Here is a 57,671-nt window from a genome sequence, read left to right as displayed (position 1 = left end):
AACCGGTAGTGCTTTACGCCAACAACTTTGACCAGCTGATTCCACTTCTGAATGAAGGTAAAGGCGACATAATCGCCAATTACATGGTGATCAACAAGGAACGCAAAGAAAAGGTCGACTTCTCGATACCCACGGCGAGTACGCAGCTAGTTCTGATTTCGCGTGACAATGTAAAACCAGTCTCGGAATCCACCGACCTTTCGGGGAAAACACTGGTAGTAACCAAGGGCACGGTTTTCGAAACCGCCGCTCGAGAATTCGTCAAAGAACACCCCGGCCTGAAACTGAAAGTCTCCGAGCGAAATTATGTGGAGCTGGTGATCGATGTTGCGGAGAGCCATATCGATCTCACCATTGCGGAAAACCATATTTTCAACCAGGTTTCCCAGTTCAAGGACAACATTATTGAGAACCACACCTTCCCGGACGAGTACGAGGTGGGTTGGGCCATTCGCAAAAGCTCCCCGGAATTGTTGCAAGCCATGGATGATTTCATCCGCCACAGCAAGCTCACACGAACCGTGAATCGATCCATCGGTGACCTGGAGGAAATTCGGGAGCGGGGTTATATCCGCATACTGACACGCAACCACCCGGGCACCTACTATATGTGGAAGGGCCGAATCATGGGCTACGAATTCGAATTGGCCCAGGCGTTCGCGAAAAAACTCAAGTTGCGGCTGGAAATTATCGTTGCACCGACGCACGCGGACCTGCTCACCATGCTGCGGGATGGCAAGGCCGACATCGCAGCCGCGCTGCTCTCGGCTACAGAGAAACGCGACAATAGCGGCATGGATTTCTCCACTCCCTACATGAATGAACGCGTAGTACTGGTGGGCGAAGACAGCGACACCATTGAATCACTGGAGGCACTCGACGGGCGCACAATTCACGTGCGCAAGTCGAGCAATCACTATGATATTGCCAAGCAGCTCAAGAAGAAGGTACCGGGAATCAAGATTGAACTGGCACCGGAAGAACTGAACATCCAGGAAATTATCGACCGGGTTGCCGATGGCGAGTACGACCTCACGATCGCAGATCGCCTGTCGGTGAAACTCGAGCACGCCTGGCGCACCAATGTCGACGTACTGTTCGACCTTGGAATCGAGGACAATGTTTATGGTTGGATGGTCCGTGAGAACAACCCGGAACTCCTCAAGGCAATTAACAAGTTTTTTGCCAAAAAAAGTACGCAGAAGAAAATGCGCATCCTGTACACAAAGTACTTCGACTCTCCAAAGCGCACCCGCCCGGAGATTGATGAACTCAATGCAAACGGGACCATTTCCCCCTATGACGAGTACGTAAAAAAATATGCCGACGAGTATAACTTTGACTGGAGACTCGTCGTAGCGCAGATGTTCCAGGAGAGCACATTCAACCCCAAGGCCAAGTCCTGGGTAGGTGCGCGAGGGCTGATGCAGGTTATGCCGGACACGGGGAAACAGGTCGGGGAAAAAAACCTGTTTGACCCGGAGAGCAGCGTACGGGCGGGACTTAAATATCTGGAGTGGCTGCACCGTAAATTTGAAGACAAGGGGATCAGCCCGGAAAACATGATGTGGTTTACTCTCGCTTCCTACAATGCCGGGCTCGGCCACGTGTACGACGCGCAGGATCTCGCTGAAGAGAAAGGCTGGAACCGGAATGTCTGGTTCAACAATGTCGAGAACGCAATGCTGCTTCTCTCAGATAAAAAATATTACGAGAAAGCGCGCTACGGTTACGCGCGCGGGCAGGAGCCGTACGATTATGTACGCAAGATTCAGGAGCGCTTCCGTACCTATGTTGCGTTAATTGAAGATTATGAGCGCAAAAACAATGAGACAGGTCGTCTTCTGGACTTTCTCTATCCGCAATACCTGACCACAGAAGAACTGGCAAAAACGAGACCTCAAAGTGGCCCCCTGGGCGCACCGCTGGTCAACGCTTCCCATTAGAGCACGGCAGGCGGAAGTCGTTGAAGTCCGCCTGCCGGCGTGATCAGGAACAGTTACCCGGCAATGAGGCAATCCATTCTTTTAACAGCTCAGCGCCTTCATCGTGGGACAGGCTGCGCCCAAGCTCGGGCATCATAGCCCCGGGATCAGTGGACTCTACGCGGAAGTTGAGGATGGATTCATCCGGACTTCCGGGCACAATCGCAAACAACCGGTCACCAGAGCCGGTGCCCGCTGCAACGGGCGGTTTGCACACACCCAGCTTGCGTCGATCCTGTTCGGCGCCATACAACATCAGTCCGGAAGTGTCCGCCGGCCCACTGGGGTTGTGGCAATGGCCACAGTTGATATCCAGGTAGGAACGGGCACGCTCTTCCAGGGACGCGGTGGCATCCTCATAGGCGACATTGCGCGGAACTTCCGCGAGGTCCGGTACACCGGTCAGGTAGCCCACCTGCTGCCAGAACAACAGCTGATTTTGCGTACCATCCTGAACACCGCTATCGCGATAATCGTAATCCTTGTTCAGGTGGCGTGCGCGGGGACCAATCGGGCGCACCGCTTTCTTAGCGTGGTTATCCGCATGACAGCCGGCACACTGATTCGAGTCCGGCACCACATAGGTGAAAGCCTCTGTACTGCCATCGGCACTGACCAGCTGCAGGCGCTTGGCATCTCCGGCGATTTCCAGCACTGCGTCCGTCTGTGCGTCATTCCACACGTAGGGCAGCGCCTGCCAACCGTCGGCACGCTTCACCAGCAACCGGGTCTCGATCAACTTCACCTTGGACAGGTCGAGACCTGAGCCGGCAAAGTCTCCACTATAATCATCGGTACGCACCACAGCGCCCTCTTTCCCCAGGGGGTAATAGAAGGTTTTGCTGATGATAGTACCCTCCGGGTATTCAAAATCAGACTCACCGTAAGCCGCACTGGCACCATCCGGCATCCAGACTGTGCGCAACTTGTGCGCATAGTCGGTGAACAGTGCGGTATTCAAGTCAAACGGTACCACCCGATCATTCAGTGACAGTTTTCCGTCAATGGCTTCGACCACGTGCCATTGACTCAGATTGTCCGGGACAGCACTACGCTCGTGTACCGTCACCTGCTCACGGGGTGCTTCGCACCCGGCGAGCAGCAGGGCCAGTACCGCGCCCCCGAACCATCTGGCTGAAGCAAGCTTACGCATCGGTTACCTCATTGATTGCGTGTTGCTCTTCCTGAGGTTTTTCCTGTTTGCTGTCGAAATCGAGAACCACTTGCGGCAGCTTTTTCAGGTTGCAGCTGTGCTCCGTGATATCGGTAGTGATGTTCTTGTAACCACCTTGAAGGTCGACATTGATGATGCCCACACCTTCGTTCTGAATACACAACTTCAGGTTTTCCGGCAGCTTGCCATCAACCATTTTTTCCTTGTCGACCGCACCATCCCACAGTACGTCTGGCAGGCTACCGGTAAGGCCGAATTTGGCAATCTTCAGTGCCTTGAGTTCCAGGTCGTCTGGGGACTCGCCACCACCAGTGAAGGTGTTGTCGTAAATGTAAATACCTTCCGGGTAGGGGTCGAAGTTCTCCTGGGTGGACTTGTCACTGTAGTAACCCGCGGCGAAATAGCTGCTCACGATGACATTGGCGGTGTCGTTATCGGAAATTTCGTTATTGAAAATTTCGACAAAATCGTTGGAGTTGATCACCACACCAGAACCTGCAGGTACTGCAGCTACCGGGGTGCCTTCGTGACCAAAGTTCTCGTAATTGTTTTTAAACACCTTGTTGTTGTACACGCGAGTGCTGTGACCCGGCTGCGGCAGGTTCGGCATATTGAAAACCAGAATACCGCCGGTGTTATTGGTGGCAACGTTGTCGTATACGTCGGCGCCGATGGTATTTTCGATTTCGATACCGGCAACATTAAACTCGGCGCGGTTGTTGCGCACGATGACGTTGCGCGACTGCCCCACATAGATACCGGCATCGGATGCGCCGATGGCAACAGTACCTTCCACCAGGGTGTTTTCGGTCTGTACCGGGTAGATACCGTAGGCGCCGTTCTCGGTCGCCGGGCCATTAGTCCACTCAACGCGGATATCGCGAATGACGATGTTTTTACCTTCGTTGACTTTGAGTGCGTCACCAATCGTGTCTTCAATGGCCAGATCTTCGATGGTGAAGTCGCTGGCATTTACCAACAAACCTTCAGCCCCCTGAATCTGGTCCTTGAAGGAGAGAATGGTCTTATCCATTCCCGCACCGCGGATGGTTACGCCATCGACGTTGAGGGACAGACTGCGGTTGAGCTGGAAACGGCCTTCCGGAATTTCAATGACATCGCCCGGTTGCGCCTGGATCAGCTGCTTGAGTAATTGCTTCTGGAACTCCGCGGTTTCAGCACTGCCGGCGCTGTTTGCGGTAGTGGCTTCTTCTTTCTGAGAACAGGCTGTGGCCAGTGCTGCCAGCAGGAGCGCGCCCAATTTAGCCGATGTCTTCATTTTGTCTCCAAATTTCTTATTGGTATTTGAGGTGATATCCACACTTTCGCGGCAGCGCTTCCGGTCCGAAAGGCCCCAGTTCGTGACCAGAGTTGCCCGCCGATTCTTAACTGGTACGCATGTACCAATTAGGGCGGGCAAAATACGTGACTGCCAGTGGTCGGATACTATCCCCTCGTCGGAGCCTGATCAATTCATCAGATGGAACTTTTACTCAATTTAACCAGATACGCGCCGACCGAGGAGTCAAATAGACCGAAGAAGAATAGTGCAAGCGGGGCTCGAACCTCACAACGAGGCTGCAGGTGAGGCAGGAGATTAAACGGACAGCGGTATCCCGCGCCGCTGCGGGCTCGGGATACCACACAACAAGAGCGAGCGGTGAGGTCTAGTGCTGGAAAACCGGCCCGGCGACAAAGCTCCAGAACAGGACCGTGCCCACCATGACCACCACAGCCATTACCAGGCACACCGTGACCACGGCACTGGCAAACAGAAAGCCTCGCTCCTCAGAAACATTCATCACTATGGGAATTCCCACATACAGCAGGTATACCGCGTAGGCGACTGCAACAGTCGCGAGCAGGATATCCAGCCATAAGATGGGGTAAAGTCCGGCAGCTCCGGCAATAAAGATGGGGGTTGCGGTAAACCCGGCAATCACGATGCCTTTCATCGGATGGGTTTTCGCACCGTAGGTTTTTGCCATCCAGTGAATAAAGTAACCCACCGCGACCACCGCGAGAATCATGGTGACATAGAACACCGCTACCAGAGAGAGCGCACTGTTGTTGGTCAGCGTGCGGACCTGGTCTCCCCGACCGATATTCCAACCGATCTCTGTAGTGCCGAAATACCAACACAGCGCCGGCACCAGCGCCAGGATGATAACGTAGGGGATCTGACGGTTTACGCCCTTTTCCGACAAACCGGCAATTTCCTGCCACTGCCTGCGCGGTTGTACCATCAGGCCGTAGAGATGATTCAGCATTCCCGTTCTCCTCACTCGCGAGGAACCACACGGCTTGTAACCGCGGGGAAAACCTTTTAATGAGCCACAGCCGTAAATCGACTCTTCTGTCTCAATTTGATCTGGATACGACTTGTCAAAGTGAGGGATACCGCCAAAGGCTTTTCCCAAAAGTTCCAGTTTCTTATGTGTCTCATCTAGCGCCTTCCCGGTTGGGGAGGCTCTCGATGGATTGCCTGTGCCCGAAAGTGTGGGACACCCTAGATTTGTAACACCTTCGTCATGCAAGTCAACGTGGGTGGATCAATTGGCGGAAATAAAAATGCGATCGTTTCCCCAGGAAACAACCGCATTCACAGGAGTGCTACGGAAGCACTCGAAAATTGGCCAACTCTCTTTTTCGGCGCTTTCTCGGCACTTATCCAGGCGCAGCCGCAAAAAATTGCGCCAACAAAAATCCGGAAAAGAGTGTAAAACCGTCAGGTATTCGCAACTTGCACCATATGCATCCAACCAAACCGGTCTTCCGCACGGCCCTCCTGTATATCAAGTAACGCTGCGCGCAATTTCTCGGCCACCGGACCAGGAGCTTTCGCGAGGCGGTAACGCTGCGCGCCGTCACCGAGCTCGCTGATCGGGCTAACGATGGCCGCAGTACCGCAGGCAAACGCTTCGCTACAGGTGCCTGAAGCCACCAGGGCCAGTAAATCATCGATATCGATTTCCCGCTCATGCACTTCAATGCCCTGATCCCGCGCCAGGGCGAGCATGGAGTCTCGTGTAATGCCCTCGAGAATCGAGCCATTCAGAGCCGGGGTATGCAGGGCCCCATCCATAACCGCAAAGAAGTTCATGCCAGACAGTTCATCCACAGTGCGGCGGTTTCCGGGATTCAACCACAGAGACTGGTCGTACCCGCGCTCCTTGAGCTGCGCAATACTGAGCAGCGACGCAGCATAATTTCCGCCGACTTTCGCATCGCCGGTCCCCCCGACCGCGGCGCGGCTGTCCTCGCGCTCTACCCACAGGCGCATATTGCCCGCGTGATAGGCCTCGGAAGGGCTGGCAATTACATAAAACTCATAGGCCTTGCTCGCCGTTACCGCGAGGTCTGGCTGGGTACCCATAAGAAACGGGCGGATATACAGGGACTCACCACTGCTGCCAGGAATCAGGTTGGCGCAGTGCGCCACCACGGTCCGCACCGCATCCAGAAACAGGGATTCCGGTACCGGGGGCATACACAGGCGGCGGGCGGAATGCTCCATGCGCTGAGCGTTTCGCTCCGGGCGGAACAGGCCCACACCACTGCCGCAGCGGTAGGCCTTCATGCCTTCAAAACAGGATTGCGCGTAGTGCAGCACTTTGGCCGCGGGATCCATCGCCAGCGGGCCGTATGGCATCAGCTCTCCGTCGCTCCAGCGACCGTCCTGATAGCGGGCACGAAACATGACCGGAGCCATGACGGTGCCAAATCCCAGCCGTTCGGGAACCTCGAATCCGCGCAGGCTGGCGATGGCTTCCGGTTGTATTTTTATCGTCACAGAGCTCTCCCACTGATATCTGATGCGGTCAATCCAGCGAATTATGGCTGGAATGAAACGTTTTTCCAAACCCACAGAACAACAGGCGACAAATTCAAGCAAAAGACAAAGATCAAACGCCATTTTATTAGGATGAACCGTTCCCTGCACTACCCAAGGCACACGGCCGAATGCAGGAGTTCACCGCGGACTCCTACCGATAGTCCACTTCGACAAGCTAGTCCGCCGACGGCAGCAGAGGTGTACAGAGCCGTCAGAATCCCGTCTCTCGGGCCATTTTTTGGCACCGGGATAATTGAGAGTTCCCCCCCACCGCTTCACGGGCTGCCAGACTGTTGGAACCAAAGTGCAAACCACGATTACGAACAACCCAGCGGGCAGAGTCATCACAAACCACGACCCACAGGTAGCCGGGAGCAAGCCCCTACCACCTCAAGTAAAAGCGCGTCAATCTCAACCGGAATCCGCGCTTAGCTGCACTGAACAGATGTACCCCGATAGTCAGTGGCGCGCCTCCCTACGCGAGGAGGCAAAGCGCGAAATATCGTTGGCTATACTCAAAATACATGGACGGCGAACGCCTATTGCAAGGGAAGCAAGTGCCAATTTCGAGGCCAGAGACTTTCCGGCGACACCAGAGTCCAGTGTCGATATCGACAACACACCGGGCAACCGGCAGGAAATTGAACGAACCACACTTCAGGGAGAGAGGTCCCGCGCTAACTACGCAGCCGCAGCTACCCGTGTAACTGCAGCAAATACAAGTAGCCGCGCGGACATCGAGCTTGTCGAAATTCGTGAATCACGAAATTTGGCAGGTCACGCAAAACATGAAATGGAAGTGGTTCAATCGTGACACAGACAGAAACCAGCAACGCAATTGCTATCGGCTTGATGTTTACAGCCTCAGCTCTGCTGTGTGGCTCTGTTGCGGCGGAAGAGATATCCGCCCTCGACAATGCCAAGGCTCCACCGGCGGCGTATATAGAAGCTGCCTCAAAACCACTGGAGAAGCCAAAACGACGGCTTCGTCCATCCGTGGCGATCGACGAATATCGCCAGCGTATCGAGGATATGGAAGCCGAGCACGGCGCCTACGGAGCCGGCATTGATGAGCAGCTTCTGGGTCTCGGGCATGCATTGCAGCGACGTGGTGCACACGAAGAGGCAATCTCCCAGTTTCGCCGCGCCATGTTGATCAACCGTGTGAATGAGGGGCTCTACTCCCTCAACCAGGTACCGATGATCGAGCGTATGATCGAGAGCCAAATTGCGCTCAACGACTGGGAAGATGCCAACGATAACCACGAATATCTATTCTGGCTGCATGCAAAAAATTACGGTGAGAAAGACCCGCGCATGCTGCCCATCATTGATCAGCTGAGCAGCTGGCATCTGCAGGCTTACATCGATGAAAAAGGTGCGACACTGTTTGAGCACCTGATCAATGCCACCAATCTTTACGCACTGGCGGTGGATATTATTTCGCAAAATTTTGGCGCCAACGACCTGCGCCTGGTGGAGGCCCTGCGTGGCCTGAAAGCCACCAACTATTACCTGGCCACCTACTCTGGTGAACCCCAGGAAGCGGTAGTCATCAATACCAGTTTTGGCGGTGGCAATTTGCCCAACGAACGACGCGCGCAACTGGATCACTACCGGATGAACAGCTTCAGTTCGGGTAAAACCGCGATCACAAAGATCATGGATGTTTACCAGAAAAACCCGGCATCACCGCCGGCCGCTTCGGCAAAAGCGAAGGTGGAGCTGGGCGACTGGTACATGCTGTTCAACAAGTGGCATTCCGCGCGGGAAACTTATGGCGAAGCCTACCGCGCGCTCTGGGACAACGGCGCCACCAACCAGGAAATCGATGAGATCTTCGGCCACCCGGCAGCGTTGCCCAGCCTGCCACTGCTCGACGAAGACCGGGAAGCGCTGGCAAATTCTTACGTCACTGTTTCCTACGACGTTACCGCGTTCGGCAAGGCGCGTAATATCCGCATTATCAGCGCGCAACCGGAAGACAAAGTGAGCATCCGCTCGCGAGTGCGCAACGTACTCAAACGCGCAAAATTCCGCCCGCGCTTTGAGAACGGCGAACCGGTGGAAACCACCGGTATCGTTCAACGATTTGTATTTGATTAAAGCCACCTATGATTAAGGCAGTGTTCGACTGATGTATCGAGGTAAGTTGACCTGAGGGGCGCAGCGGGATGAAAACTGGCAGCGAATAACGCCTGAATCCCAAAACCCCCGGAAAGGAAAACTGTCGAACAGATAGGGAACCAGCGGGCCACAACGATTTCGTTGCGGCCCGTGAACGCATCAGGAGATAGCCAATGACGTTACGGAAGTTTGCGCGCCGTTTTAATCCGGCCACCGATGAATTGCACCGTGTCAACTGGAAAGCACTCGCCTCCGTGGTAGTGCTCGCGGCCGTAGTGAGCGGCTGTAAAAACCAGCAGACGCAACAACAGCCGCCCGCACAGCCGCAACAGTCCCAGTCGAGCTCATCCAGCTCCTCGCAATCACAATCCCAATCGCAGTCGTCCAGTTCGTCGAGCAGCCAGTCTTCACAGTCGAGCCCATCCACAGCGAGCAGTATGCCTTCGCCGAGCTCGCCCAGTAGCAGCCGCAGCAGCCCGAGCGTGTCGACATCGAGCAGCCAGGCGCAGCCAAATACCTCGCTCCCGAGTATCGAGTCCGGCGACCGCTCCAGTGAACAGGCAACCACCGCATCGGACCAGGGACAAGAGTCGCAGCGGCGTTCCCGCTCGCGTAGCAGCAGCGATTCCGACCCGACGGCGAGTCGCAATCCATCCACACCGGTGTATAGCGACTCAGACCAGCACCCGGACGAATCCCGCATGCCGCCGGATCCGTCCTCAAAAAATAGCGAGAGCGAGCCACCGGATGAAATCGACTTTTCTGAAGAGCAGGAAACCGCGAGCAGCTCTTCCAGTAGCTCCTCGTCGAGCTCTTCCGCCAGCGCTACCTCCAGTTCATCGTCGAGCGCATCTAGCAGCAGCTCTGCAAGTGCCAGCGCCAGTGCCTCTGGCGCACCGAGCAGTGCGTCCAGCAGCTCTCCCGCTTCCGCACAGAATGGCGGGCAAAGCAGTGCACAGAGTGGCGGCCAAAGCGGACAAAGTGGTGGGCAGCAATCCAGCGCCACCGCCAGTGCCGGGGGCCCCGCAGGCGGTAGCAGCGCACCGAATGAAGCGCCGATGAGTAGCGCAGAGCGCGTTGCGGAACTGGAGGGCCAGTTTGAATCCACCATGGCCAGCTACGACGGCATGATCCTGCGGGAACGGGATTACGTCCGCAACCGCCCGGCTTCCGCCGAAGAGCAGGAAGCCATGGAAGACGAAGTCCCTGCAGGGGAGTCTCTCGAAGACCTGATTCAGTCCGCAGAGGCCGAACTGCCCGCGCCACCTCCACCGGGGGGCCAGGGTGAAGGTGGCCCCGGGCCAGAGCAGAGCAATTCCAGCGGCCAGGCCACCGGTCCCGGGCTGCCCACCAAAGGACGCCAGGGCGAGTTCGATCACAGCGGCAGTGCGACAGTGGTGCCCGCCAACGTGCCCTCCGGTGACGATGACGATGTCGTAGCGCGGCAGATTCGCGAGGCCGCCACACGTGAGTCGGACCCGGAATTGCGTGAAAGACTCTGGGAAGAGTACCGGAAATATAAAAAATCACAGAAATAACGATGAATATTCATCACGGAATATACGGACACTAGGGAGAGAGTACTGACATGTTTTTCTCGCACGCACGCAGCGCCCTGGCCAGCCTGGCATCAGGTCTTTTGATCATTGCCGGCTGTACCACCACCGAGGTGCGCACCACCGCCTACACACCGCTTACGGTCGAAGACAGAACCATCGCGGAAAACCGTTTACTGGATGTGGGTATTGTTCAGTTCAATGCGGGCCTTGATCAGGAAGAGGAGCTGGAAGAGGACGAGCTGGTCTTTCCGGAACTGCGCCGCGCGGAGTCCCGCTACATCGCCGTGACCCTCGCCGATGCACTGCAATCCAGCCAGGGTTGGGGTGCGGTACGGGTTATTCCCAGTGAGCGGACCAATATCGATGTGACCGTGACCGGCACCATTGTGCAGTCCGACGGAGAAACGCTAACCGTTTCCGTAACCGTGCGCGACTCCCGTGGCCAGCTGTGGTTTACCAAAGAGTATACCGAGCAGGCCTCCCACTACGCATACGACCGTAAACACCCCACGGAAGGCGACGCGTTCCAGGGTATCTACAATCGTGTTTCCAATGACATGTTGATGTACCGCCAGCGTCTGTCAGACCGGTACATCGCGGAGCTGCGCACTATTTCCGAAATAAAGTTCGCCCAGAGTTTCTCACCCAGTGCATTCGAGCGCTACCTGGTTCAGGACGAGGAAGGACTTTATCAACTGACGTCCCTGCCTGCAGACAACGACCCCATGTTGATGCGCGTCCGTCAGATTCGGGAGCGTGACTATCTGTTTGTAGACACCCTGCAGGGTTACTACGACACATTCGTCAAGACCATGGAAACGCCCTACCAGGAATGGCGAGCCATGAGTTACGAAGAAGTGAAGCAGATGCGAGAGATGAAACGCAAAGCGCGGAATAACACCATCATGGGTGTGGCCGCCATCGTCGGTGGTATCGCAACCGCGGGGGCTGGTGGCGGTGCCGCACGTCAAGCCGCCAATGTCGCCGTAGCCGGTGGCGGTTATCTGGTGAAAAGTGGTTTCGACCGTCGCTCAGAGGCCAAAATGCACATAGAGGCACTGCAGGAACTGGGTGATTCAATCGAAGCTGAGGTGGAACCACAGATCGTGGAGCTGGAAGATCGCACAGTCACCCTGTCTGGCTCAGTAGAAAACCAGTACCAACAGTGGCGTGAACTGCTAAAAGAAATCTACCAGGCAGAAACCGGCGGGTTGCAGGATATCTGAAGCCAAGCCAGATCACTGAGGTAACCGAGGTAGAGAGGGAAGGCCGCTGCCGGAAATGTTTTCGCGTATCGGCCTCCAGACAATAACAGCGAGCAAAGCGGAAATACCATGCAACACCGCGATTCAGAATCCAGAGATCCATCATTCATTCAGCCTGCCGAATTTACTTTCGGAAACGGAAATGGTGCCGGCGATACAGAAGCGCACACCAAAAGCCAGGTATCGCCTACCGCCGATCGCAGTGGAAAAACCCCAGTTAAATGGATGCCCCTGGTTCTCGGCACCGGAATGCTCAGTGCGCTTGTCGGCGTGTTCTGGGTGCTTCCTCAAATGGTAGAACCGCCGGCACCACCGGTAATAGCCAGCAAGGCCACGACCGATTCAGGCGCACAGAATACCAAACCCCGCGTAGAGGAATCCCCGTATACCGAAGCGGAGATCATGCAGCAGCGCCGGGATGTACAAAAGGTACTGCAGGACATTTTGCAATTACAGGAAGAGTTACTGGAAAGACGGGTGGAAACCTGGGCAGCGGAAGAGTACTTTGCCGCACGCACGCTCGCTGAAGGTGCCGATGGCATCTATCGGCAGCGCAAATTTATGCAGGCGCTCGAACAATACCGCGAAGCTCTGTCTGGTATGCAGGCCCTGCGCGACAGTATTCCCGAGCGCATCGAGACGTACCTCGCTGCAGGTCATGCGGCTTTAAACCTGGGCGATCATCAGGCAGCGCAAAAAGCGTTTGATCTCGTACTGACAATTTCTGAAGACCACCCTCGCGGAGTAAAGGGAAAATCCCGCGCAGATTTATTACCAGAGGTTTGGCCTCACGTTACCGCCGGTAAAGACGCATTTTCAGAAAACGACCTGGACAAAGCAAAGGCGGAGCTGGAACAGGCGCTGTCGCTGGATACGGAAACGGAGCCAGCCAAAGCACTGCTAACTGAAGTGACTGCCGCAATTCTTGAGCGAGACTACAGCGAAGCAATGTCAGCAGGTTACGCGGCCATCGCCAACGCTGATTTCGACAAGGCCAAGTCTCACTTTGGCACTGCCAAGAAACTCAAACCCAATGCCGCCGACCCGGATACAGGCCTTCGCCAGGCCACCAACGGTGTGGCACAGGGGCGCATAGACCGGCTGTTTGCCAGCGCCTCGGAAAACGAACGTGCTGAGCAGTGGCACAAAGCCGCAAAACAATACGCAGAGCTACTCAAAACCGACAGCAGTCTGGTGGAAGCCGTTACCGGGCAGGCGCGTAGTCTGGCGCGCGCCAAGCTCGATGATCAACTCCAGGAGCTACTGGACGACCCGCTCAAACTGAGCCAGGCCAAGCGCAATCAATACGCGCGCAAGGTGCTGTCCGATGCACGCGCGCTCAAGGCCGACACGCCCCGGTTAAACGGACAGGTCGAAGCCCTGGAAACAGCGCTGACCCAATCGCTGATTCCGGTTACCGTCGTTTTGCAGTCCGACGCCAGCACCCAGGTCACCATCTACCACGTGGGCAAGCTGGGCAACTTCTCTCAGCGCCAGATCGCACTGAAGCCCGGGCGCTACACCGCGGTAGGTACCCGCCAGGGATACCGGGATGTGCGCCACGAATTTGTTGTGGAACCCCAGTCGGAATCCCCAGTGGTTACCATTCAGTGCGCCGAGAAGATCAACAGCGCCAATAATTCCTGAAACCGGAAACCCTCCCCCGGCGATCGGATCAAAATGTACAGATTTTTCATGTTGTACAACCGATTCGCCGGTACCTCCTGCCCTACGAAATTGACCCGTTGGACGTAATTTCCTACGCCTTTCGCCGGTAGGGAGCCGTGGACAAAATTGTCGCCTCAGTATCGCCAAAACAGGGAAACCTGCGCCAATCATCCGGCGACTCAGGCCGCAATGGCGAGAGCAGACTAAGCTGAAATGCGCGGCTCTGTATCTCTCCTCCAAGGATGACCCCGCCGACCTGAATGCGGATATAACGACGATCGCCGCGACGGAAAAATCAATAAGTGCGCAGTAACAGGGAATCACTAATGACAGCCAAGGAAGCGGTACCCGCACGCGACAGCGAGCCGGCCAACGAAGATGTATCCGTTATTCAGCCAATAGGCTTCACTCCCGCTCCGGTGACCTCCGGCGGTAGGAAACTGCTGCTCTCCCCCAAGGCGATTGCCGTCGTCAGCTGCCTGCTCATCGGCGCGCTGATGCTGGTTTATCTGCTGGTTGCGCGCTCGCTGATCTTCGAAACCCAACCCGGTGATGCAAAAGTTACTGTGAGCGGGCTGGCTCTGCCTCTGGGTGACGGCCACCTGGTACTGCCCGGCCACTACAGCTACACCGTGAGCGCCACAGGCTACCTGCCGCAAAGTGGCGAGGTGGAGGTCAGCAGCGACCGCAACAGCCGCCACGCGGTAAATCTTCAGCGCCTGCCCGGGCACCTGCAGGTCGTGACTGAACCAAATGTACCGGTACGCATTCTTGTGAACGGTGCCGAGGTTGAAAGCAACGGCGGACTCGCGCCCGCCATTCCCGCAGGTCGCAAGCGGATTACCGTATTGACCGAGCGCTACCTGCCATTCAGCAAGGAAGTGGAAATCGAGGGACTGGACAATACCCAGACACTCAAAGCCAGCCTGCGCCCGGCATGGGCCAACGTGCACATCACCAGTACTCCCGCCGGTGCGACTGTCAGCGTGGAAGGCAAGGTGCTCGGGACCACCCCGCTCACCGCGGAACTGGTACAGGGCGATCGCCTGGTGGATATATCCCTGCCCCAGTACAAAACCGTGCAGGTGCCGGTCCCGGTAACCGCCGGCGTCGATCAAACATTACAAACCGTTGACCTCTCCGCCGCCGACGGCACATTGCGCGTCGTGAGCAATCCCCCTGGCGCCAGTATCACGGTGGATGGTGAATACCGCGGCCAGACACCGATGGATTTGGAGCTGGCATCCAACAGTCGCCACCAGCTACGATTCTTTCTGGACGGCTACAGCACCGTGGAGCGCGCAGTGGACGTTCGCGCCGGTGACCTGCGGGATATGAACGTGGAACTCACACCGGTGTTCGGCAAAGTCTCCATTACCAGCAGCCCTGCCGATGCGCAGGTATTTATCGACGGCAAACTTGCGGGCACTGCAGGCCAGACCTTCACTCTGCCTACCCGTAGCCACAGTATCGTGGTACGCAAGGCTGGCTTTGAGGATTACCAGACCACCATTGTTCCCTCCAGCAAGCTGAAACAGTCTGTACGCGCAGTGCTGTTAACCGGTGAGCAGGCCCGCTGGAGCAACGTACCTGCGGAAATCACCCATGGTGCCGGCGGCAAGATGTTACTGATGCGCCCAGACGCAGAATTCACGATGGGCTCTTCCCGCCGCGAACAGGGTCGCCGCGCCAACGAAGTGCTGCGAAAGATTGCACTCAATCGCCCCTTCTACATCGGCAGTACAGAGGTTACCAATCGCGAGTACCGCCGCTACCAGCGTATGCACAGCTCCAGTCATACCAACGGTGTCAGCCTGGACAACGATAGCCTGCCCGTGGTGAACATCAGCTGGAACGACGCAGCTCTTTTCTGCAATTGGCTTAGCGCTCGCGATGGCCTGAAAGAGGTCTACCGTACCGAGCGCGGTCGCGTGGTCGGGTTCGATGGCAGTGCGAACGGCTATCGTATGCCGACCGAAGCGGAATGGGCCTGGGCATCGCGCTTTGAACGCGGCGCGATGCGTAAATTCCCCTGGGGCGACTCCCTGCCGGTGGGCAAAAATTCAGGTAATTACGCCGATAGCAGTGCGGGCCAGATTGTTCCCGCAGTGCTGCGCACATACAACGACCGCTACGCTGCCACAGCGCCGGTCGCCAGCTTCTCTGCCAATCATCTCGGCCTGTACGACATGGGCGGCAATGTCTCCGAGTGGATTCACGATCTGTACACCATCGGCACCGGTTTGTCCCTTAAACGGGAGGAAAACCCGGTTGGACCGCAGGAAGGAGATTATCACGTGGTGCGTGGTTCCAGCTGGAAACATGCGGGTCTCACCGAACTGCGGCTTTCCTATCGGGATTACGGTGCAGAACCACGAGACGATATCGGCTTCCGCATCGCCCGCTGGGTGAACTGAGGAACTGAAAATGCAAAAGCAACATTTACCCACACAACGCGAGATAAAGGCGCAGGCCTTACCGGCTGCTCCCCTGTTCAGTCGCCGGTTTGTCATCACCGCACTGTCCCTGGGTTTTGCCGCAGCACTCTGTGTCCAGGCGCTGAGTGCGCAGGCGCAGTCTTCCGCGGAAGACGCCCAAAGTGAACAGGCAGACGCATCGAAATCGGAAAGCGAAGCCGCAAGCGCCACCCCCATTTCAGTCGAGAAGGACACGGCCAGGCCCGCGAAAAAATCACCACCCAGCATCAAAGCGCAGAGTGCACAAAGCGCCGACAACTATGAGGCAACCGAGGAAATCTCCGAAGATCTCTCTGTCTCCTATCCAGTAGATATTTAAGCGTTAGAAAGACCAACGCGTAACACCAAACGCAGCAATAGTAATACCGGGCCGGAAGCCAACGGAATGGCCCCACAAAAAAGCGGGAAAACCCATGAAATTCAAGTCTTCAGATTTTATGTTCCAGCTGTTCGCCCTACTCGGCGCCATCATCCTGGTTCACGCGATATACGTGGCCATCATCCGGCCCAATGCAGACGCACTGATTCAGGAGCAGATGGCACGGGAAGAAGCCGGTGAAACCTACGCGCAGCAGCGATCCCTCTACATCGTAATGCGTGACTATGAGCAGGAAGCCTGTTTCGTACTGATGCTGTGGGCAATGGCGATCATGGGCCTCAAAGCGCGCCGCTCCATGCGCGAGCGCAAGTTGCTGGACCAGGCCCTGCTCAACGTCAGCGAAGGTACTCCCATTCTCCCAGAAGATGCACGTGACCTTTCTCGGCCGATTCAGGCACTTCCGGAAGACGAACGCAATTTCCTGTTACCACGTGCACTGCTTACTGCCCTGCAGCGATTTGGCTCCACCCGCAATGTGGCAGCGGTATCCAACTCGGTAAAAGAAGTGTGTGAAACCGAAGGCGATCGACTGGACAGCGAACTGGCCATGGTGCGCTACATCACCTGGGCCATTCCCTCCATCGGGTTTATAGGCACGGTGCGCGGTATTGGTGAAGCCCTTGCACAGGCGCATCGCGCGGTAGAAGGCGATATCGCCGGGGTGACCGTGAGCCTGGGTGTGGCATTCAACTCCACCTTCGTCGCACTGGTAATCAGTATCGTCATCATGTTTTTCACCCACCAGCTGCAGTTGATGCAGGAACGGCTGGTACTGGACGCGCAAAATTACTGCGACAACAAGTTGCTGCGTTTCCTGAAAGTGAGTTGAGCAAGGCCTGATCAGCTATTTAATCCGAAAACATCGGGTAATCAGGGACTGGGTTACCCTCGAAATAAACAGGAAAGACCATGAGCAAAGGTGTACTGGAAATCAACGACTGTGGCCTGCGCGTATTCGACAGCACCAATGAGATAATTGAAAGTCCCGGAGTGGCGATCATCAACAGCCGGGAAATTGTGACAGGCACCGCCGCACTGATGCGCGCACGCAGCCACCCGACACAAGTCAATCACCAGTTCTGGCGTCGCCTCAGTCTGGAGTCGGTAAAGTCCGACAACCCCGGCTGCCGTCACCACGCAGACCTGGCCTTCTGCCAGCTCAAGGAAATTGCCGGGCTGTGCGACCTGCCCGATGAAGTCGCCCTCGCCGTTCCGGGAAATTTCACCCATGAGCAACTGGCGCTGTTACTGGGAGTCGTCAAGGAGAGCCCGTTCAACACGGTAGCACTGGTGGACACAGCCAGTGCCTGTATCAGTAGCTGTGCCCCGCGCGGCGTACATCTGCATGTCGAACTGCACAGGCACCAGACGCTGGTCAGTCGTGTCGCCGTGCACGAACAAACAGAACTGGATATCGCCGAAACCGTAAATGATGCAGGCCTGCAGCACTTTCAGGAAGCCTGGGCGCGAATTTTTACCGATGCCTTCATCATGCAGTGCCGGTTCGACCCTTTCCATTCCGCAGAAGCGGAACAGCAGCTCTACGACCTGCTCCCCCAGTGGATCGCACGCGCTATGCGACAGGGCGAAGTAATGGCGGAGCTCGACGACCGTACCGCCAAGGTCAGCCTGCGCCAGCTTCAGGATGCCAGCACACCGATTCTCTCGCGGGTGCGCGCCATGATTGAAAACCTGAGCGATACCAACAGCGTGGTCTTTGTGTCCCATCGCTGGGCCGAAATTCCCGGCGGTGCTCAGCTGGCGGAACGTATTCATCTGCTGCCACACAATGCCGTGGCACAGGCAGTGGAAAAGCACTGGCAGGAAATCCACAGCGAAAATGGAAACCTGCGCCTGATCACATCACTCAGCGCGGCGCCGGCCACTGAAGTCGCGGTGCAAGTGAATGCGGCCGCAGAGGCCGGCGCCACGCACCTGCTATATGGACACCGGGCACTGGCTGCACATCAGCCGCTGTTTGTGAGCTGGCTGAATGGCAAGCTGGACGTCACACCGACGCCCCCCACCCACCCTGCAGCCACAATCACTAACCACGCCGGCCGCCTGGCACTGCGTGTGGACGCGGGTGCAGAACTGATGTTGAACGGCGAATCCATTTCTGCCCCGGTGAATCTGACTGCCGGTGACCGTATCGGCGTGGCAGATTTCGATGGCGTAATTACTGCGATCAGTGTGGAGCAATATGGCGCGTAAAAACCGGCGGTTTACCACTTTCAGCCTGTCGTTCCTGGACATCATGTCCTGTGGCTTCGGCGCCGTGGCTCTGATCTTTCTGATCATCAAGCACGGCTCCGATCACGACATTGAGGCGGAAAACCTGGACCTGAAAGCGGAAGTCAACCTGCTGCAGGAAGAGGTTCAATTCGGACGTGAGCACATGGTGCTGGCGCGCAATACCCTGGATACCACCAGCGATGATCTGGCAACGGCCCAGGGCCTGGCGCGACGTATCATGGAGCAGATCGAGGAAGTGAAAGGCAATATCGCCGAGGTCGACAGCAGTACCGACGAAATGGATATTGCCCGCCTGCAGGAAAAGCTGAAAAAGCTCGAGCAGGCCAAGAAGAAACTCGAAGAGGAAAACCAAAAACTCGGTAATAACGTGCGCAAATTTGTCGGTGACGGCGACCGCCAGTATCTCACCGGCCTGCGCCTCGGCGGAGATCGCATTCTGATCTTGCTGGATTCCTCTGCCAGCATGCTGGGGGATGAGCTGATCAAGGTAATCCGAACCCGCAACATGTCCGATTCAGTGAAGCGCGACACCGAAAAGTGGCGCCGCGCCAAGCAGACCGTGAGCTGGCTGGTGTCGCAGTTTCCCCAGGACAGTCAGTACCAGATCTACACGTTCAACACGGGTTTTCAGGCTGCCATTGTAGGCACCGAGGACCGCTGGCTGAATGTGGATGACCGTGACCAGATGGATGTTGCAATGAAGGCCCTCAACAAAGTGGTACCCGAAAACGGTACCAGCCTGGAGCGCATCTTCAATGCGGTAAACAGCATGTCGCCGTTACCGGACAACATTATTCTGATTACCGACGGCCTGCCCACTCAGGGCATGAAAGCCCCTCGCGGCAATACCGTTTCCGGCAAGGAGCGTATCAAGCTATTCCGCAAAGCAGTGGATGCTCTGCCAAAAAGTATCCCGGTCAACGTGGTCCTGGCTCCTATGGAAGGCGATCCCTTTGCCGCCAGTGAATTCTGGAAACTGGCTATGGAGACCCAGGGTTCTTTCCTCGCACCATCAAAGGATTGGCCATGAGCAAGCGAACTAAACGGCAACAGGAAGAGTTCAGCATTTCGTTTCTGGATGTGATCTGCTGTGGCTTTGGCGCGATCGTATTACTGCTGATGATCGCCAAAACCGTGGAACCGATTGTGCTGGAAGAAGCAGAGCTGGATCTCGATGGCCAGGTACAGGAGCTGCAGGAACAACTGGCGGAAATTCGCGGGGAAACGACCATTCTCAACCGCGACCTGAACGCAAAAAAAGAACAGCTTGATATCGAAACCAAACGGATCGCAAAACTGAAGGGCGAGCTGGATACCCTGCAGGCAATGTTTGCACGTAAGACCGAGGGCGAGTCAGAAGAGGGCAAGCTCAAGGGTGAGTTGACCATCGCCCTGCAGAGCATGACCGACGAGATGAAACGCCTGCTCGGCGAGAACTACCAGCGCAAGAACAACGTGATTGGCGGCATCCCCGTCGACAGCGAGTATATCCTGTTCATCATTGATACCTCCGGCAGTATGTTCAATTACGGCTGGGACCGCATGATCGGTGAAATGGTAAATACCCTCAATCTTTACCCCAACGTAAAGGGTATCCAGGTCATGAATGACATGGGGGACTACATGTTCTCCAACTATCGCAACCGCTGGATCCCGGATACACCCGGGCGTCGCAAAGCGGTTCTCGACCGCCTGCGCTCCTGGAACCCGTTCAGTAACTCCAGCCCGGTAGAGGGTATCCAGAAGGCCGTGCGTACCTTCTACGATCCCAACAAGAAGATCAGCATCTACGTGCTGGGTGATGAATTCACAGGAAAGTCCATCCGCAACGTAATGATGGCGGTGGACCGGGTGAACGCACAGCGCGGGGAAGACCAGAGAATGGTGCGCATTCATGCCATTGGCTTCCCGATTCAATTCTCGCGCCCGTTACACCTGCAAACCACCGGGCTGCGCTTTGCGGCATTGATGCGAGAACTGACTTACCGCAACGGCGGTACCTTTGTAGGACTGAATGACTTCCGCTAAGCGGTCAAGTTAAGCAATTTCGCGAACAACATTTGAATTGAGATTTTATGAGGGGCAGGGAAAGCCCGGGAGCAGAACATGAGTATCTGGCAAAATGGATTTCGGTCACTGGGGAAAATGGGCGCACTGGCGGCCGTTACCCTGCTCACCGCCTGCGCACATACGGTTTCCGTTGATGGCGAATTTCCCAAGCCTGTCGGTAATCAACATCCACTCACGGTGGGAGTCTATCTCAGCGACGACTTCCGAAAGTTTACCTACAGCGAGAATCGCGATGACCGGGACGAGTGGAATATCAATACCGGCCGAGCCCAGAAAAACCTGTTCGAAACGGTGCTGGGCTCCATGTTCCGCGAAACCATCAGCCTCGCCCAATATCCCAGCAACCTGCCACAGGGGCTTGACCTGGTCATTGTGCCCGAGGTGCGCGAACTGCAATTCACCATGCCTCGGGAAACCCGGGTGAACATTTTTGAGGTGTGGATCAAGTACGACATGCACGCCTACAACCAGCAGGGTGATTCGGTCGCGGAGTGGGTGATCACAGCCTATGGAAAAACACCCACTGCGTTTCTCAAGTCCCAGGAGGCCGCTCTCGCGCAGGCAATCAACGTCGCACTGCGCGATGCCGGTGCAACCCTGTACACAGGTTTCGATCGGGTACCGGAACTACAGGCATTTATCGCCAACAAGCAGCGTGCGCTGACGATGAAAACGACCGGGGAAAACGAGTGAGGTCTCGCCGACGGCGGGCTGGCTTGAAGTTTAAGGATTCCGGCTGCGCCGATATCTGAGCGCGCCAATCAAGGAGGAAGGTTCGGTGAAAAAACTGAGCACATACGTTTCTACGCTGGCTCTGGCAGCCATCGCCCTGGGCAGCGCTGGCTGCACTACTGTGGTAATCGACGAGTACCGTCGCAGCACTGGCGAGCTGGCCGTCGGGGATTCGGTGGTCATTCTTGGCCGCCGTCATTCCAGTGAATACGAGACCGAACCCGATTTGATCAATTGCGTCGGGGATACCCTGCATAGTCCGGAGTCCGGGGTAAACGTCATTCCAGAGCAACAGTTTGTCGATGCGCTCTATCCATGGTTCGAGCCACGCAAGGCACCCATGCATATCAAGTCCCTGAGCAAACTGATGGATATTCCCGATGTGCGCAACCGCATGGAACAGTATGGGGTCAAGTACATCGTGTGGATTGATGGCTCCACCGAGACGACTTCCAGCGCGGGTTCCATCGGATGCTCCATTGGCACTGCCGGTGCCGGCTGCTTTGGTTTTGGTACCTGGGACAAAGAGTCCGACTACGAAGCCTCGGTGTGGGATTTCCGCGATCAAGAGCTATCGGGAAAAATCAGCGCCGATGCGCAGGGTACGTCATATATGCCTGCCATCGTTGTTCCCATTCCCCTGATTGCGCGCGTCCAGAATAATGCCTGCAAAGGAATGGCTGCACAGTTGAAAGAGTTTTTGTTACCCCCGCAATCCGCCAGCCGCTGAGGGTTATCGACTGGCAATCACACCGACTGGAGAGAATAAAACAGGAGCCCCTCATGCAAACGCTCAACAAAATCATGGCGGCCATTTTATTGGTAACCGCTGCAGGCTGCGCCTTCAACCCAGCCACGAACCGGCCCGACCTGGTATTGATGTCGGAAGAAAAAGAAATCAAGATCGGTCGCGAAATGCATGAAAAACTGATCGCCAGCACGCCGGTGTACAACGACCCTATCCTGAATGCCTATGTGGAGCACGTTGGTCAAAAGGTTGCCAAAGCCAGTGACCGTCCCGACCTTACCTATTACTTCACTATTATCGACAGTCAGGATATCAACGCATTCGCCCTGCCCGGTGGCTATGTGTACATTAACCGCGGGCTTTTGACCTATTTACAGTCGGAAGCAGAAATGGCAGCGGTACTGGCGCATGAGGTTGGGCATATTACGGCCCGGCATGCCGTGCGTCAGAAGACGGCAGCCACGGGCGCGGGTGTCGCCTCGGTACTCTCAGTCCTGGTGACCGGTAGCGGCGTGGTGGGAGACGTGGCAAATCTCTGGAGTACCGCAGCGGTAAAAGGCTACGGCCGCGATATGGAGCTAGAGGCAGACCGTTTCGGTGCCCAGTACATGTACAACGCGGGATACGACCCTCAGTCAATGATCAACGTCATAGCACTGCTGAAAGACCAGGAGACCTTTGCGCGGCGGCGCGCGCGGGTAGAGGGCAAGAAGCAGCAGACCTACCACGGTGTTTTCTCATCACACCCACGTAATGATATCCGCTTGCGCGAAGTCGTTGATGCCGCCGGTAAATTGCCCGAGGACAAGAAAATTACCAAGGTGGAGTATTACCGCGAGAAAACCGAAGGGATTGTGTACGGGCAAAATGCGCAAGAAAGCGAGAAAAACCGCTTCAATCACCAGAGCCTCGGGTTTTCGCTGCTCTTCCCCGAGGGCTGGAATGTCGAAAATCAACGCAGCGCGATTGTGGGAACGGCGCCCGACAACTCCGCATCAATCACCATCAAGGTGGCGAAGCGGGACGGCAACCAGCCAGCCGATATGGCATTGCGCGGAGTATACGATGTCCGCAGCCTGGAACAGGATGAGGCCTTGAGCCAATACCGTCTCGAAGGCCATACGGGCAAGCTACCAGAACGCAACTCGGAATCACCAGATCGCGTAGCAGTGCTGTTCTATGGTAGCCGCCAATACATTCTCGAAGGCAAGATTACCACCGCTGCCGGGGACGAAAAGTCTGCTGCAGAATACGATGACTTGTTTATGACCAGCATCCGCAGTTTCCGCCCACTGCGTAAGACCGATGTAGTGAAACCGGACATCAAGCGCGTCCGCTATGTTCAGGCGAATGACAAGACGACCTTTTCTTCACTTGCACGGCATATGGAGATTGGCGAGTACGCAGAGGAGCAGCTTCGCTTGCTGAACGGGTATTACCCCAGGGGTGAACCAAAGGCCGGGGAATGGATCAAGATTGTTCAGTAATTTCTGATCATTCGGAGGTACCACTAACGATTAGTGGTACCTTTTCATTCAGATTCCGGACACTGAACTGAAACGTCACTGTCATATTTCTCTTTTTTCCGGAAGAAAATTTTTTACCCACTCCATTTCCGGTTATGTTTAGGCAAATTTCCCGTCATAGAATTTGCCATGCGATCAATCCTTTTCTTCTTATTAGCGCAACTGCTATTCGCGTCATCGGACCTGTCTGCAAGCCAGGCCTCCTCCCCCATCGTCATTGCCCACAGAGGTGCCTCAGGCTATTTGCCGGAACATACTCTGGAAGCCAAGGCCCTGGCGTACGGCATGCGAGCGGACTACATCGAGCAGGACCTGGTTCTGAGCAAGGACGACCATCTCATCGTAATGCACGATATCTACCTGGATAATGTCACGGACGTTCGCGATGTTTTCCCCCGTCGAGCGCGGGCGGACGGACACTTCTACACGATCGATTTCACACTGTCAGAGCTGAAACAATTGCAGGTCGCCGGGCCATTTTCTGCCGTTCTTGGCCAGGAATATCCTCAGTACAAAGGCCGCTTCCCGCTCTGGAAATCGCGCTTTGAACTGGCCACATTTGAGGAAGAACTGGAACTCATTCAGGGGTTGAACCAGTCACTGGGGTATGACGCTGGAATTTACCCGGAGATCAAGAAGCCCTGGTTTCATTTGCGGGAAGGTAAGGATATCTCTCACATGGTACTCGAAACCCTCAAGCGGTACGGCTATACCGACCGCGCGAGCAAAATATATTTGCAAGCGTTTGATGCGGAAGAGCTGCAGAGGATTCACGCCACATTGATGCCAGAACTGGAGATGGATCTTCCGCTGGTGCAGCTGGTTGCAGAATCAGACTGGGAAGAAAAGCTGGTGCCCCACGCGGGCAAATGGGTCCCTTACGACTATGCATGGATGCGCACGCCACAGGGGCTCAAAAAAATTGCTGAATACGCTCAAGGCATCGGCCCCTGGCACCCGATGCTGCTGGATGCCCATGGCAAGGTGAACACACTGGTGTCAGATGCGCACCGCCTGGGGTTGGCGGTACACCCATACACCTTCCGCGCAGACCCGGATCAGCTCCCGGAAGGATTTAACAGCTTCGAGGCATTCTTGACGTTTTACCTGGAGACGGTGAAGGTCGATGGCGTATTTACTGACCACCCGGATAGGGTGTCGGCAGTACGGCAGCGTATCGAACGCCGCGAGGAAAGGTAGCCCCCTCAGGCGGGCTCCAGTTCCTTGGCCGCAGTGACTGAGGTATCCGCAAGCTCGCCGGTTGCAGGTTCCAGGTAATCCACCACCTGGTCTCTGCCGCGCTGTTTCGCACTGTACAGGGCTTCATCCGCCTCACGCATCAGCTGCTCAAGTGTCTGCGTCTGATGCGCGCAGGCGACACCAATACTGGAGGTGAACTGCACCGTTCCATCTGGGCACGGGAGGCGAATTCCCGCGATATTGTCCCGCAGCCGCTCGGCAGTATGCAGCGAGTCCGGCTTGGTCTCGGTGATCAGCAAAGCGAACTCTTCGCCGCCCAGGCGTCCGAAAATATCGGTTTCACGGATTTTGGTCTGAATGGTATGACTGAACTGGCGCAGAGCTTCATCACCAATACCGTGACCATGGTTGTCGTTGATGGCTTTGAAGTGGTCGATATCAAACATCAATAGACTGACCGGCTCACCTTTGCGATAGGCGCGCTTGATACACAGCTCGGCCTCGGCGAGGAAACTGCGACGATTGCGGATACCGGTGAGCGGATCTGTACGGGCTTCCAGCTCTGCCTGTTGTTTCGCTTTTTCCAACTCTTCGGTACGGGCGCGCACCAGGCCTTCCAGTTTCACTTTGGACTGCTCCAGGTGCCGGCGGTATTGTCGTTCCGATTCCAGCCCCTGTAAACGCACCCGGCGCAGCTTGATCCCCATGGCTGCCATAATGGTAACCATCTCCACAAACGAACTGAGTGGCGGCAGGTAGTAGTTCAGCAGGTTATGTTCCACCAGTCCCAGGTCACGCAACGCCTGATAGAAAAGTCCTGCGAGCAACAGGGTCCAGCCAATGGCGAATACCGCCGCTTCACTCGATCCCTGCCGCCAGCGAACCAGCGCAACAAAAGTCATGACCGGGTAGAAAAGCAGTGCCAGAGTGATACTGATTAGCGCGACAGGCTTGATTTGTAACAGCGCGCTGGCCAGCAAAACACCGGCGTTGCACATCATGAGAATCAGAATGTAATCGAGGCGTGGCGTGTACTTTCGAGTTTGTAAAAACAGGCGGTCGAACACTACACCGCAAAAAATACTAATGGCACCCGCCGCAGACATGTAGCTCCAGTGGAAGTGATTCTGCACCACGTACTGGTGGGTAAAACCGAGAATGGTACCCCAGGCAATAATCTTGGAGATACCGTATACAAAGTACGCATAGAAGCTGGAGTCACCTGTGGTGATCCCCACAATCAGTGAAAACAGCGAGATCAGCGCAATCCCCCCAAACAGAAACGCCAGTACGGCCGTTTCACCGGTATGGGATTTACTCAGCGCATCGGGGCTCCAAATGCGCATGGAGGGAAACACAAAGCCCGCTTCCTCCGAGTCAAAGCGCACGAGAAAACCGGCAGTTTCTCCGGCGGCCAGCTCGACGGGTACTACGAAGCGGTTGTGGAATACCGGTCGAAGAGCAAAAGGCTCTCCCATCGCCTGATTTGCGATCTCCTGAAACGAGGGCCCGGAGAATACCGTACGGGTGTATGCGCGCAGTCGGATCAGCTGGTGATCCACGTATTCCAGACGCAGAGCTGTCGCTTGCTGCGCGGAATTGTGCAGCTCAAAATACGACCAGTAACTCCCCTTCTGCAATCCGGTGGATCCAGCACTCGCCAATGGCACAAATTTACCGGTCCGCAACGCCTGCACAGCGTCCGGCAAACCGGCGTCTCCAGAGGGGTCGTGCCAGACCGCGTGCTGCCCCGTACGCTGCGTGCCCAGTTCTGTGGTGCCTACGGTGACGGCCTCTGCCGCACGCACGGCACTCCCGAATACAGTCAGCAGCGCGAGCAGGGCGAGCAAAAACACTCGCCGCCACGGCCAGTTAAACCACTGGGTACGGACCAGCTCAGATACCGCATTGAACAATTGTGAGGCTGTCATGAAGCGCCTGATTACTATGCCCGGAGTGCATTATTGTAAAAACCGGGACAGGAGTTTTATTAGGGCTCAGCCGATATTCACCGAAAATCGCGGAAATGAGCCGTATCCAGGGAACCTCTGATCAAGTCCGCGATGCCTCAGGCTTTCAGAGCGATTCACAATCAAGGCGTGGTTTCGCAGGAATGTCTAGTCCTTTCAAGAAGCCACAACGCAGAGTGTGGATTGCTCCGAAAGCCCCGGAGGGCGCGACCTGACAACAGCATCTGCTGCGTTGCAGCTCTTGTAAATGGCCAGCCATTCACTGCGAACTGCGCCTAACAGCTGCTGCCGTCAGGTCACGCTGAGACATTGCGGACTTGGTCAGAGGTTCCCTGGGCCCGGAGTTTACCGGCTCCGGAGGCGAGAATCACTTGGGGATCCACGGCGCAATATACGGAACAGCGGGAATAGCCTCCCTGCCACCCCAATTACCGGGTCTCGAAAAGCCGTGCGACAAGCGCAAACAGGAAATTACACCCAGAATAAACACGAAAAATAAAAAAATGGCCGCCACAGGCAGCCATAATAGAAAAATAAATCCAACCGAAAAATCCCCGCGGGCCTGTGACCACGGGAGTTCATTTCAAGCCCAGGAAACCACAGCGGGTGGTGAAATCAGTCAAATCGGGAGAAATCCGCTGCCCGCTTTTCCATAAAAGCGGTTGCAGCCTCGCGGAACTCATCAGATTGCAGCCGTTCCTGAAAGTGCCCGGCCTCTTCGCGTATTGCCGCGAGTCCAGACTCATAAGTACCCTGGCGCAGTAATTTTTTGCTCAAGCGTACCGCCTCTGGCGCTTTTTGAGCCAGATCCGCCGCATACTTCCTGGCCCGATTCAGCGCTTCCCCTGAATACACCACCTCATTGCAGATATTCACGTCTGCCGCGGTCTGAGCATCGAACTTGTTGCCCAACAGCAAAAGCTCAGAGGCCTTGGCCTGCCCCATGATTCTTGGCAACAACAAGCTGGACGCATACTCCGGACAAAGACCCAGATTCACAAATGGCATCTGAAAAATCGCATTGTCCTCGGCAATGGACAGATCGCAGTGCAGCAACAGCGTAGTGCCAATGCCCACGGCTACACCGCTGACCGCAGCGACAACCGGCTTCGGAAACTGGTACAGCGCCAGCATAAACTGGAACACGGGAGAATCTTCGCTGCTGGCGGAACCACCGAGAAAGTCCGCCAGATCGTTGCCACTGGTAAAAGCTCCACCGGCTCCGGTAAGAATCACCACCCTGACCTCAGGGGCTGTCGCGGCCGCCGTCAACAGCTCGGCCATGGCGGCATACATGGCCCGGGTCAGCGCGTTTTTGCGCTCCGGGCGGTTGATGGTGATTTCCAGCACCCGGTCGGTTAAGCGGGCATCGATTTCAGCACAGGGGCTCTGGAACGGGCTGGGCATTGTTGGCTCCGATGATTCTGGTTTCATTATGAATTTGGACAATTAGCGCTAGTTTAGTCACTCAACGCCCGCGTACGAGGTCCAATTCGACCAGTTTGGGTTACCGATTCCGATTCTGAATTTAGGAGAGCGTGAGAGCGATTACCCCCTATAGGAATTTTCCACAATTACGCCTCACCACCTTATAATACGGCCAATATGTAACGCTATTGCGCAACAATCCACTTACAATAAGCCAAACCTCGTTAATTTTATTGCGCAAGAACCGGTAAAGAGCGGGATTCGGTGAGAGAGAATTTTCAGATATGACGGTGACGTACAGCTCCTACCTCAAAGTCGACGAATTGCTGGAATGCCAGCAGCCACTTTCGGAAGGTCCGGAACACGACGAACTTCTGTTTATCGTGATACACCAGAGCTATGAACTGTGGTTCAAACAGCTGCTACACGAGCTGGACTTTCTGGTGCGCCTGTTCAATGCGGGGGAGCGCAACCGGGCCCTGCACACCCTGAAACGGGTAGACGCCATCTACCGCACCCTGATCCAGCAGGTAGACATCCTGGAAACCCTGACACCTCTGGAGTTCAACTCTTTTCGCGATCGCCTGTCGACCGCCAGCGGTTTCCAGTCCTACCAGTTCCGCGAGCTGGAATTTCTTTACGGTGCCAAGGATGCGCGCAAGCTAGACAACTATGCACCGGGATCCAATCACTATCTGCGCCTTCAGAAACGACTGGAGGCACCGACCCTGTGGGATGCCTTTCTGCAGTTTCTCGCCCACGAGGGCCACGAGATTCCGGAAAATGAGCTGAAGCGGGACTTCAGCCTGGTAGCAGCCCCCTCCACCGCGGTGCAGAAGGTGCTGATTGATGTATACCGCAACGACCCTCTGGTCAGCGACATCTGTGAAGCCCTGGTGGATATCGATACATCCCTGCAGCAATGGCGCTACCGCCATGTGAAGATGGTGGAGCGCACCATTGGCAGCAAGATGGGGACCGGTGGCTCCAGCGGCGTCGGTTACCTGCAGAGCACCCTGTTCAAACCGGTATTCCCTGATCTGTGGGCAATCCGCGCGGAATTCTAAACCGCAGCGTCACGGCCATGGGCCGGGAGAAAATGACAGACATAAAAAAAGCCAGCATAAGCTGGCTTTTTTTCATCCTGTGAGAGCCTCGCTCTCAACGAAGATCCACCGACAGGGATTAATCTTCGTAGGGTACGAGGGAAACCTGAATATTCGGATTCACCTCTTTCGCCGCATCGGCAATGGTCACATAAGTGTCGGCACTGGACTTGTTGTGCGCACGAATGATCACGATGGCCTGCGGGTTCTCCGCGAAGAGCTGAGCGATACGGGCACGTACGGCGCGGCTGTCTACACGGGTGGGGCCCATCCAGATCTCGTCAGCAGAGTTGACGCTGATCAGGATATTCTGCTTGTCGGGATCCGGCGGAGTCTGCTCGGTCTGATCCGGATCCGGAACATTCACGTCCAGCGCCTTCTCTTTTACGAAGGATGCCGTCACGATGAAGAAGATCAACATGATGAACACGACGTCCAACATGGGCGTCAGGTCGATGTCCGCTTTTTCTTCTTCTACGGCCTTACCGCGTCGTCTACTCATAAAACACCGTACAGTTTTTGATTCGAATTCGCCGGATTCACCGGTCTAATCAGGTGGGGAAGATTGCCGGGAAATGGCCATCAATGCAAGTGCAACCTATCCTGCTGGCACATACCTTATATAAATCAATAACTTACGGACATGCCAGGCACAATAAGATTACAATTTAACCAGCTATTTCACCGGTTCTGACTGCCAGATAGCCCTGATAGTCAGGTACTTCTCGGGAAAAACTCTGCGACATCAGGGCGGAATGGATCATCATATCCGCGCTGCTCGCGTTACACGCCACCGGGATATTCCACACCGCGGCGATACGCAGCAGGGCTTTGACATCCGGGTCGTGGGGCATGGGCTCGAAAGGGTCCCAGAAGAAAATCAGGATATCCACATCCCCCTGGCAGATCTTGGCACCCAGCTGCTGGTCGCCTCCCATTGGGCCGCTGAACAGCTTTTCTACCGGCATGCCAGTAGAGGCCTCAATCTGGGTCCCGGTGGTGCCGGTACCCAGCAGCTGGTGCTGCTCCAGTATCGCCCTGTGCCTCTCACACCAGGCGATCAACCCCTGCTTGCGATTGTCATGGGCAACCAGCGCAATACGCTTTTTCGCAGCGATCGGCTTGTCGATTGTGTTCATGTGGCTCTCAGCTAGGAAGTGGTCAAAATAAACTGCCACCCCATCTCCAGGATGGGCGCAGGCAACAGATACCTGAATTATGCAGAATTCCCCGCCCTGCATCCATTCTCCTGCTGTCACCTCTTCGGGATACCCCGCAGCCCGCGGTGCCGAGTCAATGTATAATCCGCGCCTGAATTGCCCGGAGGTCGTTTGACCGGGCCTGCTTTTATATAGGAGTGAATATGAGTGTCGGCGCCTGGGAACCTGCCAATCAGGCTTCCAATGATCAGTCCCGCCAGGAAATTGACCGCGCACTGCTGGTGCAGATTCTCGAAGTAATGGGATGCGCGACGACCCCAAATGCAGTAACCACCGGGGAATTACCAGAGCCGCAAAACACAACAGGCCCGGTATCTGTCGACCTGACTGAATTACCCCCAGCGCTGAAGCCGGCGCACTGGCTCGCAGGCTTACCCGCCAGCCAGTGGCTGGAGGAAGCCCGGCAATGGCAGCCGGAACAGATATGGGGATTAATCCGCTTTTTCACCCTGGCGGAGTCCCGGTTGGATTGGCCCGGCGGAGCCGAATCCCCCGTTATTCCCCTGGCGAAATCATTGCGTCAGCGCAAGACACCACTGAACCGGGATCAACTGCTGTGGATTCGCGAGCACTCCGATAACCGCTATTTACCCTATGGTCCGCTCTGACAGAGCAAACCTGTGGGGAGACTCGAAAGAGCCAGAAGCTTCAGCGATCCATCCCACAACAGACGGTCCCTATAAACTTTCCCCATAAAAAAGGGCGTATCGAATTCATCGATACGCCCTTTTTGTTTTTTGACACGGTCAATTCAAGCAGGCCACCACTGTCAGTCGAGCAACCGAAACCATTGCGCGCGCAATAAATCCGCCCCGGCTGGCGTACGATAGTTTGCGGACAGCTCGCGCCAGAGAATTGTGCCCGAATCATCCACCAACCAGGCACTCGGGCGCGCAGCATCAGCAAACCAGGGGTAAATCAGCAGTGGCGCCGCCTGACCGGCGACAAATGGCGAGCGAGAAGACAACTGCAACACCGAAGGCGTAAATACACGGGAGTCTGACAGCGGCTGTAAAAGCCGTTCGGGCCATACCGAGGTTGGCTGCGCACTCCACAGGAACACCCCGATGTTCCTCCGCTCGAGCTCAGGTCGCAGTTGCCGCAACTGATCCAACTGAGCGCGACTATCCGCACAATAGCTGCCGCGCAGGAAGATCACATAGGCTCCGGACAAACGTTTGGCCGCGCAGCAATCAGCAACGCTCCATTTTTGCCCCTCATTATCGACCAGCTCCGGGAAATCATCATGTACCGCAGGCATAAGCGGATGCGCTACACCACTCAGGTGATATAGATAGACCAGAAATACAAACAGGTTGATGAGCACCAGGTAAATTGGCAATCCACGCTGGGTATCCGCAAGCAATGTAAGGGCAAGCCCGAACAGCACCCCCAAAAAAGCACCGGACTCACGGAGGTCGCCGCGAAATTTCTGCGGTCGAAAAAATCGCAAAAACATCCACGCGGGCAACGCCAGCGCATTCAAAATCACCCCCAGCCAGGCAATCTTTTCTGTGGTTGCGGCGCTTCCTATTAATGGAATTAAAGCGCCGAATCCGCAGACCATTAGCCATGTGAAGGCGAAAAAAGTAAAAAAAGCCTTAAATTTATTCATTACGGAGTAAAAACGCCCTGAAAACACTTGCATTCAAGTATATAAATAAGCTGCAATTAGCGCGATGAATTCCACTCATCCAAAATAACACCTAAATACTAAATTTAGACACAGGGATATTTTATGGCCGGACGTAAAAAAGCTCCTGCTGCCAAGGTAAGCGCGGTAGCAAAACTGGAAGCAGAACTCGCTTCTTTGAAAGCTCAGCTGGAAAAGGCGCGTAGCAGCCAGGAAGCTGACGCAAAGAAAGAAGCTGACAAAGCCAGCAAAGAAGCTGACAAAGCTGCCAAAAAAGCACAAGCTGCCGCCGCCAAGGTAAAAGCAGTACGTGCCAAGAAGAAGTCTGCAGCCCAGCAAAAGCAACTGAAGAGCGCTCAAGCCGCTGCCGCGACGGCCAAGAAAGCCGCAACCGCTGCCAAAGCCGTTGCTACCGACGCGAAAGCCAAGCTGGCAACCATCGCCGCCGACAACAAGCTGGCAACCAAGGTTGCCAAGGCTGTAGCCAAAGAAGAGTCAGCCATCACCAAGAAGCTGGCTGCTGTTGAGAAGAAAGCCGCTGCCGCCGCCAAGAAGAAAGCCGATGCTGCTGCGAAGAAGAAAGCCGCTGCAGACAAGAAGAAAGCCGCCGCTGCTGCCAAGAAAGCTGCTGCCGCTGCCAAGAAGAAAGCCGCTGCTGCGAAGAAGAAAGCCGCCGCTGCCGCCAAGAAGAAAGCCGCTGCTGAGAAGAAAAAGGCCGCTGCTGCCAAGAAGAAAGCTTCCGCTGCAGCCAAGAAAGCTGCTGCAAAAGCGAAAGCCAAGACCAAGGCTGCTACCAAGAAGAAGCCCGGTCGCCCAGCGAAAAGCGCAGCGAAAAAGCCTGCAGCCAAGAAGCCAGGCCGTCCGGCCAAGAGCGCAGCCAAGAAGCCTGCGGCCAAGAAAAAGCCCGGCCGTCCCGCCAAGTCTGCCGCTGCCAAGAAAGCACCCGCCCGCCGCGGTCGTCCGCCAAAAGCCAAATCCTGATTTGGCCAATCCTGGCAGACAGAATGAAAAAACCCCGGCTCGCCGGGGTTTTTTCATTTTTGGTTAAGGGAATCTCGGATTAACTCCGCCACCCCTTGAGCCAGGACAATCGAGGGGCATCCAGCAGCCCCTTGACCAGGTCCCTGAGCGCCGAGGGCAATGCCAACATTACCGGAGTGACGATCAGGGTCAGCAATGTAGAGAAACTGAGGCCGTACACAATAGCGCTGGCCAGTTTGACCCAGAAAGAAGCGATCACCCCATTCACCACGACATCGCGCCCCACCATATCCACACTTACCCCCAGTGCCAGCGGCAAGAGCCCCAGAATGGTTGTGGCGGTCGTCAGGAATACCGGCCGCAGCCGCTGAGCGGCCGCTTTGACCGCTGCAGTCGCGGCGCTCAGTTCGGGCTCGGACTTGCGCACATAGTTGTAGGTGTCGATCAGAACGATGTTGTTGTTCACCACAATCCCGGCCAAAGCCACAATGCCAACCCCGGTCATGATGACGCTAAAGGTACTCTGAGTGACCGTCAGCCCGAGCATAACGCCCGCGGTAGACATAATGACCGACGACAGAATTAGCGCAGACTGATAAAAGCTGTTGAACTGCGTCACCAGCAGAATGAACATCAGGAACAGAGAAAGCGAGAAGGCCACCTGTAAAAACACCAGGGACTCACTCTGCTCTTCATCCGCACCGCGATATAGCAGCTCCACCTGATCATTCAGCGGGTGTGCATCCAACCACTGGCGAATCTCTCGCACTTTGTCGTCAGCCAGCACACCGTCTTCCACATCTGCCTTTACTTGCATCCGGGTAATACCATCGATGCGTTCAATCTTGTCCACTTTGGGGCCAGCCTCTGTGGACACAAAGCTGCTCACCGGTACCGCGCCACCAGCGGTATTTACCTTCAGTGCATCCAGAGCGGTAATGCCGCGCGCGTAATCCGGGTAGCGAATCCGGATATCCACCTCTTCATCAGAGTCATCCGGGCGGTACTCCGCCATCAGAACACCGTTGGTGACCAGCTGCACCGCCCGGCCCACGCCGGTAAGATCCGCACCGTAGAGCGCCGCCTTGGCACGGTCCACTTTCACCTCCCACTCGATACCCGGCAGGGGCGCGGTATTGACGATATCCCGCACACCGACGAACTCACTCTCCAGCGCCCGGTGCAGTCGCCAGGTTTCTGCCAGCAGTGCGTCGTAATCCCGGCTGCGCAATTCCAGAACGATATCTTTCCCGACCGGGGGCCCCCCCTCGAATGCCTTGGCGCTGGTCTTGATGCCGGGGAAGTGGGCGGTGCGCTCGCGAATATCGGCGAAGATTTCCCGGCTTTTTCGCTCACGCATGTCCGTGGAGTGCAGTTCCACCAGGAGGTTGGCGATCTGGTCCGGCGCCTTTTCCTGGTTTCCGGAAATTCCACCGGAGCCAATTGCGGTATATACCACCCGCACCTCAGGCACATTCATCACTGTAGCTTCGACCTGGGTTACCAGCGCGCGCTTTTCTTCCAGGGAAAGGTTGCCCTGCGCGCGCACCTCCACGTTGCCGTACTGCTCCTCCGTTTCGGTAAAGAACTCGACCCCCGGATTGAACTTGCCGAAGGCAATAAAGATTGCGATCAACACCCCGATGGTGCTGGCAAACGAGATCAGAGGATGCCGCACCACCGGCGCCAGCGCGCGGGCATAAAACCCGGTAATCCCACGCAACTCGGTGGGGTTGCCATTCTCCAGTTGCTTCAGGTACTGCTGTGTCGGCAAATCCATATCGCTTTTGCCGAATACCGAACCCAGCACCGGGGCGAAAAACAATGCGTAAACCAGTGACCCCGCCAGTACCGCAAACACGGTCACCGGCAGGTAGCGCATGAAGTCACCCACGACCCCGGGCCAGAAAATAATGGGCAGGAAAGCCGCAAGTGTGGTGCCGGTAGAGGCGACCACCGGCCAGAACATCCGCCGTACCGCGATCGAGTATCCCGCTCGTGCGCTCAAGCCTTCTGCCATTTTGCGGTCGGCAAACTCGGTAATCACAATGGAACCGTCAATCAGCATCCCCAGCGCCAGCAGCATGCCGAACATCACCATGAAGTTGAACGAGTAGCCGAGAAACCAGGTGATGATGGAACCAAACAGCAGAGAGAATGGAATACCCAGCCCAACCAGCAGTCCGGAGCGAAAGCCGAGGGCAGAAACCACAATAATCATCACCAGCAGCATGGCGGTGAGAATATTGCCCTCCATCTCGCTGACCATATCCCGCGCCCAGTCGGACTGGTCAAACACAAAATCCACGTCCACTCCGCGGGGGAGATAGTCGCGCTCGGCATTGACCACCGCACGCACTTTATCGGCGAGATCTACCGCGCTGGCGCCGGTGCGCTTTTCCACATTGATGGACAACCCCTGGCGGCCATTCACGCTGGTATAACTTGTGGCGTCTTTGAAGGTGCGGCGGATATCCGTCACCTGCCCAAGGGTCACAACACCGTGATCGGACTGCTTGAGCGGGATCTGGTACACATCGTCGGCAGACTCGATCAACCCGGGTACCTTTACCGAGAAGCGACCCTTGCTGACATCCATTTCACCGGCGGGAATCAACAGATTGTTACCGAGCACGGCGTTGATCAGTTCGCCGCTGGTGATCTGGTAGTGCTCGAGACGTACCGGGTCGATTATTGCCTCGACCACCTCTTCCCGATTACCACTGATATCGGCACTCAACACCTCGCTGACATTTTCAATCTTGCGCTTGAGCGTCTGTGCACTACGCAACAGTTCCCGTTCGCTCGCCCCGTTACCCGCAAGGGTTACCACAATCGCGGGAAAGGGTTGCGCGGACGCCTCTTCCACGATGGGCTCTTCAGCATCCCTCGGCAACTCGGCCTTGGCCCGGTCTACCGCATTGCGCACCTCATCCACCGCCGCATCAATATCCAGGGCCGAATCGAACTCGATTACCAGATAAACCAGTGATTCCCGGGCAGTGGCCATCACCTCTTCAACCCCTTCGAGCGCGCGAATTTCCTGCTCGAGTGGGCGGATCAGCAGACGCACGCCATCTTCCGGGGATATCCCCTCATGCATTACCTGCACAATCACAATCGGCGGATTCACTTCCGGGCTGGATTCCACCGTCATGGCACCACGGGCGGCGATTCCCATAATGACGATGAGCAACATCAAACTGATGCTGCTTCGGAAGCGGTCGACCGCGCCTTCCAACAACCTCATTGCTGTGGCTCCCCGGCGCTAGCCCCAATTTGCGGGTCGCCCTGTACAGAAACCGGGACGGGCCCGCCCTTTTCCGCGCCACTCGCAGAGAGTGGCGCAGGCAAATCACCGGCTGAGTCTTCCAGCTCCACTTCGACCCGCTCTCCGACACTGACATATTCCTGCCCCACGGTGATCAGGAGAGTCCGCGACGGCAACCCGGCAATCCACACCCCTTCGTTTTCATCGCTAACCAACTGAACATTGCGAAATACCACACGCTGATCGCTGTCGAGGATTTTCACCCCCAACAAGCCGGCGTCATCCAGCGTCAGCAGAGAAGAATTGATCCGGTGCGCCATCAGCTCCCCGGTAGGCAGGGCCATACGCGCACTCACTCCGCTGCGCAGTTTGCCTTCACGGTTGGAAACGGCCACCTCGACCCGGTAGGCACGGGTTACCGGGTGCGCCTGCTGGCTCACGTAGCGAAGCTCCCCCTCGATCACCGCCCCCCGCTGCAATTGCGCACTGGCGGAGGCGCCCGGCAACAGGCTACCCACCTGCGCCTCGGAAACTTCTCCCACAATCAGCATGGGATCTAGGTCCAGAATGGTCGCACACTCCTCCCCGCGGCGAACAAAATCCCCCAGTTCCACCGCGCGGCTGTTGACCACCCCATCGAAAGGTGCACGAATTTTGAGATTCTCGACATCCAGCTCCGCGCGCTTCAGATCTGCCCGCGCACTGGACAGCGCCACGGCCTGCTGCGCCATGGCAGAATCCGACTGCAGGCCGCGCCCTTTCAATTTCTGCGCGCCGGCAAAGTCGAGCTCGGCTTTTTGCAGTGCTGCGCGCGCGCGCGCCAGCTTCTCCGGCCGGTCTTCGGCAGCCAGCTCGCAGATAACGTCACCCCTGCTTACCGTCTGCCCTTCCTCCACCGGTAGACCGGCCACCATTCCATCGAGCTCCGCTCGCAATTGCACACTGCGATTGGCCTCGGTACGGCTGTTGACCACCACGCGCGTGGTGTACGGCTGCGCTTCTATATACTGACCGCGGATTTTGGCCCGCTCGACCGGCATCGCGGAAACGCTCTGCGCGCGCTCGCGCTCGGCCTCCGTCTTTTCCTTTTCAACCAAAAGACCACTCAACAGCCATATCGCTGCCAGTCCACCCACTATGGTCGCCGCGCGATAGTTGCGTTGCCGCCAGAGGCCCAACAGAAAATTCATACCCGCATTCCTGCCTGCAATGTTTAAGTTTGATGAGTGTGGATTTTATGCACAATCGATGACACCTGCAGTGCCCAAAGCTACCGAATTACGAAATCCACAGGGAATAATCGTGGCACCTCGTCAATTCAGGCCAATTGACGGCATGTGCGGCCGAGAAAAACGGCGCAAGCAGATGGAAATAGCTTCGATCGAACTATCGCGGGAAGGCAGCCCGACGCTATACGCCGGGCCAGGGGATAAGGTTCACAGAGAACAGGCAAGAGTACCGAATGCACTGAAAATCAGGAGAGGATGGACTCCAGGAAATCGGACATATCCGACTCCTCCGTCGCCAACTGACCAGCACCGAATTCAGCATTCCAGTCCAGCAGGATCCGCGCAAGATCGCGAGCCTGGTCGGCGAGAGCAACCAGCTCTTCCTTACAGTTTTTTGGACCGGTATAGAGCTTCAGCCGGCGGTGACTGTTTGCCAGGTCGTGCGTAGGGTATTTGGAGCGGTACACCTCCAGCTTCCAGCGCAGGGAGTGGACCATATTCCGGTAGAACACCAGTTTCGTGGGCAGGTGCAGCAACGCGAAGTCTTCCAGGTCGCCAAACAGGGTGCAATCTACCGCGAGCACCTGTATTTCCTGTCCGGCCGCCGCCACAATAGTGGCGCTGCGTGGCTCTGCCAATAACATGGAGAGATCTCCAAAGACTTCTCCCGGACGGATTACCGCCAGTGGGCGCTCATCCCGGGAAGCCGTGGTGTCATCCACATGTACCTGCAGTTCCCCGCGCAATAAGAAGTACACCCACTGGTCTACATCCCCCGCGTGCAGCAATGCCTCGCCCGGGCTCAGGGAGACCAGGCGCGAGCGCTTCAGCAATACATCGTACTGCCACTCGCTGGTGGCACGGATATCGCGAAACAGGTGAATGACATTAAGTAGGCGATCCACGGCATCACGCGGGTAATCGCTGAGCAGCTTGTAATCCATGTAAATCTTGACTGTTGCGTCGGCGTTCAACTGGCTGCGGTGGGAGCTTTCCAGCACCGCCCCTGCGCACAATGGGCATTCTAGTGCACCATTCAATCACGCATTCTATGTGCAAAGTGACAGGTGTCTGCCCCGGGATTCCGGGAAATTGAAAAAACGAGACATTTTACCCATTTCAGGGTTGAACTCCATTGCAGTTGCAGTAGAGTTGAGCAGACCCTGGATCAAAAACACGCTATTGATGGGGAATTTTTAACCAACGCCTTTGGTGCGAATTCCAGCCCCTCACCAGTGCGTATTTTATCCGGGCCGCGCCTTTCGGGGGGAAGGTGCGACCGAAGCAACTGATCATCCCCAGGGGTATATGGAAGGGGACTCAGCGCTTTACCTGCCGGTTTCTGCCCATCCGGCGACAAAAAGATACCAACGAAAAATGAAATCGATAAAACTCGTCATTGCCCTGCTGCTGTTCGCTTCGGCCCTGACAGCCAAAGCGGCACCGCTCCTGAACGGGCTGGCCCTGGAGCAGCAATTCAATAAAGACCGCTATATCGTCGCCGTTTATTCGGAACAGCTTTCCGACAGCGCCAGCACACTGCTGGATAGTGATATGCCGCGCAGCATGCAGGTTCGCGTCATTGCTGACCGCCTCTCGGCGCGCCGTTTCCGCAACCAGTGGATGGAAGGTATCGCGATCAACAATGCCGGCGACACCCTCGCCGGGCAGGCCGACAACATGGTGACTTTCGCCAACCTGTTTAAAGGCCGCCTGATGGCTGGAGACCATCTGCGAATTGATTACGCCGCGGATACCGGCATCACCTCCGTCTCTCTGAATGACATCATGCTGGGTATGATCGAAGACCGCGAGTTCTTCAATACCCTGCTGCGCGCCTGGGTGGGCCCGGTCCCTCCGTCAACCGAATTCCGTGACAACCTGCTCGCCGCAGGACAGGTCGACTCCGGCCTGCTGGCCACCTACGAATCCCTGCAGCCGGGGGCAGACCGTGTGGCACAGGTCGCCGCCATGGCGGACGAGCAAGAAGCGGAACAGGAGCCCGCAGCTGCGGCCAAACCCGAACCGGCCAAGCCGGTACAGGTAGCAACTGCCAAGCCGAAGCTGACCGCAGACATTCCGCCGCCCACCCTGGCCGCCATTGGCACAGCCGCGATTCAGAAGCCGTCGGCAAAAGCTGAACAGCCCGCAGCAGACAAACCAGAGCCTCCGCGCGCCGACCCCAAACCGGCCGTAGCCGCCACCGCCCCGTCTACCCAGCCAAAACCTCTGAACCCAACCACCACGCGCCCGACAAGCCCGCCGATGGAAGAAGAGGAAGAGCTGGAAGAAGAGGAAGAGGCACCACTGACCGCGGACATGATCCTGGCACGCCAGATCTACCACTCAATGCTTCTGCGGCACACCTTCAAGCACATTCGCTACCCGAAACGCGCCCAGGAGCGCGGCCAGGAAGGCAGTGTTCGCCTGAACGTGACCATCGACAACAGGGGCAATGTTACCAACGTCAGCACATTGCAGGAGTCCCGCTACTCTAGCCTGAACCGCGAAGCCCTTGAAGCCGTGGATCGCGCGGGCCCCTACCCCGCCACCCCGGCACAGCTGAAGATGGAAGAGTACCGCTTCTCGGTACCGATCACCTTCCGCCTCCCGGACTGACCTGCAGCCGATTCACCCAGAAGCCCCGCTCCGCGGGGCTTTTTTATGCCTGCATTTCCGTCGCCCGGCAGCAACCACTCGCCGCAGCAGTGCTTGCCGACATCTCCCGCCCACGCATACTATGAGAGCCACCCAAACTTCGTCCGGCCGATCAACCGGACCACATCCAATAAAAGCCCAAAAGGCCAACTATGAAAAAGCTGCTTTTACCTCTGGCAATTGCCACGGCCATCACCGCCGCTGGCGGCTGCACAAAATCTGACAACACTTCCAGCGCGGGCGTCGACGCCAAGCCCGTAGCCGAACAAGGCACCGCCGGCGCTCTCAGCTCCGGTATCGACCTCAGCGCAATGGACACCACCGTGCGCCCACAGGACGACTTCTATGCCTACGTAAACGGCAACTGGATGAAGAACACCGAGATTCCCGCGGACAAATCCCGCTGGGGCGGTTTCAGTATCCTACGCGACAAGGCCACCGAAGAAGTAAAAGCCCTGATCATGGAAGCCGGTGAGCATGCCAGCAGTGCCGGCGCCAAGCAGATTGGCGATCTCTACAACAGCTATATGAATGAAGAGCTGATTGAGGAAAAAGGTCTGAGTGCAATAGAGGGCGAGCTGGCCAAGGTTGACGCTATTCAGTCTCGCAAAGACCTGAGCGATTTTTTCGCCTACGCGGACACCGTTGGCTACAACACCCCGTTCGGCGCCGGTATTTGGCAAGATCTGAAGCAGGTTGAAAACTACATCACTGTCATCTGGCAGGCAGGCCTCGGCCTCCCCGACCGCGACTATTACTTCGATGAGTCTGAAAAAGGTCAGAAGCTGCAGCAGGCCTACCGCGAATACCTGATCAAGATGCAGAAAATCGCCGGTCTGGACAACCCGGAGCAGAGTGCTGACGCCATTTTCCAACTGGAAAAAAGCCTGGCAGAACACCACCGCTCCCGAGTGGAAAACCGTGATCCGGACAAGTACTACAACAAGTTGAGTGTTGCGGAACTACAGGCATTAATGCCGGCCGTCGATCTGGAAAGCTACCTGAGCAAGGCACACCTGGAAAAAGCCGAGAGCTTTATGGTTGGCCAGCCCGAGTATCTGGAAGCCGCCAACCAGATCATCGCCGACACCGACCTGGAAACCTGGAAGCGCTACCTGAAACTGAAAGTGCTTTCCGCAGCCGCGCCCTACCTGAACAGCGAAATCGCCCAGGCCAACTTCGATTTCTACAGCACCACCATTCGCGGCGTTGAACAGATGGAACCCCGCTGGAAGCGCGCGGTGCAGTTTGTAAACGGCTCCGTGGGTGAACTGGTTGGCCAGCGCTATGTGGAAAAATACTTCCCGCCGGAAGCCAAGGCGCGCATGGTCAAACTGGTGGATAACCTGAAGGCGGCTTACAAGGAGTCTATCGAATCCCTGACCTGGATGAGCGAAGACACCAAGAAGGAAGCCCTGACCAAGCTGGCTAACTTCACCACCAAAATCGGCTACCCCGATTCCTGGCGCGATTACAGCGCGCTGCAGGTGAAGGCGGACGACCTGGTGGGCAACGCCATCGCCGCGACCCTGTTTGAAACCCTGCACGAGCGCGACAAGCTGGGCAAACCACTGGACCGCGGTGAGTGGGGCATGAGCCCACAAACCGTGAACGCCTACTACAACCCGGCGATGAACGAGATCGTTTTCCCCGCAGCCATCCTGCAGCCGCCGTTCTTCAATATGAATGCAGACGACGCGGTGAATTACGGCGGTATCGGCGGTGTGATCGGCCACGAAATCGGCCACGGCTTCGACGACAAGGGCTCCAAGTTTGACGGTAAGGGCTACCTCAACAACTGGTGGACCGATTCCGACCTGAAAAACTTCGAGCAATTGACCGGCAAGCTGGTTGCCCAGTACAACGGTTTTGAGCCGCTGGAAGGCGAGCACGTTAACGGTGAGCTGACCCTGGGTGAGAACATCGGCGACCTGTCCGGTCTGGGTATCGCCTACAAAGCTTACAAGATGTCTCTGAACGGCGAGGAAGCGCCGAAGATTGACGGTTTCACCGGTGATCAGCGTGTATTCCTGGGCTGGGCGCAGGTGTGGCGCAGCAAGATGCGCGACGAGGCTCTGAGCGAGCGCCTGAAGACCGACCCGCACTCCCCGGCCGAGTACCGTGTGCAGGGCGTACTGCCGAATATCGAAGCTTTCTACTCCGCGTTTGACGTGAAGGAAGGCGACGGTATGTATCTGCCGGAAGAAGAGCGTGTGGTGATCTGGTAATCAGTACCACCTTCGCCTCTTTCGAAGCCCCGCTTTGCGGGGCTTTTTTCTGTAGGTACGACCTGCCCCTCTCCGGTTGAATGGCTTACCATAGTTCTCAAAGGACTTTGGGGAGACCAAAATGGCCCACAAGAACCAGTTCCAGCTGCTCGGCAGCCGTCGCTTTCTACCCTTCTTTTGCACCCAATCTCTGGGCGCCTTCAATGACAATGTATTCAAGAATGCATTGATCGTGATGATCGCGTTTCGCCTGGCCACGGATGAGGCGAACTTTCTGATCAATCTGGCCGCGGGCCTGTTTATCCTGCCGTTTTTTCTGTTTTCCGCTACTGCCGGTCAGGTGGCAGACAAGATCGACAAGAGCACTCTGATACGCCGGATCAAACTGGCGGAAATCGGCATTGTGCTGTTTGGTATCGGCGCTCTGTACAGCGGCAATAATTATCTGTGCCTGCTGGTGCTGTTTTTACTGGGCGCCCAATCCACCTTCTTCGGGCCGGTGAAGTACGCGATCCTGCCGCAGCATTTGCAGAAAGCAGAGCTGGTGGGCGGCAATGCGCTGGTGGAAATGGGCACATTTGTTTCCATCCTGACCGGCACCATTGTTGGCGGCCTGCTGGCGGGTTTTACCGGTGAGGGACAATCGGGGCTGCTGTGGATTTCCGCGGTGATCCTGGTGACAGCGATTACCGGTTATCTGGTGAGCCGGGCAATTCCCCAGGCGGTGCCACCGGCGCCGGACCTGAAGATCAATTACAACCCGGTGACCCAGACCGGCCGTATTTTGAAAGAAGCGGCGAAAACACCTGCGGTGTTTTACGCGATTATCGGGATTTCCTGGTTCTGGCTTTTGGGCGCGGCCTATCTCACCCAGATTCCCAGCCTGACCCGCAACGTGCTCGGCGGCAGTGAATCCCTGGTTACCCTACTGCTGTGCTGTTTCACCATCGGTGTCGCCATCGGCTCGCTATTGTGCGGGCGCCTGTCCGGAGGACGGGTGGAACTCGGCCTGGTTCCCATCGGTGCGGCAGGATTGACCGTAGTCGGTGTATTACTGGCCTCGGCAACCGGCAGTTATCAGCCGCCGGCGGAGGCAACGGTTGCCGCTTTCTGGGCCAATGAGGGCTCGCTGGGAATTCTGGTAAACCTGACGCTGATCGGCATTTTCGGCGGATTCTTTATCGTGCCGCTGTATTCCATGATGCAGGAGCGCTCCGAGGCCACCATTCGCGCGCGGATTATTGCGGTCAACAATGTGATGAACGCGCTGTTTATGGTGGTCGCGGCGGTAATGGGGATCGTGTTCCTGAATGTGCTGGGCGCAAGTATTCCGCAGTTTTTCCTGATCATTGCGCTGATGAACGCGGCGGTGGCCATCTTTGTTTTCACCAAGGTGCCGGAATTCGCCATGCGCCTGTTGATCTGGCTGCTGTCCCACACCATGTACCGGGTAAAACACGAGGGCCTGGAGCGTATTCCCGCCGAGGGGCCGGCCATTATCGCCTGTAACCATGTGAGCTATGTGGATGCGCTGCTACTTGCAGGCGCTGTGCGGCGCCCCATCCGTTTTATTATGTACAAACCGATCTACCAGATCCCGGTGCTGCACTTTATTTTCAAAACCAGCCGCGCCATTCCCATCTGCTCCAAACAGCAGGATCCGGAGGGCTATGCCCAGGCGTTTGCGGATATCGAGCAGGGACTGAAAGACGGCGACCTGCTGTGTATCTTCCCCGAAGGTCAGCTGACCAAAGATGGCGAACTGCAACCCTTCAAAGCCGGGATTGAAAAGATCCTGCAACGCACACCGGTGCCGGTCATTCCCATGGCACTGCGCGGTTTGTGGGGCAGCTTCTTCAGCCACAAGGACGGCAGCGCATTCAGCACCCTGCCGCGACGTTTCTGGTCGCGCGTCAGCGTGGTGGCGGGGAATCCGGTGGCTGCGGCGGAAGTGAAAGCGGAGGCACTGCAGGAAACGGTTCTGGATTTGCGTGGAGAGGCCCGATAACCCCACTGACTCGAAAAGTTTACGCAATACAAACAAAAACGCCGCGGCAACGACCGCGGCGTTTTTGTTTGTTACGAAGACCAAACGGTAATCGAACAATTGTCGAGTAACGGTTACAGGGCGCCGATGGCACCTTCGTAGCTCGGCTCGTCGGCGGTTTCGGCAACCTGCTCGGTGTAAATCACTTTACCGCTCTCATCGATCACTACCACCGCGCGGGACAGCAGACCTTTCAGCGGGCCGGTCTCGAATGCCACCCCGTAATCACTACCAAAGCCTGAACGGAATGCAGAGCCCAGTTTCACATCGTCGAGGCCCTCGGCGCCACAGAAGCGGGTCATGGCAAAAGGCAGATCTGCAGACACACACACAACCACGGTGTTCTCCAGGGAAGATACCTTTTCATTGAATGTGCGCACAGAAGTGGCACAGGTCGGGGTGTCTACGGATGGGAAAATATTCAGTACCACACGCTTTCCGGCGAGGTCCTGCAGGGTAATTTCGGAGAGATCACCTTGCACCAGGGTGAACGCCGGCGCCTGGCTGCCAACTGCCGGGAGATCGCCAACGGTGGTGATGGGGTTTCCTTTCAGAGTGATATTGGCCATGTGCGTATTCCTTGACTTGCCTGTTGAAAGTGGAGGCAGCATGACGACGCCCTATAGCAATGTCAATCAAGCGGCAGGTAATTTCACGGCACAAAAAAGCCCCACAAAGTGCGGGGCTTTTGCAAGGCTTTGAGCCCTCAGGAAATGTGAGAATCAGTGCTCGGTCGGCACGCGACCGAAATCCCCTTCCATTTCCGCCGCCAGGAATGACATCACGACCCAGGCCGCCACATTCTGCTTGAGGTTTTCCGGGTCTACCTTGTCCAGGGTGTCGTTGGGCGTGTGGTGGTAATCGAAGTAATCGCTACCATCCTGGTACAGCCCCATGGCCGGCACGCCGCGGGCAACGAATACACTGCTGTCCGGGCCACCGGAAGATTTATTGTTACCACGCTCGATACCCAGCGGCGCCAGCAGTTGCATCATCTGATCCGCGATGGCGAACTTGCTCTCCGGAATGCGGGTATCAAATCGCCAGACCTTACCGGCGCCAAAATCCGATTCGGACACCATGATGATCTTGTCCAGTTCGTTCTGGTGGGCATCCACATACTGCTTGGCGCCCACGAGGCCAATCTCCTCGGCACCGAATAGCACAACACGCAGGGTACGGCGCGGGCGCTGGGGCAGCTCGGAGATCAGTCGCGCGGTTTCCATTACGATGGCTACGCCAGCCCCATCGTCCAGGGCGCCAGTGCCCTCGTCCCAGCTGTCCAGGTGTGCGCCGATCAGCACCACTTCTTCCGGCTTCTCGCGGCCAACGACTTCGCCGATCACGTTGAAGGAGGGGCCATCGGCCAGTGGCTCGTTATGTACATCCAGTTTTACTTCCACCGGCTTACCACGCTCGAGCATGGCTTCCAGCAGGTTCGCATCCGGAGCGGACAACGCCAGCGCCGGTACCGGGTTTTCAACACCGTCGATGGACATCATACCGGTGTGTGCAAAGCGGTCGGAGTCGGTACCCACTGAACGCAGCAACATTGCTGCAGCGCCTTTTTCCGCTGCGGCGCGCATCCCCTTGCTGCGCCCCTGTACTGCCGGGCCGTAGCCCTCTCCGGTGCGGGCGCGCTCCATGCGCTTGTTAATGAAGGCGATCTTGCCTTTCACCTTGCGCGCCGGCGCCTTCATCAGCGCTTCCACATCTGCGAACTCCACGATCTCCGCGGTGAGGCCGCCCTCTGGGGTTGACGCACCGTAGCCTAGAGAGGAAACCACCAGTGGCTGCGGGAAAGGAGCGGTAACTTCCGCATGTGCATGACCGCGCGCCCAGCGCTTCACGTCGATCTGCTCGGTGTACACACGGTCGAAACCGAGGTCTTTCATTTTCTGTTGCGCCCATGCCACCGCGCGCTCGTCACCTTTGGTACCGGCACGACGGGGGCCGACCTCCACGGTGAGAGATTCCACCAGGCTGTATGCGTCGGAGGATTCCAGCGCGCGATCCCGCAGCACTTCCGCCACGGACAAATCCTCCTGCTTCAATGGTACGGCTTGCGCGGTAGCAACCAGTAGCGCAGCGGCAAAGCTTCCGGTAATGGCAGTAAGTGGTTTCAACACTCGGTTCAACATTGGCTTCTCCAGTTACAACTCGTGGAAATTATTTTATTGGTCAGAATTCGGTATTAACGGCACACGCTGCCGGCATGAACATCGGTCAGCCCTCGGCGGGAAGGGCGAGTAATCGCTCTCGCACTGCGCGCAGCTGCTCAAGCCCGGTATCAGAAAACAGGTAAGGCATCTTGCCGGTGTACTCGTTTTCTTCGATTTGCAGGCATTCCAGGCGCAGCGCCTCCAGCGGCGGATCGTGCCGCATGGGGTAGCCAATCAGCACACGCCATTCATTGTCATCCGCCTGCCCGGCAATCACATCTTCCAGCCCCTGCTGAAACTGCGCGCGCTCCATCCGAAAACGCGGCGTGCGCATATGCATCAGCCCCCAGATGATGAGGGCAAACACCGCAAAGGAAACAACTAGCGTTATGACGATCGTCAACAGTTACCCCGCATCCACAAAGTCGGTCTGATTTTCAGGGTTACGCCCGCGGTACTTGCTAAACCGGCGTTGGATTTCCTGCATATCTTCATCGAAATTTCCGGTGGTTTTATACACCGAGTCGATACAGATTCGCTTGGTGGGGAAGTCCCAGGCAACCAGCAGTACCGGCACATTCGCCGCGTGGGCGATGCGCAGAAAGCCGTTTTTCCACTTGGCTGCTTTTTTACGGGTGCCTTCCGGGGTGATGGCCACCCACATTTTCTCGTGGTTTTTGAACTGGCTCGCTACCTGCTTGGCCATACCACCCGCGGCGCGCCGGTCGGTAGGGATACCCCCCAACCACATGAAGAGTCCCTTGAAAGGAAAAAAGAAAGCCTCCTTTTTCATCAACCAGGATGCTTTCAGCTTCAGTGCCATAATAAACGGCATTGCCACCACAAAATCCCAGTTGGAAGTGTGTGGAGCCAGCGCCACCATCAATTTTTTCTCCGCGGGAAACTCGCCGTCAAAACGCCAGCCCAATACTTTCACGATCAACAGACCGATACGCTGGGTAAGCCAGTTGCCCGTCCGCGGCATTTCTTCGGGCAGTTGTGCGGGAATCGTTGTGTTTTTTACGGCTGTCACTGCAACAATCTCTTCAATTTTCTGCGGAGTCAGGTTTGCGCGAATGCAATATTCAAATCAGTGTTCACGGGTCGCATAGAAGCGTACATCCGGGTAACGCTCTTCCGCCAGCTGCAGATTGACCCGCGTCGGCGCCAGATAGGTCAGGTGCCCGGAGCCATCCAGCGCAAGATTGATACTGGCCTTACGCTTGAAGTTCTCCAGCTCTTTATTGCTTTCGCTATCCACCCAGCGCGCGGTATTCACATTCACATTTTCGTAAATGGCTTCCACCTTGTACTCGTCTTTCAGACGGTACGCCACCACCTCAAACTGCAGTACCCCCACCGCGCCGACAATAATGTCGTTGTTATCCAGTGGGAAAAACACCTGCGTGGAGCCCTCTTCGGACAACTGCTGCAGTCCTTTTTGCAGTTGCTTCAGCTTCAGCGGGTCCTTCAGGCGAATCCGGCGGAACAGCTCCGGGGCAAAGTTGGGAATACCGGTAAATTTCAGGCTCTCTCCCTCGGTGAAGGTGTCGCCAATCTGGATGGTGCCGTGGTTGTGCAGGCCGATAATATCGCCCGCAATTGCCTCTTCCACGTGGGTGCGGTCGCCGGCCATAAAAGTCACTGCATCGGCAATTTTCACGTCCTTGCCGATACGCACGTGTTTCATTTTCATGCCGCGGCTGTAAGTGCCGGAGCAGACGCGCATAAACGCAATACGGTCACGGTGCTTGGGATCCATATTTGCCTGGATCTTGAAGACGAAACCGGAGAACTTGTCTTCACCCGGCTGCACTTCCCGCTCATTGGTCTCCCGCGACTGCGGACCCGGTGCCCATTCCACGAAGCCATCCAGCATTTCGCGTACACCAAAGTTGCCCAGCGCGGTGCCAAAAAACACCGGTGTCAGCTTGCCGGCGCGATAGGCTTCCAGATCAAACTCATGGGTGGCGCCGCGCACCAGATCGATTTCCTCGCGGATTTCCTCGGCATCCTCACCCAACAGGGCCGTTGCCTCATCGCTATCCAGGCCTTTGATCTGGATATCTTCCGGAATCGTGTGGCCCTGGCCCTGCTTGAATACGTGGATGGTGTCGGTGTAGAGGTTGTACACCCCTTTGAAGAGCTTGCCCGAACCCAGCGGCCAGTTGATCGGCGCCGCCTGGATATTCAGTACCTCCTCAATCTCGTCCATCACCTCGATGGGGTCGCGGATGTCGCGGTCCAGCTTGTTGATAAACGACAGAATCGGCGTGGTACGCAGACGACATACGTTCATCAGCTTGATGGTGCGATCCTCGACGCCTTTGGCGCCATCGATCACCATCAGCGCGGAATCCACCGCGGTCAGTACCCGATAGGTATCTTCGGAGAAGTCTTCGTGCCCCGGAGTATCCAGCAGGTTCACAACCCGCTGTTTGTAGGGGAACTGCATTACCGAGGAGGTTACCGAGATACCCCGTTCCTGCTCCATGGTCATCCAGTCAGAGCGCGCGTGCGGCCCCTTTTTACCCTTCACCGAACCCGCCAGCTGAATGGCATTTCCGAACAGCAGCAACTTCTCGGTCACCGTGGTTTTACCGGCGTCCGGGTGGGAAATGATGGCAAAGGTGCGGCGGCCGTTGATGCCCGCCAGAGAGGAGGATTGACCCATAGTGCAAACAATCGAGGTGGATAAAAAACAGGCGCGCATTATACACGTCGGCGCAGTTCTCTGGGGGCTGTTAGACTGCAAAAAGTATTTTAGTTATAGAGGTGGATAATGAGTCAGGAACGTTTGGAAGCGCTGCAACAGGCTCTGCAGGCACAACGGGTACAGGGCTTTCTGGTGCCTCGTTGCGACGAGTACCAGAACGAGTATGTACCCGCATGTGACGAGCGTCTCGCCTGGCTCACCGGCTTTGACGGCTCCGCCGGCCTCGCTGCCCTCGCCCACAGTCGCACTGCCCTGTTCGTTGATGGCCGCTACACCATTCAGGCCAAGCAGCAGATTGGCAATCAGGCCATCGAGCAACAAAACCTCACAGCCAATGAAATCGCAGAATGGCTCGGTGATGCCCTGAATGAAGGGGATACTTTGGGTTACGACCCGCGCCTGCACACGGAGCCTGGCCTGGCTCCGCTCCGGAAACGACTTGAAGAACAGGGAATACGGCTCCAGCCGCTGGACGCCAACCCCATCGATTGTATCTGGCAGGAGCGCCCCGCGGCGCCCGATGGTCCGGCTCGGCCCCACCCGCAGACGTTTACCGGCGAAGAGTCCGCCAGCAAACGCCGACGAATCGCGCAGCTGATTGCCGGCAAAAAACAGGACGCACTGTTGCTGGCAAACCCAGAGGTCTGCGCCTGGCTGTTCAATATCCGCGGTAGCGACATCCCCCATCTTCCTGTCGCCCTATCCATGGGTTGCCTGTACTCTGATGGCAGCGCCACTCTGTATTTGGCCGAAAACGCCGCCAGTGATGCCCTGCGCACTCATCTGGGACCGGAGGTAGAGCTGGTACACGACAAAGCGGAACTCTTCCAGGCTGCCGAGCGCCGGCACGTGCAGAGCGTGTGGGCAGACCCGTTGCTCAGCAACTGCTGGAGCCTGCAGCAACTGCGCGACCGGGATATTCAGGTACTGCTGGAAAGGGACCCGATCACCAGCGCCAAGGCACGCAAAAATGCCACCGAGCTGGAGGGCAGTCGCGCCGCGCACATCCGCGATGGGGCCGCTCTGTGTGAATTCCTGGCCGAGCTACCGGGCGCGGTGCAAGGCGACAATTTTGGCGAACTGGAAGCGGTCAAACTGCTGCGCAGCAAACGGGAACAGCGCGAGGGGTTTACCGACGACAGCTTTGACTCCATCTCCGGCTATCGCGGGAATGGCGCCATCGTGCACTACCGGGTTACCCCGGAATCCAGCCTGCCCATGGGGGCGGAAGGGATTTACCTGATCGACTCTGGCGGCCAGTATCCGGACGGCACCACCGACGTGACCCGCACGGTAGCACTGGGCGAAATTCCCGAAGCAGCTCGGGATCATTTCACCCGTGTCCTGAAAGGCCATATCGGCATCGCCACCCTGCGCTTTCCCACCGGTACCTGCGGCGAGCAGATCGACGCCTTCGCGCGCAAATCACTCTGGGATGCAGGTCTGGATTATGCCCACGGCACCGGCCATGGCGTGGGTAGCTTTTTGAGCGTGCATGAGGGGCCACAGCGTATCGGCAAGGCCAATACCAATGTGGCACTGGAAGCCGGAATGATCGTATCTAACGAGCCAGGGTTTTACCTGACAGGCGAATACGGCATCCGAATTGAAAACCTGATCTTCGTAAGGGAAAGCACGGAATTTGCTGGCTTTCTTGAGTTTGAGGATCTGACACTGGCGCCCATCGACCGCGCGCTGATCAACCCAGAACTACTCAGCGATACCGAATTGCAGTGGCTCAATAGTTATCACGAAAAAGTCTGTGCAACCCTGAGCCCTCTTGTGAATGAATCTACGCGCGCGTGGCTCGAAGCAGCAACTGCGCCAATCACTCGATAGCGGCTCAGCTTCTGAATGGCAGGGCGCCCGTTAACCGGGCGCCGCAACGGAAACTTTGCTCGCGTATTTTTTCAAATATTTGCGCAACCACCACCAGGCCAACAGCCCCAGCAACAGATTCGAAACCAACGTTGCCAGAAACAGGCCGGTAATGCCCCAGAAATGATTCCCCAGCCAGGCAAGAGGCAAATAAATCCCCAGCACCCGCAAGAAAGAAATCATCGTCGCAGGTAACGGGTGCCCCAGGCCATTGAACGCCGCATTGGCGGACATCACAAAGCCGTAGCCCGTGTAGCTGAATGGCACCAGGCACAAATAGGCGATCGCGACATCGAGAACCTGCGGGGAATCACTGAACAACCCCGCTATGGATCCACCGACCAGCCAAAGCAACAAAGCCAGACCAATACCAAACAGAATACAAAAGCGACCGAGCACGGAAATGGTTTCATCGAGCCGCTGCAATTTGCCCGCGCCCGCGTTCTGCCCCATAAACGGCCCCACTACCGAAGACAGCGCATAGAACACAATCAGCGCAAGTGGCTCAATGCGCAGGGCAATACCGAGACCGGCCACAGCATCGGCGCCGTGCGCCGCAACCAGCGCCACCACCACGCCGCCAGACATGGGAATAATCACATTCGTCGCGATGGCGGGGAGACCTACTTTTAACAGGCTCGACCAGGACTCTCTAAGCGCACCCCAGTCTGTGGTAGGAAGAGACAGCAGCTGCTCGCGCCGCGCCAGAACATACAGGGCGATAAAGAAACTGATACCGCGGGCAATCACGGTAGCCAGCGCCGCGCCCTGCAGTTCAAGACGGGGAAAACCGAGCAAACCGAAAATCAGCAAGGGATCCAGGATCAGATTGAAGAAGGCAACCGCCATCATGATACGCCCGGTCAGGGCGCTATTCCCGATAGCCCGCAAGGCAGACAGGGAAACCATGGGTACCACCGCAAATACCGCACCGTAATACCAGGTCACCATATACTCGGTAATCATTGGCAGCAGCCGCTCTTCTGCGCCCAGCAGGCGGAACAGCGGTTCGATCGTAGCAAGCCCTAGCACACTGACAATCACAGCCAACAGTGTTGCCAGTAAAGTGGCATCGGTGACCAGGCGGCGAACCCGCCCCATATCACCAGCGCCATAGGCTCGCGCTACGGCCGAGGAAGTCCCAGCGCCCAGCCCAATCGCCAGGGCGTTGATCACCATCACTACGGGAAAGGTGAAGCTCATTGCCGCCAGCGGGCCGTCGCCCAGTTTGGATACAAAATAGGTATCTACAACATTGAACGACATGGTGGCGAGAATACCCCACACCATCGGCAGTGCGAGCCGCTGCAAGTGCGCGGCAACAGACCCTTCCAACAGCGAAGGTTGTGATTGATGGGATGGCATGGTGATTCCGGACTTAGATGATGCGCGGCCATATATGGGGCGCAAATTGGCCGCTTACAATATCAGACTCATCAGCAGCGCGTCTTCTCGACTGCCGTCGGATTTTGGGTAGTAATTCTTGCGTCGCCCATCTTCGGAAAATCCGAGCTTGTGGTAGAGCGCCCGCGCCGGGCGGTTGGATGCGCGCACTTCCAGCAGCACCCGCGCCACATCTTCGGGGAACTGAGCAAAAATCTGCTGTAGTAATTGAGCCCCGAGGCCCTGGTTCCGCCAGTCCGGCGCCACGGCCACATCCAGAACTTCGATCTCGTCGAACAGACGGCTGACCACGCAGCAGGCTACGATCGTATTCTGGGTACCGGTATCCGATTGAGGGTTGCGCAATACCCAGCAGTGGTGACCTGTGGTCAGGCTGTCCCGGTACTGACCCGCATTCCACGGATGGCTGTGGGCGCTGCGGGCGAGCACTGCCAGTTCATCGCAATCCTGTAGATTGGCGCGTTCAAAACGCAGCTTGTCCGGCGAAGACTGTGCGGACGTTGGATTTGAAGCAGGCGGGGGTGAAGACGGTGGATTCAAGGGCGACTTCCCTGATCGGCCATAGTGAGAGATCCAGTAGCACTATTTACTGCGAGTTTGTTCGGGATAGTGCTTGCGAAGCAGTTGCCAGACTTCCCGTTTGCGCGATGGATCATTCAATAACTCGGTCAGGCTTGGCATCGCCAGCACTGGAATCCCCTGCCACTCACTGACCGCAGACTCCAGCGGTACCGGGGAGCAGTACTCCTGGGCCTGAGAGCCCATCAGCCAGATAGACTTCACCGATTTGCGTCCGCAGGCGGCTTCCAGCCAGCTTCCACAGGTCTCCCGGGCATCACTGGCGCCGGCAGCGGTAGCGAAAGGGTTTTCAGCCAGAGGCCATTTCAGCTTGTCGCGCTCGGCTGGCAACTGATGCCAGTCAAGGGCACGCACGATATTGCCGAACAGCGACTCCACCGGCAGCGCCGCTCCAGGCTCCCGACTATCCACCGCCAGCAGCTCTTCTCCCAACCACCAGCAACTGAGTACAAACGGCTGCACCGGTTTTTCCGGGGCTGCCACCGGCACTGCTTTGGCCGGTATGGAAACCTTCACATCCGCCGTCAGGCTGCCTACAACACGCTCCACCTCAAGCGGAGTATCGGGCCGGGACTCAGCAGGCGCAGGCGGCGAGTTCGCGGGCTCCGGCACTGATGCACCCACCGAGTGCATCAATGCAGCTGCTGAAGCAGGTCGTGTTTCAGACTCGGCTGGCGTTGACTGAGTGGGCGGGGGCAGCAGCGCCTGGGTAGGTTCTGCAGCGAGTGGCAGACGGAATCTCGGCATATAACTGGTCACGCCCAGTGCCGCCAGGTATTCCGTCCGCTGTAGTTCGTTCACTCTGTTCCCCGCTGGCGTCTTGCCTCAGACGCCGGTTGGCTTGCTGCTTTTACTGGCGAGCAAGTTTAACGCATCCAGATAGGCTTTTGCGGACGCTACAAGAATATCGGTATCGGCCCCAACGCCATTGACCAGTTTTCCGTCGCGCTCCAGTCGGACCGTTACGCTGCCTTGGGAGTCGGTACCCTGTGTAACCGCGTTGACGGAATAAAGCTGCAGGTCCGCCTGGCTTCCCACCACAGACTCAATGGCCTTGAAAGTTGCATCCACCGGACCACTGCCCTCAGCACTGCAGGTTTTCCGCTCGCCATCGATCACCAGTTCCAGCTGCGCCTGTGGATTGCTGCCACTTTTGCTGCGCACCTCGAGATCGGCCAGCTGATAGTGTTCCACCGGGTCTGCCGCACCGGAGATCAGGGACTGCAAGTCTTCATCGAAGATCTCATGCTTTTTATCCGCGAGATCCTTGAACCGCTGGAACAGCACATTGAACTCCGCTGGGTCGGCAAAGGTAACTCCCAGCTCCTCGTAGCGCGCCTTTACCGCCGCGCGACCGGAGTGCTTGCCAAGGACCAGACGGTTCTGCCCCCAGCCGACATCCTCTGCGCGCATGATTTCATAGGTCTCGCGGTGCTTGAGCACGCCATCCTGGTGAATACCAGATTCGTGCGCAAAGGCATTAGCCCCCACGATCGCTTTGTTTGGCTGTACCGGGAAGCCGGTAATAGAGGAAACCAGACGCGAAGTGGGCACGATATGCGAGGCATCGATACCGGTCTCTACCGGATACAGATCCTGACGGGTACGCACGGCCATTACGATTTCTTCCAGCGATGCATTACCCGCACGCTCGCCCAGACCATTGATGGTGCACTCTACTTGGCGAACACCATTCATCACCGCAGAAAGGGAGTTGGCCACGGCCAGGCCCAAGTCGTTATGACAGTGAGTAGAGAAAATCGCCAGGTCGGAATTGGGTACATTCTCAATGACCCGCTTGAACATGGCACCATACTCTCCCGGTTCACCGTAACCGACGGTATCGGGGATATTGATGGTGCCGGCACCGGCCTTGATGACCGCTTCGATAATCCGGTACATAAATTCCGGTTCAGAGCGGCTGCCGTCCTCCAGGGAAAACTCGACATCATCGGTAAACTGGCGCGCAGTTTTTACCGCCTCTACCGCCTGACGCAACACATCTTCCGGCTCCATCTGAAGCTTGTACTTCATATGGATGGGTGAGGTGGCAATAAAGGTGTGAATGCGGGAAGCATTGGCCTTTTTGAGCGCTTCGCCGGCACGCAGAATATCGGGCCCGACGGCACGGGCAAGGCTACATACACGGGAATCTTTTACGGTTTCTGCCACCGCCTGCACAGCTTCAAAATCGCCCTGACTGGCAATAGCGAAGCCGGCCTCGATGACGTCGACCCGCATGCGCTCCAGCATGGAGGCGATACGGATTTTTTCGTCCTTGGTCATGGAAGCGCCGGGGCTTTGCTCGCCGTCGCGCAAGGTGGTATCGAAAATGACTAATTTATCTTTTTTAGCGTTCATCAGGGCTCTTCTCCTAGTCTGGCCCGAGGCTAAACAGCGGTAACGCCGCTGTCTACGCACTGCTCGAATTAAGTACGGAATTCTGTAGAGAGGTATGGGAGTAAAATTATATGCCGCGGCGCGGCAGTCGTAGCAGGCGTGCTAGTAGTAGGAGGGCAGTGAAGCTCGCAGCGGGATAGCGTGAATAGGTGGTAAATGACGTCTCCGCGAAAACGCAGGAGACCCGACGCCGCACACCCGGCAACCATTTGCCGGCGGATTGACTGGGTTTCATGTCTGTATCCGTTTTCTGATTGATTAGTTCACTGCTCGCCAGTAGCAGAGTCCAACGCTAGCCCCTGCACTGGCGTCGCAAACTATAGTCCGATCACCCCCGACACATCAATACTCATCCTATTTGACCGGTTAGAAATAGCAGCCAAAGCAAAAAATAGATCAAACAATATAAACAAATTAGGATAAAACAACTTAGCGGAGCAAGTGTCAGCTGCCAGTCCCCGGCGAGATTCCCCGTTCGAGCAGGCTGGGCATCTACAGTAAGGCCTCAATATCTGCCGCAAGCTGTTCTGGCTTGTCTTTCGGCGCATATCGCTTCACCACATCGCCCTCACGGCCCACCAGGAATTTGGTGAAATTCCATTTGATACCTTCAGTCCCGAGAATCCCAGGCGCCAGTTTCTTCAGGTGTGAGAATAGTGGGTGTGCATCAGATCCGTTCACGTCCACCTTTGCATAGATTGGGAAGCTCACTCCGTAGTTAAGTGTGCAGAACTCCTGAATTTCGCTATCGCTGCCAGGCTCCTGCTGACCAAACTGGTTACAGGGGAATCCTAGTACAACCAGCCCCTGGTCCTTGTACTTTCGGTACAGGTCTTCCAACCCCTGATACTGCGGGGTAAACCCGCACTTACTCGCAGTATTTACCACGAGCAGGACCTTCCCTTTGAACTCATCCAGTGTTCCCCTTTTCCCTTCACTGGTTTGAACCGGGATAGTGAAGATATCGGACATGGGCTGACTCCTTGAAATATTACGGTCAATTTAACATCCGAATATATCGTACGCGTCCACCAGCGCAAGGTAATTCACAGGGCTGCTCAAGTTGCACAGGAAAACCGGGATTACCTGTGCATATCCTTACCATTTGATTTAGAGAACAAATTAAAACTTATGCACAGGGCGGTTACGCACAGAAACCTTGGACAGACTTGTGGGTAAGTGTGGGATATTAGGTGTGAGTGGCGTGGTTACTGGGGTTCGGAAAGCGTCTAAAAAAACGTCACCAAAGTTTCACGAAAATAACTGATTACTCAGCAAATTCAGGCAGAATTTCGCGATGCAAGAAAGAAAAAAGGCCGTACAGTTTCCTGTACGGCCTTTTGAATTAAAACCTGACGATGACCTACTCTCACATGGGGAATCCCCACACTACCATCGGCGATGTTGCGTTTCACTTCTGAGTTCGGCAAGGGATCAGGTGGTTCCACAACTCTATTGTCGTCAGGCAAACTGGCTTGGGTTGGCTTGGTCTTATGGACTTTTCTAGTCCTGCGCTGCCTGTTATCGCTGTTTGCCTCGATCAGCTTCCCAATCGGCGATAACCCCAAATAAGTCGGTAAAACATTCTGTAGTAATACACCGCAAGTCGATACTCTCTACGCTTTAAACGTTTCGAGCTTTGCGCGTCTCTCGATCGAACACAATCCGTTCGTTAGTAACCATCTCTGTTGTATGGTCAAGCCGCACGGGCAATTAGTACTGGTTAGCTCAACGCCTCACAACGCTTCCACACCCAGCCT

The 57,671-nt window shown here is 56.4% G+C and carries 44 protein-coding genes, 1 rRNA gene and 1 pseudogene (1 of these 46 running past the window's edge); 23 read left to right on the top strand and 23 right to left on the bottom strand.

All coding sequences use genetic code 11. The features are described from left to right. Positions 1 to 1,946: the 3' portion of an MltF family protein gene (locus ACXAG1_RS07215; RefSeq protein ID WP_475119368.1), read on the top strand. It extends 463 nt beyond the left edge of the window; the window shows 1,946 of its 2,409 coding nt (coding positions 464-2,409); its start codon lies off the left edge, out of view; it ends in the stop codon at positions 1,944 to 1,946. A 43-nt stretch (positions 1,947 to 1,989) separates the two neighbouring features. On the opposite strand, the gene ACXAG1_RS07210 is transcribed toward ACXAG1_RS07215, so the two are convergent. The 4 genes from ACXAG1_RS07210 to ACXAG1_RS07195 form a co-directional block, all read right to left on the bottom strand. After that, the gene (locus tag ACXAG1_RS07210; protein WP_475093851.1) at positions 1,990 to 3,138 is read right to left on the bottom strand and encodes an SO2930 family diheme c-type cytochrome; all 1,149 of its coding nucleotides are present in this window, start codon (positions 3,136 to 3,138) and stop codon (positions 1,990 to 1,992) included. Further along, positions 3,131 to 4,438: a parallel beta-helix domain-containing protein gene (locus tag ACXAG1_RS07205; RefSeq protein ID WP_475093852.1), complete on the bottom strand. Its 1,308-nt coding sequence runs from the start codon at positions 4,436 to 4,438 to the stop codon at positions 3,131 to 3,133. The genes ACXAG1_RS07210 and ACXAG1_RS07205 overlap by 8 nt, the downstream gene beginning before the upstream one ends. 388 nt (positions 4,439 to 4,826) lie before the next feature. Next, positions 4,827 to 5,429: a Yip1 family protein gene (locus ACXAG1_RS07200; protein ID WP_475119367.1), complete on the bottom strand. Its 603-nt coding sequence runs from the start codon at positions 5,427 to 5,429 to the stop codon at positions 4,827 to 4,829. A 458-nt stretch (positions 5,430 to 5,887) separates the two neighbouring features. Next, complete coding sequence (locus tag ACXAG1_RS07195) at positions 5,888 to 6,952, bottom strand: branched-chain amino acid aminotransferase (protein WP_475093854.1); 1,065 nt, start codon at positions 6,950 to 6,952, stop codon at positions 5,888 to 5,890. A gap of 852 nt (positions 6,953 to 7,804) precedes the next feature. Here ACXAG1_RS07195 and ACXAG1_RS07190 point away from each other — a divergent pair. From ACXAG1_RS07190 to glpQ, 14 genes are all read left to right on the top strand, one after another. After that, entirely contained in the window at positions 7,805 to 9,100 is a 1,296-nt protein-coding gene (locus ACXAG1_RS07190; protein WP_475093855.1) for a hypothetical protein, read from the top strand. A 194-nt stretch (positions 9,101 to 9,294) separates the two neighbouring features. Continuing rightward, the gene (locus ACXAG1_RS07185) at positions 9,295 to 10,659 is read left to right on the top strand and encodes a hypothetical protein (protein ID WP_475119366.1); all 1,365 of its coding nucleotides are present in this window, start codon (positions 9,295 to 9,297) and stop codon (positions 10,657 to 10,659) included. Positions 10,660 to 10,709: 50 nt separating this feature from the next. After that, a complete protein-coding gene (locus ACXAG1_RS07180) occupies positions 10,710 to 11,906 on the top strand; it encodes a hypothetical protein (RefSeq protein WP_475119365.1) in 1,197 nt (398 codons plus the stop codon). A 108-nt stretch (positions 11,907 to 12,014) separates the two neighbouring features. Next, positions 12,015 to 13,592, top strand: a complete 1,578-nt coding sequence (locus ACXAG1_RS07175) for a tetratricopeptide repeat protein (RefSeq protein ID WP_475093858.1) — start codon at positions 12,015 to 12,017, stop codon at positions 13,590 to 13,592. A gap of 347 nt (positions 13,593 to 13,939) precedes the next feature. Continuing rightward, positions 13,940 to 16,030, top strand: a complete 2,091-nt coding sequence (locus ACXAG1_RS07170) for a PEGA domain-containing protein (RefSeq protein ID WP_475119364.1) — start codon at positions 13,940 to 13,942, stop codon at positions 16,028 to 16,030. A 10-nt stretch (positions 16,031 to 16,040) separates the two neighbouring features. Next, positions 16,041 to 16,409: a hypothetical protein gene (locus ACXAG1_RS07165; protein ID WP_475119363.1), complete on the top strand. Its 369-nt coding sequence runs from the start codon at positions 16,041 to 16,043 to the stop codon at positions 16,407 to 16,409. A gap of 94 nt (positions 16,410 to 16,503) precedes the next feature. Further along, positions 16,504 to 17,298: a MotA/TolQ/ExbB proton channel family protein gene (locus ACXAG1_RS07160; RefSeq protein ID WP_475093861.1), complete on the top strand. Its 795-nt coding sequence runs from the start codon at positions 16,504 to 16,506 to the stop codon at positions 17,296 to 17,298. 80 nt (positions 17,299 to 17,378) lie between these two features. After that, a complete protein-coding gene (locus ACXAG1_RS07155) occupies positions 17,379 to 18,683 on the top strand; it encodes a hypothetical protein (protein WP_475119362.1) in 1,305 nt (434 codons plus the stop codon). Next, entirely contained in the window at positions 18,673 to 19,755 is a 1,083-nt protein-coding gene (locus tag ACXAG1_RS07150; protein WP_475093863.1) for a VWA domain-containing protein, read from the top strand. The genes ACXAG1_RS07155 and ACXAG1_RS07150 overlap by 11 nt, the downstream gene beginning before the upstream one ends. Next, a complete protein-coding gene (locus tag ACXAG1_RS07145) occupies positions 19,752 to 20,753 on the top strand; it encodes a VWA domain-containing protein (protein ID WP_475093864.1) in 1,002 nt (333 codons plus the stop codon). Before ACXAG1_RS07150 ends, ACXAG1_RS07145 begins: the two co-directional genes overlap by 4 nt. Positions 20,754 to 20,831: 78 nt before the next feature. After that, a complete protein-coding gene (locus ACXAG1_RS07140; protein WP_475093865.1) occupies positions 20,832 to 21,488 on the top strand; it encodes a hypothetical protein in 657 nt (218 codons plus the stop codon). Positions 21,489 to 21,573: 85 nt separating this feature from the next. Continuing rightward, positions 21,574 to 22,257, top strand: coding sequence for a hypothetical protein (locus ACXAG1_RS07135; protein ID WP_475093866.1), 684 nt, complete (start codon positions 21,574 to 21,576; stop codon positions 22,255 to 22,257). 53 nt (positions 22,258 to 22,310) lie between these two features. Then, complete coding sequence (locus tag ACXAG1_RS07130) at positions 22,311 to 23,762, top strand: M48 family metalloprotease (RefSeq protein ID WP_475093867.1); 1,452 nt, start codon at positions 22,311 to 22,313, stop codon at positions 23,760 to 23,762. A 168-nt stretch (positions 23,763 to 23,930) separates the two neighbouring features. Beyond that, on the top strand, positions 23,931 to 25,001 hold the full coding sequence (glpQ, locus tag ACXAG1_RS07125; protein WP_475119361.1) for a glycerophosphodiester phosphodiesterase: 1,071 nt from the start codon (positions 23,931 to 23,933) through the stop codon (positions 24,999 to 25,001). A gap of 5 nt (positions 25,002 to 25,006) precedes the next feature. Here glpQ and ACXAG1_RS07120 read toward each other — a convergent pair whose 3' ends face one another. Continuing rightward, complete coding sequence (locus tag ACXAG1_RS07120; protein ID WP_475119360.1) at positions 25,007 to 26,932, bottom strand: sensor domain-containing diguanylate cyclase; 1,926 nt, start codon at positions 26,930 to 26,932, stop codon at positions 25,007 to 25,009. 654 nt (positions 26,933 to 27,586) lie between these two features. Further along, the gene (locus ACXAG1_RS07115) at positions 27,587 to 28,378 is read right to left on the bottom strand and encodes an enoyl-CoA hydratase (RefSeq protein WP_475119359.1); all 792 of its coding nucleotides are present in this window, start codon (positions 28,376 to 28,378) and stop codon (positions 27,587 to 27,589) included. 296 nt (positions 28,379 to 28,674) lie between these two features. Here ACXAG1_RS07115 and ACXAG1_RS07110 point away from each other — a divergent pair. Beyond that, positions 28,675 to 29,055, top strand: a pseudogene (locus ACXAG1_RS07110) (tryptophan 2,3-dioxygenase family protein); the annotation flags it as partial. Between the two features lie 39 nt (positions 29,056 to 29,094). Further along, a complete protein-coding gene (locus tag ACXAG1_RS07105) occupies positions 29,095 to 29,466 on the top strand; it encodes a tryptophan 2,3-dioxygenase family protein (RefSeq protein WP_475119488.1) in 372 nt (123 codons plus the stop codon). A 118-nt stretch (positions 29,467 to 29,584) separates the two neighbouring features. Here ACXAG1_RS07105 and ACXAG1_RS07100 read toward each other — a convergent pair whose 3' ends face one another. Then, positions 29,585 to 30,007 carry an ExbD/TolR family protein gene (locus tag ACXAG1_RS07100; RefSeq protein WP_043317707.1) on the bottom strand — a complete coding sequence of 141 codons (423 nt, stop codon included), beginning with the start codon at positions 30,005 to 30,007 and terminating at the stop codon, positions 29,585 to 29,587. A gap of 166 nt (positions 30,008 to 30,173) precedes the next feature. Continuing rightward, positions 30,174 to 30,644 (bottom strand): methylglyoxal synthase, encoded by a 471-nt coding sequence (locus ACXAG1_RS07095; protein ID WP_475093871.1) that lies wholly within the window; start codon positions 30,642 to 30,644, stop codon positions 30,174 to 30,176. A gap of 224 nt (positions 30,645 to 30,868) precedes the next feature. Between ACXAG1_RS07095 and ACXAG1_RS07090 the strand changes: the two genes are divergently transcribed. Further along, the gene (locus ACXAG1_RS07090; RefSeq protein WP_475119358.1) at positions 30,869 to 31,333 is read left to right on the top strand and encodes a hypothetical protein; all 465 of its coding nucleotides are present in this window, start codon (positions 30,869 to 30,871) and stop codon (positions 31,331 to 31,333) included. A gap of 161 nt (positions 31,334 to 31,494) precedes the next feature. Here ACXAG1_RS07090 and ACXAG1_RS07085 read toward each other — a convergent pair whose 3' ends face one another. Further along, positions 31,495 to 32,340, bottom strand: a complete 846-nt coding sequence (locus ACXAG1_RS07085) for a hypothetical protein (RefSeq protein ID WP_475119357.1) — start codon at positions 32,338 to 32,340, stop codon at positions 31,495 to 31,497. Between the two features lie 123 nt (positions 32,341 to 32,463). Here ACXAG1_RS07085 and ACXAG1_RS07080 point away from each other — a divergent pair, with 123 nt between their 5' ends. Continuing rightward, positions 32,464 to 33,339, top strand: coding sequence for a hypothetical protein (locus ACXAG1_RS07080; protein ID WP_475093874.1), 876 nt, complete (start codon positions 32,464 to 32,466; stop codon positions 33,337 to 33,339). A 79-nt stretch (positions 33,340 to 33,418) separates the two neighbouring features. Here the strand turns inward: ACXAG1_RS07080 and ACXAG1_RS07075 are convergent, their stop codons facing one another. The 3 genes from ACXAG1_RS07075 to ACXAG1_RS07065 form a co-directional block, all read right to left on the bottom strand. Further along, positions 33,419 to 36,589, bottom strand: a complete 3,171-nt coding sequence (locus tag ACXAG1_RS07075) for an efflux RND transporter permease subunit (protein WP_475119356.1) — start codon at positions 36,587 to 36,589, stop codon at positions 33,419 to 33,421. After that, positions 36,586 to 37,800 (bottom strand): efflux RND transporter periplasmic adaptor subunit, encoded by a 1,215-nt coding sequence (locus tag ACXAG1_RS07070; protein ID WP_475119355.1) that lies wholly within the window; start codon positions 37,798 to 37,800, stop codon positions 36,586 to 36,588. The genes ACXAG1_RS07075 and ACXAG1_RS07070 overlap by 4 nt, the downstream gene beginning before the upstream one ends. A gap of 284 nt (positions 37,801 to 38,084) precedes the next feature. Then, the gene (locus ACXAG1_RS07065) at positions 38,085 to 38,840 is read right to left on the bottom strand and encodes a cyclic nucleotide-binding domain-containing protein (RefSeq protein ID WP_475119354.1); all 756 of its coding nucleotides are present in this window, start codon (positions 38,838 to 38,840) and stop codon (positions 38,085 to 38,087) included. 376 nt (positions 38,841 to 39,216) lie between these two features. On the opposite strand from ACXAG1_RS07065, the gene ACXAG1_RS07060 reads away from it, so the two are divergent. The 3 genes from ACXAG1_RS07060 to ACXAG1_RS07050 all read left to right on the top strand — a co-directional run bounded on the left by ACXAG1_RS07060 (position 39,217) and on the right by ACXAG1_RS07050 (position 44,733). Continuing rightward, positions 39,217 to 40,458, top strand: a complete 1,242-nt coding sequence (locus ACXAG1_RS07060) for a TonB family protein (protein ID WP_475119353.1) — start codon at positions 39,217 to 39,219, stop codon at positions 40,456 to 40,458. Positions 40,459 to 40,649: 191 nt separating this feature from the next. Next, complete coding sequence (locus tag ACXAG1_RS07055; RefSeq protein WP_475119352.1) at positions 40,650 to 42,725, top strand: M13 family metallopeptidase; 2,076 nt, start codon at positions 40,650 to 40,652, stop codon at positions 42,723 to 42,725. A gap of 121 nt (positions 42,726 to 42,846) precedes the next feature. Continuing rightward, positions 42,847 to 44,733 carry an MFS transporter gene (locus ACXAG1_RS07050; protein WP_475119351.1) on the top strand — a complete coding sequence of 629 codons (1,887 nt, stop codon included), beginning with the start codon at positions 42,847 to 42,849 and terminating at the stop codon, positions 44,731 to 44,733. A gap of 113 nt (positions 44,734 to 44,846) precedes the next feature. Here ACXAG1_RS07050 and tpx read toward each other — a convergent pair whose 3' ends face one another. From tpx to prfC, 5 genes are all read right to left on the bottom strand, one after another. Continuing rightward, positions 44,847 to 45,341 (bottom strand): thiol peroxidase, encoded by a 495-nt coding sequence (tpx, locus tag ACXAG1_RS07045; RefSeq protein ID WP_475093881.1) that lies wholly within the window; start codon positions 45,339 to 45,341, stop codon positions 44,847 to 44,849. Between the two features lie 153 nt (positions 45,342 to 45,494). Further along, positions 45,495 to 46,913, bottom strand: coding sequence for a M20/M25/M40 family metallo-hydrolase (locus tag ACXAG1_RS07040; RefSeq protein ID WP_475119350.1), 1,419 nt, complete (start codon positions 46,911 to 46,913; stop codon positions 45,495 to 45,497). Positions 46,914 to 46,998: 85 nt separating this feature from the next. Continuing rightward, positions 46,999 to 47,337 carry a hypothetical protein gene (locus ACXAG1_RS07035; RefSeq protein ID WP_475093883.1) on the bottom strand — a complete coding sequence of 113 codons (339 nt, stop codon included), beginning with the start codon at positions 47,335 to 47,337 and terminating at the stop codon, positions 46,999 to 47,001. A gap of 3 nt (positions 47,338 to 47,340) precedes the next feature. Further along, positions 47,341 to 47,967 (bottom strand): lysophospholipid acyltransferase family protein, encoded by a 627-nt coding sequence (locus tag ACXAG1_RS07030; RefSeq protein WP_475093884.1) that lies wholly within the window; start codon positions 47,965 to 47,967, stop codon positions 47,341 to 47,343. 57 nt (positions 47,968 to 48,024) lie between these two features. Next, on the bottom strand, positions 48,025 to 49,608 hold the full coding sequence (gene prfC, locus ACXAG1_RS07025; RefSeq protein ID WP_475093885.1) for a peptide chain release factor 3: 1,584 nt from the start codon (positions 49,606 to 49,608) through the stop codon (positions 48,025 to 48,027). 108 nt (positions 49,609 to 49,716) lie between these two features. Here prfC and ACXAG1_RS07020 point away from each other — a divergent pair, with 108 nt between their 5' ends. Beyond that, the gene (locus tag ACXAG1_RS07020) at positions 49,717 to 51,489 is read left to right on the top strand and encodes an aminopeptidase P family protein (RefSeq protein ID WP_475119349.1); all 1,773 of its coding nucleotides are present in this window, start codon (positions 49,717 to 49,719) and stop codon (positions 51,487 to 51,489) included. A 30-nt stretch (positions 51,490 to 51,519) separates the two neighbouring features. Here ACXAG1_RS07020 and ACXAG1_RS07015 read toward each other — a convergent pair whose 3' ends face one another. The 6 genes from ACXAG1_RS07015 to rrf all read right to left on the bottom strand — a co-directional run bounded on the left by ACXAG1_RS07015 (position 51,520) and on the right by rrf (position 57,377). Continuing rightward, positions 51,520 to 52,893 (bottom strand): MATE family efflux transporter, encoded by a 1,374-nt coding sequence (locus tag ACXAG1_RS07015; protein ID WP_475119348.1) that lies wholly within the window; start codon positions 52,891 to 52,893, stop codon positions 51,520 to 51,522. A gap of 54 nt (positions 52,894 to 52,947) precedes the next feature. Continuing rightward, entirely contained in the window at positions 52,948 to 53,472 is a 525-nt protein-coding gene (gene rimI, locus ACXAG1_RS07010) for a ribosomal protein S18-alanine N-acetyltransferase (protein ID WP_475119347.1), read from the bottom strand. A gap of 42 nt (positions 53,473 to 53,514) precedes the next feature. Next, positions 53,515 to 54,312 carry a hypothetical protein gene (locus ACXAG1_RS07005; RefSeq protein WP_475119346.1) on the bottom strand — a complete coding sequence of 266 codons (798 nt, stop codon included), beginning with the start codon at positions 54,310 to 54,312 and terminating at the stop codon, positions 53,515 to 53,517. A 24-nt stretch (positions 54,313 to 54,336) separates the two neighbouring features. Further along, the gene (locus tag ACXAG1_RS07000) at positions 54,337 to 55,872 is read right to left on the bottom strand and encodes a 2-isopropylmalate synthase (protein ID WP_475093890.1); all 1,536 of its coding nucleotides are present in this window, start codon (positions 55,870 to 55,872) and stop codon (positions 54,337 to 54,339) included. A gap of 531 nt (positions 55,873 to 56,403) precedes the next feature. Beyond that, complete coding sequence (locus ACXAG1_RS06995; protein WP_475093891.1) at positions 56,404 to 56,883, bottom strand: glutathione peroxidase; 480 nt, start codon at positions 56,881 to 56,883, stop codon at positions 56,404 to 56,406. 378 nt (positions 56,884 to 57,261) lie between these two features. Next, positions 57,262 to 57,377 (bottom strand): 5S ribosomal RNA (gene rrf / locus ACXAG1_RS06990). Positions 57,378 to 57,671 lie beyond the last annotated feature (294 nt).

This window comes from Microbulbifer sp. ABE4_465 (genome assembly GCF_056160765.1).
Note: the sequence above shows the minus strand (reverse complement) of the source record. Positions and strands in the feature narration are given on the sequence as shown.

Coding starts and splice junctions, on each gene's coding strand:
- ACXAG1_RS07210 (WP_475093851.1), bottom strand. CDS start 3,138: ATGCGTAAGCTTGCTTCAGCCAGATGGTTCGGGGGCGCGGTACTGGCC.
- ACXAG1_RS07205 (WP_475093852.1), bottom strand. CDS start 4,438: ATGAAGACATCGGCTAAATTGGGCGCGCTCCTGCTGGCAGCACTGGCC.
- ACXAG1_RS07200 (WP_475119367.1), bottom strand. CDS start 5,429: ATGCTGAATCATCTCTACGGCCTGATGGTACAACCGCGCAGGCAGTGG.
- ACXAG1_RS07185 (WP_475119366.1), top strand. CDS start 9,295: ATGACGTTACGGAAGTTTGCGCGCCGTTTTAATCCGGCCACCGATGAA.
- ACXAG1_RS07180 (WP_475119365.1), top strand. CDS start 10,710: ATGTTTTTCTCGCACGCACGCAGCGCCCTGGCCAGCCTGGCATCAGGT.
- ACXAG1_RS07175 (WP_475093858.1), top strand. CDS start 12,015: ATGCAACACCGCGATTCAGAATCCAGAGATCCATCATTCATTCAGCCT.
- ACXAG1_RS07170 (WP_475119364.1), top strand. CDS start 13,940: ATGACAGCCAAGGAAGCGGTACCCGCACGCGACAGCGAGCCGGCCAAC.
- ACXAG1_RS07165 (WP_475119363.1), top strand. CDS start 16,041: ATGCAAAAGCAACATTTACCCACACAACGCGAGATAAAGGCGCAGGCC.
- ACXAG1_RS07160 (WP_475093861.1), top strand. CDS start 16,504: ATGAAATTCAAGTCTTCAGATTTTATGTTCCAGCTGTTCGCCCTACTC.
- ACXAG1_RS07155 (WP_475119362.1), top strand. CDS start 17,379: ATGAGCAAAGGTGTACTGGAAATCAACGACTGTGGCCTGCGCGTATTC.
- ACXAG1_RS07150 (WP_475093863.1), top strand. CDS start 18,673: ATGGCGCGTAAAAACCGGCGGTTTACCACTTTCAGCCTGTCGTTCCTG.
- ACXAG1_RS07145 (WP_475093864.1), top strand. CDS start 19,752: ATGAGCAAGCGAACTAAACGGCAACAGGAAGAGTTCAGCATTTCGTTT.
- ACXAG1_RS07140 (WP_475093865.1), top strand. CDS start 20,832: ATGAGTATCTGGCAAAATGGATTTCGGTCACTGGGGAAAATGGGCGCA.
- ACXAG1_RS07130 (WP_475093867.1), top strand. CDS start 22,311: ATGCAAACGCTCAACAAAATCATGGCGGCCATTTTATTGGTAACCGCT.
- glpQ (WP_475119361.1), top strand. CDS start 23,931: ATGCGATCAATCCTTTTCTTCTTATTAGCGCAACTGCTATTCGCGTCA.
- ACXAG1_RS07120 (WP_475119360.1), bottom strand. CDS start 26,932: ATGACAGCCTCACAATTGTTCAATGCGGTATCTGAGCTGGTCCGTACC.
- ACXAG1_RS07115 (WP_475119359.1), bottom strand. CDS start 28,378: ATGCCCAGCCCGTTCCAGAGCCCCTGTGCTGAAATCGATGCCCGCTTA.
- ACXAG1_RS07100 (WP_043317707.1), bottom strand. CDS start 30,007: ATGAGTAGACGACGCGGTAAGGCCGTAGAAGAAGAAAAAGCGGACATC.
- ACXAG1_RS07095 (WP_475093871.1), bottom strand. CDS start 30,644: ATGAACACAATCGACAAGCCGATCGCTGCGAAAAAGCGTATTGCGCTG.
- ACXAG1_RS07090 (WP_475119358.1), top strand. CDS start 30,869: ATGAGTGTCGGCGCCTGGGAACCTGCCAATCAGGCTTCCAATGATCAG.
- ACXAG1_RS07085 (WP_475119357.1), bottom strand. CDS start 32,340: ATGAATAAATTTAAGGCTTTTTTTACTTTTTTCGCCTTCACATGGCTA.
- ACXAG1_RS07080 (WP_475093874.1), top strand. CDS start 32,464: ATGGCCGGACGTAAAAAAGCTCCTGCTGCCAAGGTAAGCGCGGTAGCA.
- ACXAG1_RS07075 (WP_475119356.1), bottom strand. CDS start 36,589: ATGAGGTTGTTGGAAGGCGCGGTCGACCGCTTCCGAAGCAGCATCAGT.
- ACXAG1_RS07070 (WP_475119355.1), bottom strand. CDS start 37,800: ATGAATTTTCTGTTGGGCCTCTGGCGGCAACGCAACTATCGCGCGGCG.
- ACXAG1_RS07060 (WP_475119353.1), top strand. CDS start 39,217: ATGAAATCGATAAAACTCGTCATTGCCCTGCTGCTGTTCGCTTCGGCC.
- ACXAG1_RS07055 (WP_475119352.1), top strand. CDS start 40,650: ATGAAAAAGCTGCTTTTACCTCTGGCAATTGCCACGGCCATCACCGCC.
- ACXAG1_RS07050 (WP_475119351.1), top strand. CDS start 42,847: ATGGCCCACAAGAACCAGTTCCAGCTGCTCGGCAGCCGTCGCTTTCTA.
- tpx (WP_475093881.1), bottom strand. CDS start 45,341: ATGGCCAATATCACTCTGAAAGGAAACCCCATCACCACCGTTGGCGAT.
- ACXAG1_RS07040 (WP_475119350.1), bottom strand. CDS start 46,913: ATGTTGAACCGAGTGTTGAAACCACTTACTGCCATTACCGGAAGCTTT.
- prfC (WP_475093885.1), bottom strand. CDS start 49,608: ATGGGTCAATCCTCCTCTCTGGCGGGCATCAACGGCCGCCGCACCTTT.
- ACXAG1_RS07020 (WP_475119349.1), top strand. CDS start 49,717: ATGAGTCAGGAACGTTTGGAAGCGCTGCAACAGGCTCTGCAGGCACAA.
- ACXAG1_RS07015 (WP_475119348.1), bottom strand. CDS start 52,893: ATGCCATCCCATCAATCACAACCTTCGCTGTTGGAAGGGTCTGTTGCC.
- ACXAG1_RS07000 (WP_475093890.1), bottom strand. CDS start 55,872: ATGAACGCTAAAAAAGATAAATTAGTCATTTTCGATACCACCTTGCGC.
- ACXAG1_RS06995 (WP_475093891.1), bottom strand. CDS start 56,883: ATGTCCGATATCTTCACTATCCCGGTTCAAACCAGTGAAGGGAAAAGG.